Origin of the sequence: Filibacter tadaridae, assembly GCF_900609045.1 — a bacterium.
Classification (GTDB): Bacteria; Bacillota; Bacilli; order Bacillales_A; family Planococcaceae; genus Sporosarcina; species Sporosarcina tadaridae.
On record NZ_UXAV01000041.1, the window covers coordinates 1 to 57,671 of the forward strand.

55 protein-coding genes, 3 other RNA genes, 1 pseudogene and 1 other annotated feature (1 of these 60 running past the window's edge) are annotated in these 57,671 nt (G+C 40.6%); of the genes and pseudogenes, 20 read left to right on the forward strand and 39 right to left on the reverse strand.

What is annotated here, in order from left to right; translation table 11 throughout:
* A partial coding sequence (locus FILTAD_RS08525) for a UPF0236 family transposase-like protein (protein WP_203229682.1) occupies nucleotides 1-722 on the forward strand: 722 nt, incomplete at its 5' end.
* A gap of 113 nt (nucleotides 723-835) precedes the next feature.
* Here FILTAD_RS08525 and FILTAD_RS08530 read toward each other — a convergent pair.
* From FILTAD_RS08530 to FILTAD_RS08580, 12 genes and pseudogenes are all read right to left on the reverse strand, one after another.
* A complete protein-coding gene (locus FILTAD_RS08530; RefSeq protein WP_124070128.1) occupies nucleotides 836-1,189 on the reverse strand; it encodes a spore germination protein GerW family protein in 354 nt (117 codons plus the stop codon).
* Nucleotides 1,190-1,211: 22 nt separating this feature from the next.
* Nucleotides 1,212-1,862 carry an SIMPL domain-containing protein gene (locus tag FILTAD_RS08535; RefSeq protein ID WP_124070130.1) on the reverse strand — a complete coding sequence of 217 codons (651 nt, stop codon included), beginning with the start codon at nucleotides 1,860-1,862 and terminating at the stop codon, nucleotides 1,212-1,214.
* Between the two features lie 81 nt (nucleotides 1,863-1,943).
* Complete coding sequence (locus FILTAD_RS16090; protein ID WP_345788898.1) at nucleotides 1,944-2,759, reverse strand: DUF2785 domain-containing protein; 816 nt, start codon at nucleotides 2,757-2,759, stop codon at nucleotides 1,944-1,946.
* A pseudogene (locus FILTAD_RS16095) lies at nucleotides 2,757-3,206 on the reverse strand (ASCH domain-containing protein); the annotation flags it as partial. The gene FILTAD_RS16090 and the pseudogene FILTAD_RS16095, both read right to left, overlap by 3 nt.
* 104 nt (nucleotides 3,207-3,310) lie before the next feature.
* Nucleotides 3,311-3,892 carry a nucleotidyltransferase family protein gene (locus FILTAD_RS08545; RefSeq protein WP_124070134.1) on the reverse strand — a complete coding sequence of 194 codons (582 nt, stop codon included), beginning with the start codon at nucleotides 3,890-3,892 and terminating at the stop codon, nucleotides 3,311-3,313.
* 4 nt (nucleotides 3,893-3,896) lie between these two features.
* The gene (locus tag FILTAD_RS08550; RefSeq protein ID WP_238988195.1) at nucleotides 3,897-4,190 is read right to left on the reverse strand and encodes a DUF2087 domain-containing protein; all 294 of its coding nucleotides are present in this window, start codon (nucleotides 4,188-4,190) and stop codon (nucleotides 3,897-3,899) included.
* The gene (locus FILTAD_RS08555) at nucleotides 4,183-4,716 is read right to left on the reverse strand and encodes a GNAT family N-acetyltransferase (protein ID WP_124070138.1); all 534 of its coding nucleotides are present in this window, start codon (nucleotides 4,714-4,716) and stop codon (nucleotides 4,183-4,185) included. Before FILTAD_RS08555 ends, FILTAD_RS08550 begins: the two co-directional genes overlap by 8 nt.
* Before the next feature lie 5 nt (nucleotides 4,717-4,721).
* Complete coding sequence (locus FILTAD_RS08560) at nucleotides 4,722-5,285, reverse strand: ribonuclease FAU-1 family protein (protein WP_124070140.1); 564 nt, start codon at nucleotides 5,283-5,285, stop codon at nucleotides 4,722-4,724.
* A gap of 209 nt (nucleotides 5,286-5,494) precedes the next feature.
* Nucleotides 5,495-5,989, reverse strand: coding sequence for a Rossmann-fold NAD(P)-binding domain-containing protein (locus FILTAD_RS08565; protein ID WP_124070143.1), 495 nt, complete (start codon nucleotides 5,987-5,989; stop codon nucleotides 5,495-5,497).
* Nucleotides 5,990-6,117: 128 nt separating this feature from the next.
* Nucleotides 6,118-6,300 (reverse strand): hypothetical protein, encoded by a 183-nt coding sequence (locus FILTAD_RS08570; RefSeq protein ID WP_124070145.1) that lies wholly within the window; start codon nucleotides 6,298-6,300, stop codon nucleotides 6,118-6,120.
* A 54-nt stretch (nucleotides 6,301-6,354) separates the two neighbouring features.
* Complete coding sequence (locus tag FILTAD_RS08575; protein ID WP_124070146.1) at nucleotides 6,355-6,807, reverse strand: GNAT family N-acetyltransferase; 453 nt, start codon at nucleotides 6,805-6,807, stop codon at nucleotides 6,355-6,357.
* A gap of 138 nt (nucleotides 6,808-6,945) precedes the next feature.
* On the reverse strand, nucleotides 6,946-7,818 hold the full coding sequence (locus tag FILTAD_RS08580; RefSeq protein WP_124070148.1) for a YitT family protein: 873 nt from the start codon (nucleotides 7,816-7,818) through the stop codon (nucleotides 6,946-6,948).
* Between the two features lie 169 nt (nucleotides 7,819-7,987).
* Between FILTAD_RS08580 and ssrS (FILTAD_RS08585) the strand changes: the two genes are divergently transcribed.
* A non-coding RNA gene (gene ssrS / locus FILTAD_RS08585) (6S RNA) lies at nucleotides 7,988-8,181 on the forward strand.
* A gap of 390 nt (nucleotides 8,182-8,571) precedes the next feature.
* On the opposite strand, the gene FILTAD_RS08590 is transcribed toward ssrS (FILTAD_RS08585), so the two are convergent.
* Entirely contained in the window at nucleotides 8,572-10,041 is a 1,470-nt protein-coding gene (locus tag FILTAD_RS08590; protein WP_203229683.1) for a DHA2 family efflux MFS transporter permease subunit, read from the reverse strand.
* A gap of 171 nt (nucleotides 10,042-10,212) precedes the next feature.
* On the opposite strand from FILTAD_RS08590, the gene FILTAD_RS08595 reads away from it, so the two are divergent.
* From FILTAD_RS08595 to ssrS (FILTAD_RS08625), 7 genes are all read left to right on the forward strand, one after another.
* Complete coding sequence (locus FILTAD_RS08595; protein WP_160117588.1) at nucleotides 10,213-10,863, forward strand: TetR/AcrR family transcriptional regulator; 651 nt, start codon at nucleotides 10,213-10,215, stop codon at nucleotides 10,861-10,863.
* 221 nt (nucleotides 10,864-11,084) lie between these two features.
* A non-coding RNA gene (gene ssrS, locus FILTAD_RS08600) (6S RNA) lies at nucleotides 11,085-11,277 on the forward strand.
* 616 nt (nucleotides 11,278-11,893) lie between these two features.
* The gene (locus FILTAD_RS08605; protein ID WP_124070152.1) at nucleotides 11,894-12,838 is read left to right on the forward strand and encodes a PstS family phosphate ABC transporter substrate-binding protein; all 945 of its coding nucleotides are present in this window, start codon (nucleotides 11,894-11,896) and stop codon (nucleotides 12,836-12,838) included.
* 102 nt (nucleotides 12,839-12,940) lie between these two features.
* Nucleotides 12,941-13,852 carry a phosphate ABC transporter permease subunit PstC gene (gene pstC, locus FILTAD_RS08610; protein ID WP_124070362.1) on the forward strand — a complete coding sequence of 304 codons (912 nt, stop codon included), beginning with the start codon at nucleotides 12,941-12,943 and terminating at the stop codon, nucleotides 13,850-13,852.
* 1 nt (nucleotide 13,853) lies between these two features.
* Entirely contained in the window at nucleotides 13,854-14,726 is an 873-nt protein-coding gene (pstA, locus tag FILTAD_RS08615) for a phosphate ABC transporter permease PstA (protein ID WP_124070154.1), read from the forward strand.
* 58 nt (nucleotides 14,727-14,784) lie between these two features.
* Nucleotides 14,785-15,558 carry a phosphate ABC transporter ATP-binding protein PstB gene (gene pstB, locus FILTAD_RS08620; protein WP_238988208.1) on the forward strand — a complete coding sequence of 258 codons (774 nt, stop codon included), beginning with the start codon at nucleotides 14,785-14,787 and terminating at the stop codon, nucleotides 15,556-15,558.
* A 110-nt stretch (nucleotides 15,559-15,668) separates the two neighbouring features.
* Nucleotides 15,669-15,861, forward strand: a non-coding RNA gene (gene ssrS / locus FILTAD_RS08625) — 6S RNA.
* Nucleotides 15,862-16,074: 213 nt separating this feature from the next.
* Here ssrS (FILTAD_RS08625) and FILTAD_RS08630 read toward each other — a convergent pair.
* The 4 genes from FILTAD_RS08630 to FILTAD_RS08645 form a co-directional block, all read right to left on the reverse strand.
* Nucleotides 16,075-16,404, reverse strand: a complete 330-nt coding sequence (locus tag FILTAD_RS08630) for a DUF3889 domain-containing protein (RefSeq protein WP_124070158.1) — start codon at nucleotides 16,402-16,404, stop codon at nucleotides 16,075-16,077.
* Nucleotides 16,405-16,630: 226 nt separating this feature from the next.
* Complete coding sequence (locus FILTAD_RS08635) at nucleotides 16,631-17,755, reverse strand: Ger(x)C family spore germination protein (protein WP_124070160.1); 1,125 nt, start codon at nucleotides 17,753-17,755, stop codon at nucleotides 16,631-16,633.
* On the reverse strand, nucleotides 17,752-18,864 hold the full coding sequence (locus FILTAD_RS08640; RefSeq protein ID WP_124070162.1) for a GerAB/ArcD/ProY family transporter: 1,113 nt from the start codon (nucleotides 18,862-18,864) through the stop codon (nucleotides 17,752-17,754). The genes FILTAD_RS08635 and FILTAD_RS08640 overlap by 4 nt, the downstream gene beginning before the upstream one ends.
* Nucleotides 18,865-20,421 (reverse strand): spore germination protein, encoded by a 1,557-nt coding sequence (locus FILTAD_RS08645; protein WP_124070164.1) that lies wholly within the window; start codon nucleotides 20,419-20,421, stop codon nucleotides 18,865-18,867. It abuts the gene before it with no gap.
* A gap of 386 nt (nucleotides 20,422-20,807) precedes the next feature.
* Between FILTAD_RS08645 and FILTAD_RS08650 the strand changes: the two genes are divergently transcribed.
* Complete coding sequence (locus FILTAD_RS08650; RefSeq protein WP_124070364.1) at nucleotides 20,808-21,365, forward strand: SLOG family protein; 558 nt, start codon at nucleotides 20,808-20,810, stop codon at nucleotides 21,363-21,365.
* Nucleotides 21,366-21,830: 465 nt separating this feature from the next.
* Nucleotides 21,831-22,556 (forward strand): glycerophosphodiester phosphodiesterase, encoded by a 726-nt coding sequence (locus FILTAD_RS08655; RefSeq protein WP_124070166.1) that lies wholly within the window; start codon nucleotides 21,831-21,833, stop codon nucleotides 22,554-22,556.
* A gap of 9 nt (nucleotides 22,557-22,565) precedes the next feature.
* On the opposite strand, the gene FILTAD_RS08660 is transcribed toward FILTAD_RS08655, so the two are convergent.
* The 3 genes from FILTAD_RS08660 to FILTAD_RS08670 form a co-directional block, all read right to left on the reverse strand.
* Nucleotides 22,566-23,288 (reverse strand): gamma-glutamyl-gamma-aminobutyrate hydrolase family protein, encoded by a 723-nt coding sequence (locus FILTAD_RS08660; RefSeq protein WP_124070167.1) that lies wholly within the window; start codon nucleotides 23,286-23,288, stop codon nucleotides 22,566-22,568.
* 37 nt (nucleotides 23,289-23,325) lie between these two features.
* Entirely contained in the window at nucleotides 23,326-24,090 is a 765-nt protein-coding gene (locus tag FILTAD_RS08665; protein ID WP_124070168.1) for a 2-keto-4-pentenoate hydratase, read from the reverse strand.
* Nucleotides 24,091-24,286: 196 nt separating this feature from the next.
* Nucleotides 24,287-24,604 carry a thioredoxin family protein gene (locus FILTAD_RS08670; protein WP_124070169.1) on the reverse strand — a complete coding sequence of 106 codons (318 nt, stop codon included), beginning with the start codon at nucleotides 24,602-24,604 and terminating at the stop codon, nucleotides 24,287-24,289.
* 194 nt (nucleotides 24,605-24,798) lie between these two features.
* On the opposite strand from FILTAD_RS08670, the gene FILTAD_RS08675 reads away from it, so the two are divergent.
* Nucleotides 24,799-25,761, forward strand: coding sequence for a M23 family metallopeptidase (locus FILTAD_RS08675; protein WP_238988196.1), 963 nt, complete (start codon nucleotides 24,799-24,801; stop codon nucleotides 25,759-25,761).
* A 49-nt stretch (nucleotides 25,762-25,810) separates the two neighbouring features.
* Here the strand turns inward: FILTAD_RS08675 and FILTAD_RS08680 are convergent, their stop codons facing one another.
* From FILTAD_RS08680 to FILTAD_RS08690, 3 genes are all read right to left on the reverse strand, one after another.
* Nucleotides 25,811-27,247 (reverse strand): DEAD/DEAH box helicase, encoded by a 1,437-nt coding sequence (locus FILTAD_RS08680; protein WP_415579282.1) that lies wholly within the window; start codon nucleotides 27,245-27,247, stop codon nucleotides 25,811-25,813.
* 144 nt (nucleotides 27,248-27,391) lie between these two features.
* Entirely contained in the window at nucleotides 27,392-29,464 is a 2,073-nt protein-coding gene (locus tag FILTAD_RS08685) for a prolyl oligopeptidase family serine peptidase (protein WP_238988197.1), read from the reverse strand.
* A gap of 160 nt (nucleotides 29,465-29,624) precedes the next feature.
* Nucleotides 29,625-29,837 carry a hypothetical protein gene (locus tag FILTAD_RS08690; RefSeq protein ID WP_148085397.1) on the reverse strand — a complete coding sequence of 71 codons (213 nt, stop codon included), beginning with the start codon at nucleotides 29,835-29,837 and terminating at the stop codon, nucleotides 29,625-29,627.
* A 695-nt stretch (nucleotides 29,838-30,532) separates the two neighbouring features.
* Here FILTAD_RS08690 and FILTAD_RS08695 point away from each other — a divergent pair.
* Nucleotides 30,533-30,877, forward strand: a complete 345-nt coding sequence (locus FILTAD_RS08695) for a DUF5412 domain-containing protein (RefSeq protein WP_160117594.1) — start codon at nucleotides 30,533-30,535, stop codon at nucleotides 30,875-30,877.
* Nucleotides 30,878-31,291: 414 nt separating this feature from the next.
* On the opposite strand, the gene FILTAD_RS08700 is transcribed toward FILTAD_RS08695, so the two are convergent.
* Complete coding sequence (locus FILTAD_RS08700; protein ID WP_415579283.1) at nucleotides 31,292-32,248, reverse strand: RpnC/YadD family protein; 957 nt, start codon at nucleotides 32,246-32,248, stop codon at nucleotides 31,292-31,294.
* A gap of 176 nt (nucleotides 32,249-32,424) precedes the next feature.
* Nucleotides 32,425-32,652: a binding site (T-box leader), on the forward strand.
* Between the two features lie 55 nt (nucleotides 32,653-32,707).
* Between FILTAD_RS08700 and FILTAD_RS08705 the strand changes: the two genes are divergently transcribed.
* Nucleotides 32,708-33,868, forward strand: a complete 1,161-nt coding sequence (locus FILTAD_RS08705) for a pyridoxal-phosphate-dependent aminotransferase family protein (protein WP_124070173.1) — start codon at nucleotides 32,708-32,710, stop codon at nucleotides 33,866-33,868.
* Entirely contained in the window at nucleotides 33,869-35,455 is a 1,587-nt protein-coding gene (serA, locus tag FILTAD_RS08710; protein WP_124070174.1) for a phosphoglycerate dehydrogenase, read from the forward strand.
* A gap of 11 nt (nucleotides 35,456-35,466) precedes the next feature.
* Here the strand turns inward: serA and FILTAD_RS08715 are convergent, their stop codons facing one another.
* Entirely contained in the window at nucleotides 35,467-36,279 is an 813-nt protein-coding gene (locus tag FILTAD_RS08715; protein ID WP_124070176.1) for an HAD family hydrolase, read from the reverse strand.
* A 180-nt stretch (nucleotides 36,280-36,459) separates the two neighbouring features.
* On the opposite strand from FILTAD_RS08715, the gene thpR reads away from it, so the two are divergent.
* Nucleotides 36,460-36,984, forward strand: a complete 525-nt coding sequence (gene thpR, locus FILTAD_RS08720; protein ID WP_282432580.1) for an RNA 2',3'-cyclic phosphodiesterase — start codon at nucleotides 36,460-36,462, stop codon at nucleotides 36,982-36,984.
* A gap of 72 nt (nucleotides 36,985-37,056) precedes the next feature.
* Here the strand turns inward: thpR and corA are convergent, their stop codons facing one another.
* From corA to FILTAD_RS08785, 13 genes are all read right to left on the reverse strand, one after another.
* Nucleotides 37,057-38,019, reverse strand: a complete 963-nt coding sequence (corA, locus tag FILTAD_RS08725) for a magnesium/cobalt transporter CorA (RefSeq protein ID WP_124070181.1) — start codon at nucleotides 38,017-38,019, stop codon at nucleotides 37,057-37,059.
* 219 nt (nucleotides 38,020-38,238) lie between these two features.
* Nucleotides 38,239-38,655, reverse strand: coding sequence for a YmaF family protein (locus tag FILTAD_RS08730; RefSeq protein WP_160117589.1), 417 nt, complete (start codon nucleotides 38,653-38,655; stop codon nucleotides 38,239-38,241).
* Between the two features lie 75 nt (nucleotides 38,656-38,730).
* Nucleotides 38,731-39,288 (reverse strand): hypothetical protein, encoded by a 558-nt coding sequence (locus FILTAD_RS08735; RefSeq protein WP_124070185.1) that lies wholly within the window; start codon nucleotides 39,286-39,288, stop codon nucleotides 38,731-38,733.
* Nucleotides 39,285-39,917 carry an SCO family protein gene (locus FILTAD_RS08740; RefSeq protein WP_124070187.1) on the reverse strand — a complete coding sequence of 211 codons (633 nt, stop codon included), beginning with the start codon at nucleotides 39,915-39,917 and terminating at the stop codon, nucleotides 39,285-39,287. The genes FILTAD_RS08735 and FILTAD_RS08740 overlap by 4 nt, the downstream gene beginning before the upstream one ends.
* Before the next feature lie 97 nt (nucleotides 39,918-40,014).
* Complete coding sequence (locus FILTAD_RS08745; protein WP_124070189.1) at nucleotides 40,015-41,694, reverse strand: cbb3-type cytochrome c oxidase subunit I; 1,680 nt, start codon at nucleotides 41,692-41,694, stop codon at nucleotides 40,015-40,017.
* A 14-nt stretch (nucleotides 41,695-41,708) separates the two neighbouring features.
* On the reverse strand, nucleotides 41,709-42,176 hold the full coding sequence (locus tag FILTAD_RS08750; RefSeq protein ID WP_124070192.1) for a cytochrome c oxidase subunit II: 468 nt from the start codon (nucleotides 42,174-42,176) through the stop codon (nucleotides 41,709-41,711).
* Nucleotides 42,177-42,188: 12 nt separating this feature from the next.
* Entirely contained in the window at nucleotides 42,189-42,338 is a 150-nt protein-coding gene (locus tag FILTAD_RS08755; RefSeq protein WP_124070194.1) for a cytochrome c oxidase subunit 2A, read from the reverse strand.
* 333 nt (nucleotides 42,339-42,671) lie between these two features.
* The gene (locus FILTAD_RS08760; protein WP_238988198.1) at nucleotides 42,672-43,358 is read right to left on the reverse strand and encodes a Crp/Fnr family transcriptional regulator; all 687 of its coding nucleotides are present in this window, start codon (nucleotides 43,356-43,358) and stop codon (nucleotides 42,672-42,674) included.
* A 113-nt stretch (nucleotides 43,359-43,471) separates the two neighbouring features.
* Entirely contained in the window at nucleotides 43,472-44,626 is a 1,155-nt protein-coding gene (locus FILTAD_RS08765) for a saccharopine dehydrogenase family protein (RefSeq protein ID WP_124070374.1), read from the reverse strand.
* A 416-nt stretch (nucleotides 44,627-45,042) separates the two neighbouring features.
* On the reverse strand, nucleotides 45,043-47,259 hold the full coding sequence (helD, locus tag FILTAD_RS08770) for an RNA polymerase recycling motor HelD (RefSeq protein WP_124070195.1): 2,217 nt from the start codon (nucleotides 47,257-47,259) through the stop codon (nucleotides 45,043-45,045).
* A gap of 164 nt (nucleotides 47,260-47,423) precedes the next feature.
* Complete coding sequence (locus tag FILTAD_RS08775) at nucleotides 47,424-49,115, reverse strand: methyl-accepting chemotaxis protein (RefSeq protein WP_124070196.1); 1,692 nt, start codon at nucleotides 49,113-49,115, stop codon at nucleotides 47,424-47,426.
* A gap of 286 nt (nucleotides 49,116-49,401) precedes the next feature.
* On the reverse strand, nucleotides 49,402-50,085 hold the full coding sequence (locus FILTAD_RS08780) for a GNAT family N-acetyltransferase (RefSeq protein WP_124070197.1): 684 nt from the start codon (nucleotides 50,083-50,085) through the stop codon (nucleotides 49,402-49,404).
* Nucleotides 50,082-51,194, reverse strand: coding sequence for a mandelate racemase/muconate lactonizing enzyme family protein (locus FILTAD_RS08785; RefSeq protein WP_124070376.1), 1,113 nt, complete (start codon nucleotides 51,192-51,194; stop codon nucleotides 50,082-50,084). The genes FILTAD_RS08780 and FILTAD_RS08785 overlap by 4 nt, the downstream gene beginning before the upstream one ends.
* Nucleotides 51,195-51,278: 84 nt before the next feature.
* Here FILTAD_RS08785 and FILTAD_RS08790 point away from each other — a divergent pair, with 84 nt between their 5' ends.
* Complete coding sequence (locus tag FILTAD_RS08790; RefSeq protein WP_124070199.1) at nucleotides 51,279-52,529, forward strand: HTH domain-containing protein; 1,251 nt, start codon at nucleotides 51,279-51,281, stop codon at nucleotides 52,527-52,529.
* A 45-nt stretch (nucleotides 52,530-52,574) separates the two neighbouring features.
* Here the strand turns inward: FILTAD_RS08790 and nhaC are convergent, their stop codons facing one another.
* Nucleotides 52,575-54,035, reverse strand: a complete 1,461-nt coding sequence (gene nhaC, locus FILTAD_RS08795; RefSeq protein ID WP_124070200.1) for a Na+/H+ antiporter NhaC — start codon at nucleotides 54,033-54,035, stop codon at nucleotides 52,575-52,577.
* Between the two features lie 436 nt (nucleotides 54,036-54,471).
* On the opposite strand from nhaC, the gene FILTAD_RS08800 reads away from it, so the two are divergent.
* The 3 genes from FILTAD_RS08800 to FILTAD_RS08810 all read left to right on the forward strand — a co-directional run.
* The gene (locus FILTAD_RS08800; RefSeq protein ID WP_124070202.1) at nucleotides 54,472-55,335 is read left to right on the forward strand and encodes a YitT family protein; all 864 of its coding nucleotides are present in this window, start codon (nucleotides 54,472-54,474) and stop codon (nucleotides 55,333-55,335) included.
* A 349-nt stretch (nucleotides 55,336-55,684) separates the two neighbouring features.
* Nucleotides 55,685-56,020, forward strand: a complete 336-nt coding sequence (locus FILTAD_RS08805) for a DUF5658 family protein (protein ID WP_124070204.1) — start codon at nucleotides 55,685-55,687, stop codon at nucleotides 56,018-56,020.
* A gap of 404 nt (nucleotides 56,021-56,424) precedes the next feature.
* Nucleotides 56,425-57,671 carry the 5' portion of a catalase gene (locus tag FILTAD_RS08810; protein ID WP_124070206.1) on the forward strand. It continues 232 nt past the right edge of the window, so only the first 1,247 of its 1,479 coding nucleotides appear in the window; its start codon is at nucleotides 56,425-56,427; its stop codon lies off the right edge, out of view.

Consider the following 57,671-nt stretch of genomic DNA (forward strand, 5'->3'; position numbering starts at 1 on the left):
AGGGAACTATTCCTTTTTGGGAAGGTTTCGAACAATATTTAATGGACACATATGAATACGATCCAGCTGTCCACTTTCTTGTGATAAACGGTGACGGAGCACCGTGGATTACCTCTTGTCGTGAGCATTTTAAGAATGCATTTTTCACCTTAGATCGTTTTCATGTAGCGAGAGATGTCCGCTCTATTTTTAAGGGACATAAGCGATACCGTTCCATCTGCAAGAAACTTGCGAAATATGACGTGGACGGCTTTATGGTGGAACTAAATAGTGCCGTAGGTACATTCGATGATGATAAAAAAGAAGAAGCATTAGCAGATTTAATTCGCCAACTCTCCCAGTACCCAGAAGCATTGGGAGACTATCGGGTGTGGCTGGGTGATCAAGGGATTGATACAAGTGGTATGCGTCCAATGGGAAGTGCCGAAGGGACAATGAGGGTGTTTGCGAAGCGGTTAAAGAACGGGCGAAGCTGGAGTGATAAGGGGATTACAGCATTTATTGACTTCATGGTCGCCCTAAAAGATGGCTTAGATATCAAAACATTAGTAGGGAAAATGGAAAGTAAGCTCCGAAAACCACAGGAAACAAAACCACCTAAACATTATATAGAAAAGCTTAAAAGTAGCGTAGGAGAAGCGACAAGGCACAATGTCTCCTACTTACACCAGGCAACTGGAAAACCTATCTATCAAGCGCTTAAAGGTCTTCAAGGTTTTTAAATTGTAAAATCAACACTGTAATTTGGAAAAATAAAGGAATGAAAACGCATTCATAAGTAGCTATACCAGCAAAGAAATATGCCCCTTTGAAATACCTCCCACAAAAACTTGACTCAATCTAACAAGGCAAGACCCAAGGTTAAAATAGTGACAAGTGTTAAGATGAATTTAAAATCAATAACTGGTTTAAATTTGACTTGCTTTGAATTGATCTCATATACTCCCAAGGGCGTTACTTTAATGACCCCTCCACCGCCCTCGCCCTGACCAACCGAGGAATTAGCCGATTCTCCGGAATAGCCACCTCCACCACCAACCATATAGTTTACTTTTGCTACAGGAAGCACTTTTTTATTGATGAATTCAATCGGATCGCCATAAACCAAGGACACGTCTTTTTGACGCGCAAATTTTTCAAATAGCTTTCCAATGGGAGATTGGTAGTTAGTCGTTTTTTCGGTCTCCATAATCTACCTTCTTTCTAGCGTTTTAGTATTGAAATTGTACATTAACGGTAGCGCTAATTGTGATTTGTCCTGGTTCGATTGGTGTGGACACGCTTGTTTCTTTAGCTGCGAATGATTGGAATGCGATAGGCCCGCCACTACCTTCTTCTACAATTTTTATAGGAATAGGATCAAACTGAATCTGCATGGTTTCCGCAATTGTCTGTGCCTTGGCTGAGGCATCTTTTAACGCCAGACTAAGCGCTTGTCGATAATATAATTCTTCATTTTCAATCATGAACTGAATCGATGAAACGCTGTTTACACCATTTTGGACAGCTACATCGATTACATTACCAACTTGTTCAATGTTCCTAATTTTGACGGTGATTGTGTTTGAAACTTGGTAGCCTCTAAATAGTTGTTTCCCTTCAACATAATCGTATTGTGGGAAGATGTTGTAAGAGGATGTTTTTATATCCTCTCTGCTGATTCCCAATCCTAACAACGACTCGATTACTTGATTCATCACATAGGCATTTTCCTGTTGTGCTCGACTGAGATCCTTATTTTCAGTACGAACTTCGAACTGGATTTGCGCAATCGTCGGTTCAACCTCGAAATTACCAGTACCGTTAACTGTCATCACTCTACGTTCTGTAGGCGTGGCTTGTTTTACATAGGGATAATACATGTGACTCCACCTTTCCTGACGTTGACTATGGTCCTGTAGATTCTATGCCACCTGTCTTGGAAAAATAAGTAGGGAATGTGCTTAACGAAGATACATCCATTTTTCTAGCACTTTAAAGATGTCATTATTTACGTTTTCACCTATTTCTTTCGAATTCAACATTACATAAACTGACTTCAAAAAGTTCTTCACTGTTCTTTGGACATGGTAGGCATCGATTGATCCCTTGTTTTCATACAAACTTCTTTCGACCATTTCAGTCAATTCTTTGATCCATAGTTGGACTTCCTCTTCGACATTTTGGTATTCAAGTAACGAAGCTATTATTATTGCAAGCCGTTCCTCTTCTTCATCTAAATAATCTACTTGTAGGAAGAGGGAATGTTTAATTGCACAAAGAATTTGGTTGATATCCTCTTTTTGAATGAAAGGATGTTTTGCCAAGGCGTCCAAAGCATCAGCGCCGTGAGCTATTGCATGAGCCCATCCCTTCTGGGGAATAAAGCCCCGTGTATCTTTCTCTTCCATCATATAACGGATAGCCTGCTTGGCTGTATGCTGTATTATCGCGGGACTTACTATTTTATTCTGCACGTCATACTCTATAATCGCCGCAATGACAAGTACGGAAAAGGAACGAGTGAAGACAGAATCCGTTCCAGACTCGCCAATTCGATGAAATAAGTAAGATTCACCCGTGACTGTTTCAAGTAGACTTTGGATTTCATTTGGATTCAATTGATTTGAATAAATGAGTTTTACAAAGCTCTGGTAGATTAGTTTATCGCGCAAATGTCCATCCGAACTACCGATATTCAACAACATTTCTTGTCTACATTCATCTGCAAGTATAGATATTTTGCCGCCGAGGTAACTTTTTAAAGTTGTTGCCAACATTCTTTTTTCATCTTTCACGTCCAACAGCGTAAAGCGTTCACAAACGAGAAGCATATCTTCCGAAAACGCAAGCCCAAGTTTCTGTAATTCACTAGTGAAGAATTTCACATGCGCGGATTTCCACTCTTCATATGGGCCTTCCCCTTCAGCCTCCGCAAAATCTTCCGTCACTTCATTCATCGGTATAAGCAACACTTCCACCGTTTTAATGATGGCTACCGGCTGTTCGTTACGGTTTAAAATAATGCTATAATCTTCTGTCGTGGGCAATGGCTCATTTTCCAGTTCATAGAAGACATGTCCGGAACAAGTAGCTGTCTTTGTTCCGTCAACCACAAGCCGCGCAAGCTCATCAGGAAGACCACCGAACATCCACGCGCTAACGGACAGCGGCTGCTCCTCACCTTTCCAAAATTCATTCCAATATAATTGTGACGCTTGATTCATTCTAAGATTCCCCTTTTTATAAGTGAAAACTGCATTCATTCCATTTTCATCTTTTATCTTCTTTACCACCGGAAGTACAAATCGACATGCCAAGACAATTCCTTCTATCGATTAACCCCCACATCTGTAACGACAATCCCCTTCCATATGGACTTCCAATTCTTACGCCTAACCCTAGTTTCATAAATCTGCATTCTTGCTTTTGAAAAATAGAAATTAGGGGTTGGTTTCACCTTCAGATTTACTAAGTCTGTTATGCCATGTGGGGCTACTAATACGACATTGTCTTCCCTATCCAATTTCACGCCTAATGCTGTCGCCGTTTCAGGAAATTTTGAGATTGCATCGACGGACGATGAATAGGGAGAAACAGTATTGACGATATGCATTCTTGCTTGATTTTTAACTGACCATGGAATAGCCGGATATAGGCTGTTTAACACTTTTTCAAGTTTCTTTTCCTCATTTTCTTCAATGTTAGCTGGATTATAATAAATCACATCTATATCTGGAATCTCCGTTCGCTTCTTAACATTATGCAATACATCCCAAACTTTGGAACGAACAAATCCTGCACAAATCCACCAATCCGGTAAACTCAATTTTCGGGTACATTTCAATATATCCATCATCCATTTATCTTCACGAATCAACTTACTAATATCTTCTTCACTTTTGAGAATCATATGTTCATCCTTCAATCCAATACTGCCTGCCATCGTCACTTCGGTTCATAAAACGGTAGTCTATAAGGAAACGTCTAATTGTGGCGAAATCGGGGTGGATTGTCCTTAATAGATCATTGATTTCTTTTTCTGTATAACGTTTATCCCTGTCAAATCGCTTTATGATTTCCGAAGCAACAATATACTTCCTTTTATCCTTACTCGGAAATACATCAAGCGGTCCGTTTATTCCTTGCTTGAAGTAGTTCTTCACAATCTTTTCTCTTTCCGCAACTGAAAAAGTAAATGCTTCAGCCAATACGTTCACTCCTTTCATTAAAATAAGTAGAATTAGCATTCCATCCATACGCGACTTCACTCAACTTCTTACCTGCAATCTCGATTTCTTCAGTATCTATCTTCTTTCCACCCAAAGCTTCATAAAATCGGCAAGCCGGGTTCTCTTCCATCGCCCATATAAGCATCGAATTCAAGCCCTTCTCTTTCAAATCATCCACGATGGATTGAACAAGTAGTCGGCCAATCCCTTTGCTTTGGTACTCTTCCAAGAGATAGATGGCATATAATTCACCTGTATAGGCTTCATAATTCCCCGTGCGCTCTTTTCCCCCTGTAGAAAACCCCACGACTTGACCATTCTCATCTTCCGCTATGTAAACATGATTCTCTTTAATCCCTTGCAGCCAAATCTGTTCTCTTTTTTCATAAGAAAGACTTTCCAGAAATGCATCCGGTACAATCCCTTTGTATGTCGTCCTCCAACTATTCACATGGACATTCGCAATACCTTTTGCATCTTCTGTAGTCGCTTTTCGAATAAGCATCCTAATCACTTCCTTTCAATATTGTCAAAAGACCTGTGCAATTGATCGAAATGGGCTGTTGTTATATCTTTTAGATTCAGAACACCATTCGCCAATACCTTTTTAATACGCTTAAATTCCGACCAAGCCAATTCATATTCATGTGCCGTTATTACTTTTTCCTTCATGGCCGTTTCCAATTCATCCAAATCCTTGTCAATGACTTTTCCGGTTGGCAAGACGATTAAATCCAAATACAAATCATCCATCCATGGTCCGTGCTCGGTACAATACCCAATTTTTTTGCTTATATCGATATACCACTGAACAATACCACCTGAAGCGTCAAACACTGTTGTAACCGAATAGTACTGACCTTCGGGAAAATGCTGCATCCAGAAATAACCGCGATCCGCTATGCAAACAGTCCTCCCCTCGTACGTCATATATAAGGGTTCACTTACTTCTTTCATATGTAATAGGCTCACATACCCTTTGAAATATGGGTCGCTATCAATAAAGAGTTCCGTATACGTCCTCTCTGTTACCCGTTTCCAATCATATCTGCTTCCATATTTTCGTTTCAGCATCTATATCCTCATTTCAATATGCCATTCGCAAACTTCTTGAGACCCATCTGTTCATAGAACGGAAGCAATTTGTTCCTGCAGAAAAATTGGAATGGCAATGAATTTGTTACTGTAGGTTTCACTAATTGTTTAAATAAGTCTGTACCTATCCCATTCCCTTGAGTTTTTCTAACGGTGTTTATAAGAGAAAGAGCTATTAATGCAATCCATCATCTTGGCCGCGCTTCATACGGATGAATTTGCCCTATAACCCCTTCTTCATCAGTCATAATCCGGTTTATAATCCCATTCGCAATTTCTTTATGGGTAAGCCAACGTGATTCAGCCTCTTCCACCATGAAACCCAAAAAGATTTCCCGGTAATCACATTCGCTGGGAACCTGGATTGGTTCATCTTCGAAATACCTCTTACTCCCTTTTACATGAAAAACCCGAAATCTTTCAGTTGCATGATTCATTTCCAAAACCTTCTCCAGCAAGCTATAATTTGGTGTCCAACTGACAAGAAGGTCAAAGGGCCCCCTCTCCTCAAGGGCTTTCCCAATTTCAACAAATACGTCGTCGGTATCATAATCCACTATCAATGGAAAGATGGAATGATCGGGGCTTTGTACATGCAGAAATTCGAATTTAGTATGCGTACGTCCGATGACGGAAACAGAATAGCCTTCATGTGCCAGATGAATACAGACCTTCGTTAGCATACCAGTACCCCCTATTACGAGGGCGTGACCATTTCTTTTCATCCTTTCACCTCTACATTAGAAACGTGACATGAAAACCACCTAAAAAATCGGCATACTCGCTAAAAACATCTTTTTAAAGGATTCATTCATCCATCCATTTCGTTTGTTCCGATGGCGATTACAGGAACAATTTTCCCTGTCAATGAACGTACGCATATAATCGACATAGAAAGAAACGCCTTCGCCATGTCCTTACACATGACGAGTGCGCTGTTTACGACTGCTGTATGAATTGAAATTGGTGCAATACGTAATACTTGAATGTACAACTATCGAAAACCGATTTGGCTCACGTCTTACCTTTTCCTACAATTCATCCGATATCACTTCTGCAAATTCATAACATGTGTTGTTTCAGAAGCAGAATCATCAAAGTCAAAACCATTAACTCGATAAAAAGCATCCGCTTTCGAAGATTCCGTTCGGACAGTTATTTCATTAAAGTAATCACGTGAATGGTCTGTTATTTCTTTCAGAAGAGCAGATCCTGCACCTTGACGACGGGCATCCGCTTCCACATAGAAACGCTGTAACCTTGCTACTTTATTGTCCTCAGAGAAAGGTGATTGATTCACGCCGCCAATCGCAACGATATTCTCCCCCTTATCACGAATGCAAAATAATGCCTCTCCAGGTTGGTTAAACGTATTTGTACCATCTTTATAGTCATCCACTAAACGGGACAAGAAGCGATAGCCTTCCGTTTCACTTTCCTCAACCAACTTTGTAATATCAAGCTTTTGCAAATCATCCACTCGGTCCACAGTAAATTTCATCCCTATTCCTCCTGTTTAGTTATTAGATTTTTGTATACATTCTAATTCTACAAAGGAGAGTAAAACACCTTCTTTTTTCTGAACAAAACAAAAATGACTTGCAGGCACGATGTGCACTGCAAGTCATTTATTTAATCCTTACTTTATCTCTAGATCATCGTATTTCGCCCTTGAGAACCCGCGGCCTAATATTTCAGAGGCATTTATGAAAATGACAAATGATGAAGGCTCTTCTGCTTGTAGAAGTTTCTTGAAATAAATGGCTTCTGATTGCTCAACTACACATAAAATCATCATTTTCTCCTGATTGGAATAACCACCCATTGTTTTAATCTTTGTGAGTCCACGATTGATTTCATTTTGAATAATTGCTTGGATTGCTTCTTCTTTTTCAGTGATTATAAGTACCAATTTGGTCGGTGAAGTTTGCAATTGAACAAAATCAATTACTTTACTCGTAACGTATATTGACATCAATGCGTAAAGTGCTAATTCAAAGTTAAATACAAATGCAGAAGTTACAACAACCAGACCATCCACTAGAAGTTGCGAAAAACCACTTGAAAGGCCAGTGAACTTTTTAACCAATTGAGCAATTAATGCCGTGCCACCGGTTGATCCATTTCCTCGATAAACAATTCCCAGTCCAATTCCGAGCACAATTCCACCATATATGGCACTCAGTAATGGATTATCAATCGAAATCCCCATATCCGCTGTGAGCCAAATTACAAACGGCAAAAACGCTGTCCCCACAAATGTCTTATAACTAAATTCTTTCCCAGCAATCAATACACCCAGTATGAGTAATGGAATATTGATAATCCATTGCACGTAAGCCGGATTGAATTGGAAAAGTTCATATAGAATTGTACTAATCCCTGATATTCCACCTGCTGCGAGTCTTGCCGGTAAAAGAAAAATATTGAATGCCAATCCGACAATCGCGGCCCCAACAAGCACTTGTATATATTCAAATATAATCGTTTTCTTAAAGTTTTGTATTGCCATTTTGCGTTACCCCTCTTTCTCCATTCATTTTAACAAAAAAAGGAGGGGGTCTTCAGATATAAGTTTTTTCTGACTTTCCTATCACCTTGCTGGGAAACCAGAAGACGTGTCTTGCAAAACTGGAAGTTATTTTCATTGAAAAACGATCATGCATGCTGTACTATATAAACATAAGCTGCGTTGTACGTATTGTAATTAAGTTTTAACCTTTATGCTGTAATAGGGAGTTTTACATCGAAACTGGAATGGTACGCTTAGTTCCTATATGCAACTAAGACATACAGGAAAGTTTCTGCGAACACCCACTTTGAGGAGTGGTGGTTTAAAACTTTCATAATCTGATACGGCAAAGGCGGCTACGCTTTAAAGCCATATATACTAAGGCTCAAAAAAGCATCATCCTTTATTGGATGGTGCTTTTTTGATGTTATTTTATTGATTGACGTAAATCTGACGCAAAAACACTTTACGTTTTGTTATAAAAGGTAATAAACCTTTGTCACGACAAGTCTTGACATCCACCAATAGAACATTTGTATAATAAAGGATTCCAGCGTATCATTTGTGTGTTTATTTGACACTATTTTGATGCTTCACTTTTTAATTCAAGGTTTAGAAATACACCTATTTTTCTCAACAAAAAACCGACCGCGTTACATAAAGGTCGGTTTGCTTATTAGTAAGAAAAATGGTCTGTTTGGTGCGATTGATAAAGTCTGTCAGGCAAGCTTGCAGTCACCGTCAAAGCAATATTTAAGAAGAAGTCTTTTCACGGCGCAATAATAAACCTAGAACCGCTCCAATAATTGCCACAATCACCATAAACCCAAATGTATCACCGAAAGAATTCGCTGCTACCCCGGCTATCGCCTGCTGCATCGCTTCAGGAGTCTGTGGAGCAGATCCTGGTGCGGATTGGGCAAGTTCTTTAAATTCATCTGTTCTAAATGTGATTCGTGCTGATAAAATTGTCACCAACGTGGCTACAGAAAGCGAATTGATCACTTGCTGCATGGAATTCGTCAGTGACGTCACCCGGCTGACCAAATGACGCGGAGCCATATTGAATAGGTGTGTATTCATAGGCATTGTCATCATTCCCATACCTGCCCCCGCCATGATTAACGGGACTAGTAAATCCTTTCCGGTCGTTGTCATATCTACTTGGGAATATTGATAAGTCGCTCCTGACACGAGACCGAGTCCAATGACGACAAGCCAACGGACGCCGATACGGTCGAAAAGGTAACCTGCAATCGGCATGACAATCATTGAAGCGATCGCCTGTGGCAATAAAATCATTCCCGTGTCAAATGCTCCAAAACCTCTTGCTTGTTGAAGAAATTGTGGAAGCAGGAAGATTGCCCCGAACAGCGCAAACTGACCAATCCATTGCACGACGATTCCGATCGAAAAGTCTATTGAACGGAAGACCCGTAAATCCAGAAGCGGCGTTTCAATCGATAGTTCCCTAATGATAAAGGCCACTAAAGCGATTCCACCGATTACGAGACCTGCGATTGTATTGACAGAAGTCCAACTATTCGCCCCTTCAATAACGCCATAAGACAACCCAGCGAACGCGATAGGAGCAAGAATCATGCCTGGCAGATCAATTCCGGTAACCGTTTGACGTTCCACTTTGGGCAACGTTTTTAAACCCATTATGATAGAGATGATTCCTACAGGAATATTAATAAGGAAAAGCCATCTCCAAGAATAAAATTCAACCATCCATCCTGACAAAACCGGTCCGATAGCTGGGGCAAATAAAATCGGAATCCCCATCATTGCCATAACAGTCCCGACTTTGTGTTGCGGGCTAAGTCTGTATACATATGCCATCGCAACAGGTATTACACAACCACCGCCAAGCCCTTGTATAACGCGGAAAGCGATAAGCCAACCTGCACTATTAGGGATTGCACATAAAACAGAAGCGATTGTAAATAATGTAATGGAACTTAAAAACACTACCTTCGCTCCAAATCTATCTGATAACCAACCCGCCAATGGGATGACGGAAGCTTGAGCTAACATATAACCAGTGACTGTCCACTGAATTGTCGGGAAATCTGTGTTTAAGTCTTTGAGTAAGGTAGTTAACGCTACATTCATCGATGTGCTATTTAGAACAACCATAAACACCCCTGCAATAATAGCTAGCAAAGGAACGATAATACTTTTAATCCTAAACTCTTCTGTTACTACGTTCTTCTCCATCTTAATCCTCCTAATTTGCATGAAGCTCATTTGACTGCAATTTGTGCAGAATGCTATAATCTATCAGGACAACTGTCCTCTAAAAAGATAATACGGACAACTGTCCCGTTTGTCAACTAGTAATTATCTACTCTATAGATTCGCTTTGTAAGCAGAATGGAGGATTTCACAATGACTGATTCTACGAATGAAAAAAAAGTAACAAAAAACAAAGATACTTCTAGGAACCATGGTCAGGAAAACGCTGAAAAATACCGAAATCGAATTGTAACAGCATCAAAGAAACTATTTGCTGAACATGGTATTGAAAATGTCACGATGCATCAAATTGCGAAAGCTGCCACTATCGGACAAGCCACCCTATATCGCCGCTATTCTCATAAGGGCGAAATCTGTATGGAAATTCTGAGCAGCAATACTCAGAGCTTTTTGAAAGAACTAGATTTATTGCTCACTTCGACTGAGAAAACCTTAACGCCCCTAGAGCAATTGGACAATGTAATTACCAAGATTGCAGACTATATAGATGACAAAGCCAGCATGCTTGTCATCATTAAAATTGAATACAGTCGTGAACTTCAATTGTTACAATTCCACCATCCCATCTTTCTTTACTTGCACAAAATTATTTCCGACTTGTATACAAAATCTATTAATAATGGAGAAATAGTAAAACTCCAGACAACTTTGACTGCACACACATTAGTAGCTGCCTTGAGTCCCGACCTTTTCCTTCATCAAAAAAATGTAATGGGCTTCAGCAAAGAAGAAATTCTTGCAGGTATACGTCAAACATATATTGAAGGGGTTAAAAAACGGTGAAAAAAAGAACCTTGGAACTTTTAGGGTTCCTCGGTTCTTTCACAGAGGTTATTCTAAAAGCTATCACTCCAAAAGCGAACGGTGCCTGTCACTAAAACTAACATGTTTATTTGAACAGTCATCGAAAGTCAAACTTTCATGATTACATAAGTGGCAGGTACTCTACAATTACTGGAAGATATTTTCATTGAAAACAATCATGCCATGCTGTACTATATAAACATAAGCTGCGTTGTACGTATTGTAATTAAGTTTTAACCTTTATGCTGTAATAGGGAGTTTTACATCGAAACTGGAATGGTACGCTTAGTTCCTTTAGCAACTAAGACATACAGGATAGTTTCTGCGAACACCCACTTTGAGGAGTGGTGGTTTAAAACTTTCATAATCTGATACGGCAAAAGCGGCTACGCTTTAAAGCCATATATACCAGGGCTTTCAAACAGGCATCATCCTTTATTGGATGATGCTTTTTTGTTGTTATTTTATCGATTGACGCAAAAAACGATACTATATAAGACGTACTAAAGAATTGCACGTATAACTTGTCTATGCCGTTGTATGGGAGCTCCTCGTATGCATTCCATTTGAGTGGCTGCAGTTGCTTGTAGTGGAAGTGCGAGACTCCTGCGGGAATAACGTTAGCCGAAGACCCCGCAGGAAGAGCCGTCACGAAGAACGGCTTTTGCAACCAAAAGCGTCAGCGTTGGGAGCACGGGGGGCAGAATGCCTTAATTTCTGCAAATAACGCAGAAATTAAGGCAACGCCCGCGGAAAGCGAGTACTGGAACGGAAAGCAACTGCCCTTGTGATATTATAAACTTTTGCTTGTTCTATATAGTTTTCGGTTAAACTGCCGAATGAACCCTGCTGATTTAACCGCCAGTAGGGATTTTTTCACTTTATGATTTACCACTTGCCAACTATTTATTTGAATTCACAAAACCTTTACATCACCTTAATACTGCCTCAACAATCGTCCTTTACTATGAGTCTTGTAAGGAAAAACATTTTAGGGGGACAACAACAGATGAAAAACGTTAAGACACTTGCAGCAATCGGTCTTGCCTGCTCGATATTTCTAGCAGCGTGTGGTGGGAATGATGGCAGTACCGGAAAGAGTGCCTCCGCTAAAGAAGATTTCGTACTTAGCGGTAATTTAGCCGGTGACGGGTCATCCACAGTAGCACCAATCATGGAAGCGCTCGTTGAAGAGTACGCACAAGCGGAAAAGGATGTAAAAGTTTCTGTCGGCGTTTCAGGTACGGGTGGTGGCTTTGAAAAGTTCATAGCTGGTGAAACCGATTTTTCAAATGCGTCGCGTCCAATAAAAGATGAAGAAAAAGAAAAACTGGACGATGCCGGTGTTGAGTACACTGAACTTAAAATTGCATTTGATGGATTAACAATTGTCGTAAATAAAGAAAATGACTGGGCTAAAAACCTAACCGTAGAAGACATCGAAAAAATGTGGGTGGAAGATGGTACAACTAAAAAATGGTCCGACATCGACCCAAGCTGGCCCGAAGAAGAAATTATCTTCTATGCTCCAGGTACAGATTCCGGGACATACGATTATTTTAATGAAGTAATCTTACAAGATAGTGATCTTGTTAAATCAGCAACACTTTCTGAAGATGACAACGTTCTTGTAACAGGCATAAAAGGTGACAAGAATGCCATTGGATTTTTTGGTTATGCATACTACGATGCGAACAAAGACTCTTTAAACGCTGTATCGATTAATGATATTGAACCCAATTCTAAAACAATTGAGTCTGGAGAATACGAACCATTCTCACGTCCTCTGTTCGTCTATGTAAGCAATGCAGCATTGAAAGAAAAAGAAGCTCTTCGAAACTTCATGGATTTCGTCATCGACAACTCAGCTGAAATGGCGGATGCAGTCGGATATGTTCGCCTTCCGGTAACAGAATATGACGAAGCGAAAAAACAATTAGATTCTGTAAAATAATAGACTTAATCGCTCATTTCAAACTTTGGCTGTCCGGTTGCCGTACAGCCTTCATACTGTGAGGGGGCTCGCCTTTTGTCTTCGATACAACCAAGTGAAAAAATGCGGACACGCGATGTCATTGCCGCCGCGAAAAAGAGGGAGAGGTTCGGAAAACTCGTTCCTCATATCTTACTAGTCGTAACAAGTCTTACTGTACTCGCAACATTAGGTATTGTTTACACATTATTAAAAGAGACTTTTATATTTTTCACCCATATAAACGTTTCCGACTTCGTGTTTGGTACAGAATGGGCACCTTTTTCCAATGGGTCACCCGCTTTCGGAGTACTACCGCTCTTAATAGGAACTCTAAAAATTGCACTTGTTGCTCTTCTCATTGCCGTTCCAGTAGGTCTAGCTTGCGCAATTTTCTTGAGTGAATATGCATCACCAAAAGTTAAAAAAATTATCAAACCTATTATTGAACTGCTTGCAGGGATTCCAACAATTGTTTATGGTTTTTTCGCTTTGACGTTCGTGACACCTTTTCTACAGACGCTCATTCCTTCACTTAAGTTATTTAACGCGCTTAGTGCAGGAATAGTAGTCGGCATTATGATTTTACCAATGATTGTATCCCTATCTGAAGATGCACTTTCTGCTGTCCCTGCTACATTCCGCGAAGGGGCATATGCGCTAGGTTCTACAAGATTTGAAACGGCGATCAAGGTCGTTATTCCTGCAGCGGTATCAGGAATTGCTTCTTCAATTATTTTGGCCGCTTCACGTGCTGTGGGCGAAACAATGATTGTATCCTTAGCTGCCGGTTCAACTCCCGCATTTAACTTGGACTTAACCGGATCAATCCAGACCATGACTTCCTACATCGTTCAAGTTGCTACAGGAGATGCAGGGTATGGAACAACCATTTACTACTCGATTTATGCTGTCGGTTTCATGCTGTTCTTATTTACATTCCTTATGAACCGAACTGCATTGTACGTTAAGACGAAATTTAGGGAGGACTATTAATATGGACAACAACCTCCTAATAAAAACGAATCGACGGATTGTGAAAGATTCTATCATGAAATGGCTTTTCGGTACTGCCTCATTTTTGTTAATTGTACTCATCGCTTTTCTCTTTTACGGAATTGGTGCGGATGGTGTGGGACGTTTGAACCTCTCACTTTTCACAAATTTCGGTTCACGGTTTCCAGAGCAGGCCGGTTTGAAAGCCGCGCTTGTAGGTACGTTGTCTCTTATGGCCGTGGTGATTCCGGTATCCATGTTCATCGGAATTTGTTCCGCCATTTACCTTGAAGAATATGCAGTGAAGAATAAATGGACGGCCTTTATTGAGATGAACATCAGTAATCTTGCCGGAGTGCCGTCCGTTGTATTCGGACTTCTTGGCCTCACTGTGTTCTCACGTGCATTGTTTCTTGGTAATAGCATACTCGCCGCAGGACTTACTATGAGTGTCCTCATCTTGCCGATTATAATCGTTGCATCACAAGAAGCGATACGTTCGGTGCCTGATAATCTTCGGGAAGCTTCCTATGGTATGGGTGCAACGAAATGGCAAACAATTACTCAAGTCATTATGCCATCGTCAATCGGCTCTATTTTAACAGGTAGTATTCTATCGTTTTCCCGTGCGATTGGCGAAACAGCGCCGCTAATTGTTCTAGGTATCCCAGTTATCATTCAGTTCCTACCGACCGGGCCTCTAAGTACATTTACCGCGTTACCAATGCAAATTTACGACTGGGCAAAGCGACCGCAACCCGAATTTGCAGACGTCGCATCCGCTGGTATTATCGTTTTGCTTGTCATTCTCGTTACGATGAATGCTTTTGCCATTTATTTCAGAAATAAAGCCATGAAGAAACTTCAAAATTGATAGGAGAATTCGAATGACGTTAATCAAAGATCGAAAAGAAAAGATCGGACTCCATGTGATGAAAAATGAAAACTGGAAAAAGCCTGTCTATGAAACAAACGGACTTAACGTCTGGTACGGTACATCACACGCCCTGAAAAATATTGACCTTACCATCAACGAAAAGGAAGTTACCGCGATTATCGGACCTTCTGGTTGTGGTAAATCAACCTATTTAAAGACATTGAATCGAATGGTTGAAACTGCACGTGACGTGCACATCTCAGGTAACGTTACATTCATGGGCAATGCTATTCTGGGCAAAGCGATGCCGGTCGAACTCCTTCGTTCGAAAGTCGGCATGGTGTTTCAGAAACCAAACCCTTTTCCGAAATCGATTTACGAAAATGTTGCATTCGGCCCTAGGATTCATGGCATTCGTAATAAAGTGATGCTCGACGTCATTGTAGAAGACAGCTTACGAAAAGCCGCGTTGTGGGATGAAGTAAAAGATCGCTTACATAAAAGTGCATACGGGCTTTCCGGAGGTCAACAACAACGACTTTGTATCGCGAGGTGCCTCGCAATAGATCCGGAAGTGATTCTTATGGACGAACCAACATCTGCGTTAGACCCTGTATCGACCCATAAGGTAGAGGAACTCATTGCGACAATTAAAAACGATGTGACCATCGCAATCGTCACTCATAATATGCAGCAAGCTTCACGAATTTCCGACCGAACAGCCTTTTTCTTAAACGGAGAAATTGTTGAATGTGACCGCACATCAACATTGTTTAGCACACCCGAGGATTCCCGAACGAATGATTATATTAACGGTCGCTTTGGTTAACTTTTAAACGGTACCTGTCCCTCAATCTAACATGTATGAGGGACAGGCACTCTACAATTACTGGAATATATTTTCATTGAAAAACGATCATGCATGCTGTACTATATAAACATAAGCTGCGTTGTACGTATTGTAATTAAGTTTTAACCTTTATGCTGTAATAGGGAGTTTTACATCGAAACTGGAATGGTACGCTTAGTTCCTTTAGCAACTAAGACATACAGGATAGTTTCTGCGAACACCCACTTTGAGGAGTGGTGGTTTAAAACTTTCATAATCTGATACGGCAAAGGCGGCTACGCTTTAAAGCCATATATACCAAGGCTCAAAAAAGCATCATCCTTTATTGGATGATGCTTTTTTGTTGTTATTTTTTTGATTGACGGAAATAATGATGTAACTCTTCGTATCGACTCGTTATTTCAATCATTCAGCCACTCAATTTCTTTTTCTGACAAATTCTGTTCTTCTTCAGTTTCTTTCCATGAAAGCGCATTTGACCTCCTCTGTGATGGCTTATCTAGATGTTTCTTGAAGTTCTATGGTAATCACTTCTTCAGTTTCGGTAGTATATTCAATTCTTACAAATATGCCGAACTCGCTGTCACCCTCCTTTAGCCATAGCTTAAACTTTTCAATTGTTGAATTCCCTCTAGTTTCGCTTCCTTCATGCAGGTAGTCAATAATATTCGCATTGGGATATTTTGATTGTGTTTCCTTCATCGCATGCTTTCCCCACTTGGCGTAGGCTGGATCATCTTGTTGCCCATGTGCAATAGTCTGAATATAAGTAGGTGTTAAATTAACTAGTATAAAAATCCCAAGTGCCATAAATACTTTTCTCATAATCGATCTCATCCCCTTTTTTTATAGGATGAGTAATTTTCCTAAAATCATTCTGAACTGAGTAAGCTTTCTTGAAAACCACACTACGTCATCTACACTATAAGATATTGCAAAAGCAGGGTCCCGTGCCCAATTTGATAATAAACATGGTGCCTAACACTCAAACTAACACGTTTATTTGAACAACCAAGTTCTTGTGATTACATAAATAACAGGTACTCTATAATTATTCCATAATTCCACTACGAAGCAGTGTAAAGTCAACATGTACATTTACTTTCATTTCCTTGTATAACCCATGCCACTTCTCTTGTGTAAGATCTGAATGACGGACAGTGCTTCTGTAATATTCACCAAATCCAAAGACATCCGAATCAGCTTCCTGGGAGAGGGCAATTACCCTTGATAGTTCTTCAGATAGACTTTTACCGATTGCTTTTTCAAGTTTTGCTACATTTTTGGGTTTACCCACATCAATGTATGGCTTTATTTCCATCAATCTTGCTTTCACATTAATCTGTAAGTCGAATTCAGGCGTCGCCTGATTGACTAATTTCAACTCTTTTTTTGTCTTAATTGGATCGAATACTAAATCAATCCTGTCAGATGGATTCTTCATTAAAGATGATGGCAATTCATCTCCTTTAATCATCATTTCAAGTTTTCCAGTGTTATAATTATCACGAATTAGTTTCACATAAAAACTATCTTTAGCAGAAAGTTTACCTACCATTTCTCCATTTTTAAATAAGGCAACACCAGAAATTTCTATAAGCTCCTTATCCTTTTTAAGAATAGGCATTGCAATATCCCTTCCTGGGGAATAATAATCATGTCCCACCTCGTGAAGTGTAGATGAAATCATCTGCTCGCCTTTAATGTTTTGTTCCAATAGCTTATAGATGTGATCACCAATGTCATCGATATCCGGATATTCGAATTCAAGTAACGATTTCGATTGACCTTCAACCACCGCCAAGAGAACACTCCCACTCATTTCAGAGTGTTTCAACAAGGTATCAACATAATGACCAACACCCTTTCTGGCGAGCTCCTCACCGAATAAAACTCCCCTCAATTGTCCAGCCATTATTTTCTTAGATGACCTGCGGTTGATTTTCGTACGCGTCCCTTGACTTGTTTCATTTTCGGAAGTAATGATTGCAACTTGACTTTGAAATTCCGTATTCACCTGGCGGACAACTGCAGTAGTCTTCACGTTATCCTCATTCCCCAAATCGTAGCCTATTAAAGTGGTCAACCCTACTTTTTCAAGAAGTTTCTTTTCCGCACATCCAACCAAGCTGATAAGGAGAAGCAGGTATAGTATATAGGATCTATATTTTTTCATTCGATTTGCTCCTTATGTGATTTGAATTTCCTTTTCACCACTGCCACCACATACAAAAAAATAGGGTAAACAAAAATAACATAAAATGCCACTTGACCGAAGTAATTGTTAACCATATTTATTTGAGTTCTATTTTTAACAACTAACGAAGCAATAAAGATGGAAAGTGAGAAAATCCAGACGAATTTGGTTGCGTTTACGTTGACGAGGCGAATGGTCCCACGATAAGCAGCCCATACGTATAGACAAAGATTCGGCAAAATGATCAACATCCAGAAGCAAACCGCTATGTATTCAAATCGTTCTACAAACGGAAGCTTAATAATACTAAACAAAGACAAAGTTGCCCATATGGTTTTAGTTAATAAATCCCCGCTGAAGTAAGTTATCGAAACCAACATAACAGATACATAAATAAAAGTTGTGGCTAATAAACCTAAATGAACATACTTTCTTACATTATTTTTATCCTTTATAAACGGGTAAATTACATTTAACACTTCAAATCCAATAATTGTAAACGTCATGGATTGTACCCCTTTTAAGATTCCACTCATATCGGCCTCCAATATTGGTAATAAACTCCGCGGTTCCATAAATTTCAATGGGTATACCAACATTGGTAAAAGCCATATAGATAGGATAAGACTAAAAAAGGAAACACCCACAATTACCCGTAGTCCACCAGTAAATGTGTACATCACGATTAACAGCAACGTAGCTGCAAGAAACCAAGTATTTACATTTGGGAAAACCCAGGTCTGAACGACTTCAATATAGTTTCTCAAAACGGAAAAAAAAGCGGCTGAACAGTATAAAATATAAATGATGTTAAAAAAGTTCCCTATCCACTTACCAAATACATCTTGATGAATGCCATATAAATCATTTGAACTGTACATTTCCAACGTTTTAATCATAATAAAAGCGATGATATGTGTGGCAATACCCGCAAGGAGCACTGAAATCCAAGCATCATGTTTTGCGTCCTGATAGATTATCCGCTGAAAACCATGAATCCCCACTCCGATTTGTGCGGTATGAATGATGAAAAAAAGTAAAAAAGCGTTAATCGTACTTTTTTGACTAAGTTGGATAGAGTTTTTCACTTATTCCACCTTCTGTTCATTTTTTTCAGGATTTACGGGCCCGGGCTCATACTTGTCTTCATCTTCCGGCCTTGTATTTGAAGGCCTCTTAAATGTAAACGGCAAAGGCATTCTGATAATACTGTCACGCCAATCTTTCACCCGTGGAGGATAAAATGGTGCCGTGTACGGAGAACCCAAACTTGTTTGACGTAACAGGTGGATAATAATAAAACAAAACCCAAACATAATGCCGTAAAAGCCCCAATACCCCGCTAGTAGTATTAATGGGAACCGAATAATTCTAATGACATTGCCCATCATGTAACTTGGTGTCGTGAAAGAAGCCAATGCCCCGAGCGCAACAATAATGATTAAAATATTACTCGTAATTCCTGCTTGGACGGCCGCGGTTCCAATGACGATACCGCCAACAATTCCGATTGTTTGACCAACCTTTGACGGTAATCTAATTCCCGCCTCTCGAAGTAGTTCAATAATAAGTTCTAAAAGTAACGCCTCAAATAACGGCGGAAAAGGAACTAAAGACCTTGATTCACTTAGTGTAACTAAGAGCGTTTGGGGAATGACCTCGTAATGAAATGTTAAAGCCGCTACATATAAAGGTGTTAAAAAAATTGAGAGTACGACCGCACTAAATCTTAATAACCGGGCAAATGTAGCAATTTGCCATCGTAAATTTATATCTTCTTGGCTTTGGAAAAATTCAAGAAATGAGTGTGGTGCAACGATTGCCATGGTGCTACCATCGACAATGACTCCTAATTTCCCATTCAATAGTTCAGAGCAAAGCTTATCCGGTCTTTCAGTCAGTAACATTTGTGGGAAAATCGATAAAGAGTTGTCGTCTATCAATTGTTCAAGAATAGAACTGTCCAATAAAGAATCTATTTTAATGTCGGTAATCCTCTGCCGTAGCATATTAATCATTTCTTCTGAAGCAATGCCTTTAATATAAAGCATAGAAACAGCTGTGTTCGAGCGTTCTCCAACTTTTATCTCTTCATTGCAAAGATCTGGGTTTTTTATATACCTTCGAACCAATGATATATTCGTTGTAAGGCTTTCATTAAATCCAACTTGGGATCCAATTACTTGGGATTCATTTTCCGGCGTTGATAAAGCCCGTGATTCCTTGGTGGGGATGTTTGCCAATACAATTTGGGAGTAGCCCTCAACATGAATAAGTACCGTTCCATCCATCATTCCCGTAATGGCTCCATCTATTTCACCAGACAACTTTGCGTTGGGTATCGAAAGGACGGACAGGACATTTTCTGGGGATTCACTCGTATTCCCTAACAAGTCATGAATAATATGTTTTTTTAGTACTTCGCCATCCACCAAATTATCTATATAAATAAGTGTAAGATTCGGGTGTATCGATTTAACTTTTAAATCCGATGAGTTATGAACAGCATTACCCACCGATTTAATGAAAACACTCTTTAGAGGCGAAATCGTGCTTTTTGTTTTTTCTTCATTTTCTTTACTCTTTTCACCCTCCGCGGCTGGCTGCTTTTTTGCGGAAGACAGTTTGAACTTTTTGTTAAACATGACATTCACCTCATTACTAACTTTGCCTTTAGAATTGACTTTAATAGAACAACTTATACCCCCTCTTAACGTTTCAGCTATATAGAATGAACAAAAGTTTAAACCATCAAAAAAGGGAAGCTGCTTTCCTTTCTAGTACTCGCTTTCCGCGGGCGTTGCCTTAGCAAATCGAACAGCGAAGGGCTCGATTTGCCGTATTTCTGTGTTATTTGCAGAAATTAAGGCATTCTTGCCCCGTACTACCAACGCTAGCGCCTCTGGTGGCGAAAAGGTTCACGGTGATGTATATTGGATATCAAACAGGATGTTATTCGTGACTGAAACTCAACACTAATTCCCTAATGAAGTCAGTGTTTTCACTTTCACAGGATAGGAGGTCGGACGCGATTCTAAAACGACTAGTTGTCACGGGCTATAAACAACATGAGCTAGGGATTTTCGACGATAAGCACCCCGGGATCCGATTTATTAAAAAGTCTTTGATGAAACGTTTACTAGATTTACTAGATGAGGACTTGGAATGGGTCATTGTCAGCGGTCAGCTCGGGATTGAAACGTGGGCTGCTGAAGTTGTGATTGAACTAAAAGTTGAATACCCACATTTAAGATTAGCGGTCATCACGCCCTTTTTAGAACAAGAGAAGAATTGGAATGAGACGAAGAAAGAAAAATATCATTCGATTATCGCTCAAGCAGATTACACGACGAGCCTTACGAAAAGACCGTACGAGGCACCTTGGCAGTTCATCGAAAAGGATAAATTTTTCATGCGCAATTCGGATGGTATTCTAATTGTCTTTGATGAAGAAAATGATGGTTCGCCTAAGTTCGTAAAAAAAGCAGCGGAGCGCCACGCCGCCCAAACTGATTATCGGGTACTCACCATTACTGCAGATGACTTACAAGTAATTGCAGAAGAAGAACAACTTAATGGGTGGCAATGATGAATTACGGAATACCAGCGCTTGACAAATCCATTTATATATGGGAGAATGAACTAGTTAACAACTAAGGTAACATTCGAGATTTGAACATATGGCATTCTACGTACTGTTTTTGAGAATACTTATTCACACTGGCGCGGCTAAAGGGTCGCAAGGACGTAAAAGTAGGTAGGGTTTGCGTTGCTTAGGTTAGAAGACACCCAGTGGAACAATGACCGCGGCACCGAAAGTTTAGTCTTTCATCGGAAATTATTCCCCGAATTATCGGGATGAAAAAATTACATCAAAACTTAACTGTTACCTTATAAATCAAAGGGGTGCTCTTCATATGAGAGCACCCCTTTTCCAATTTATTTTTTAAACTTTGGATCCGGTGCCAGTTGCTACCACAATTTAAAGGACGCAAATGGTGTCAGTAACTGGCACCGGGTGTTAGAATGGACAGAAATAGAAGGGGGTTTCTAAATGGACATTTATGCACACCGGGGTTCATCCGGGACACATCCTGAAAATACGATTAGCGCTTTTCGAGAGGCGGCTCGCCTTCAAGTGACCGGCGTGGAATTCGACGTTCATATGACAAAAGACGGTGAACTGGTTGTCATACATGACGAAAGGATTGATCGCACTTCAAATGGAAATGGTTTTGTGAAGGATATGACACTTGAGGAATTGAGAGGGTTTGACTTTGGTAGCTGGTTTTCAAGCGATTTTAAAGGCGAACCTATTCCAACATTGCAAGAAGTGCTCGACATCTTTTCAACAACTCACCACCATCTGAATATTGAAGTCAAGTCGGATATTTTTCCATACGACGGGATGGTTGAAAAAGTGGTTAAGGCTGTAGCCATGATGAACCTTGATGCACGGGTCGTTATTTCGTCTTTCGATCATGGAGCAATACGTAGAGTGAAACAGCTTGCTCCTCAGTTGGAAACAGCGGCATTATTCATGGAATCATTAGTGAATCCGCTTAATTATCTTCGAAGTATTCCCGCTGATGCTCTTCATTTATTTTTGCCCGCAGCGGTACGTCCATTTGCGCGTGGGGTTCTCGACGAAAAAGTTAAGGTACGTGTCTTCACGGTCAATGAAGAAAAACATGCCGAAGCTTTGCTAACTGTTGGGATCACGGCGATTTTCACCGACTTTCCTGAGAAGATAATGGCGTTCCTTCAAACAAAAAGCTGAGCAGATCGCTCAGCTTTTTTGGTCCGATTCAATTGCACAAGCTTTAATGAATCTTTCAAAAATCCGCTGGGATACGGTGTCCCCTTTTACCGCTAATTTTTCAGGATGCCATTGTACGCCCAAAACAAATCGATGTTCATTGCTTTCAATTGACTCAATAATGCCATCCGTCGCGATACCCGTAACGATGAAAGGGTAGGTGACATCTTTGATAGATTGATGGTGATACGAGTTCACTTTAATGCGATGATTCCCAGCAATTGATTCCAGTAAACTACCGTTTTCCACATCGACGAAATGGGATGCATGGTCACCCGGGGCTTTTTGCTGGTGTTGGAGAACCGGCTTATCCAGTTGCTTATAAATATCTTGATAGAGGTTACCCCCACCTGCGACGTTTAGAATTTGAATCCCTCTGCAAATACCAAGAATTGGTTTATCCGTTTTCAGCAGTCGGCGTGCCAATTCTAGTTCGCAGGAATCCCTTCCAGGCGATACTTCTCCAAGACCTACACGCGGCTCTTCATCAAACAACATTGGGTTAATGTCATTTCCACCTGTGAACAAAAGACCGTCAAGCATAGCCAACAACTGATCGGCATCTTCATCGACACCGATTGGAATAACAACTGGCAATCCACCGGCCCGAATAATCGCTTGAACATATTCTTTTTCCAACTCATGCTTCCCGTCCCTCGTAATATCTGTCGTTACCCCGATGACCGGTTTCATCCAGTGTCCCCCTTTTTTATCTCCTTAATATTTTCCGTTAAATTACGTTTAATATAACGTTTCCGACGCCTTTGAAACTAGCTTCATATTTTCCTTTTTTCAGGACTTTCGGCAATATGAATGTCCCCGAAGAAATAATCGCTCCTTTTTTCAACGACTGCCCATGCTTAGCAAGCTCGTCAATCAGCCATTTCACCGCATGGACGGGGTTGCCAAGTACTTCGCTGGAAATACCTGAAGCAATTACTTCACCCTCAAACTTTAAAGCCCCTTCGATGTTATGTAATTGATCGTATGATAATTCAGCAGTCGAGTTCCCGATGACCACTTTTCCAGCAACTGCACTATCTGCGACCAACTGTCCCAAACTAAGGTTTGGAAACCAGTTCGTAAAGCGAGAATCAGGAATTTCAAGCCCTGGTACAATTCGCGTTTTAGCCATTATCGATTCGTAATCATCTTCTGTTGAAAGGTCTTTTTCGACAATGAAAACAAGCTCCAATTCAATCAAAGGAGATAGCATACGGCTCAACTCAATTGTCCCATCGGAAATAGTAGATCTTGTCAACGCTCCGTATAAAGGGGTCGTTGAATTAAACATTCTTTGTGTTTCTTCACTCGTCAAACTAATCTTATAGCCGGCATGGTTATCTTTATCATCAATTGCTTTTTTATCTGTATGCAATTGTTGAACACGATACGCTTCCGACATCTCCAATGTTTCAGGCACAGCTTCCTTATCAATAGGTTGCCTATTCGTATATGCCTCGTAAAATCGTTCTACTAAGGTAGCCGTTGTCATATATAAGTCCCCCTTCAATTTCCCCCATTATATCCTGAATTAAAGAATCCGTATGAAAACTAGCAAAGCGGTCCGTCTTGTTTCTGGAGACAAACTCGCAAAGAGTCCTAGAGGTTTAAAATGCATTTTTTGTTTAATCTATATAATTCATTCATTTTCCGGAGAGAGCTTGGAATACGCTCCCTCCTATCTTCCGTCAACCGACAAGTCCGTTTATGAACTCCTCTATCTCTTCTTGTGATTTGCGATCCTTGCTCACAAAACGGCCTACTTCTTTCCCTTCATGGAACGCGATAAAACTAGGAATGCCGAAAATATCCAGTTCTCCGCACAAATCTATGAATTCATCACGGTCCACATAAATAAACGTATACTCCGGATAATTCGCTTCGATTCCTGGCAATACATGTTCAATCACACGGCAATCCGGACACCAGTCCGCGGAAAATAAAAATAGTGTCCGTTCCTCATTTTTCAGTTGATTAAATTGCTCCATTGATTGTAATTTTTCCATTTAAAATCTCTCCTCATACGTTAGGTTCAATCCCATTTTAGTATATCATTCAAACACTGATTAAATCATGTTTTCGGTCAATTTATTCAAAACTCTACACACACCATTTTTTTACTTCAATTATCAAAAAAATTACTACTCATGATTTACTTCAATCTGGGAAATCTAATGATGTGCGAAAAGGAGGTTTTTGCTTGCGTCATTGGATACTGTTACCGGCTTATGTAATCGGGCTTTCTCTGTTATTTTTCACGGTGGTCGTTGCAAATGACTCCGTGTCTACAGATGAACGGATGGACTATTTTTTAAAATTTGAAAATGAGTCTGTACCTTGGTACCACTTAGCCGCGATTGACCAATTCGAACGGAACATTCAACAAGTACGAAATGATATCCCGAAAAGCGAAGGCATAATCGCAATTCAGTTCGCAGAAGAATTTTGGGCCGGAGCGATGAACCCGAACAAGAACGATACGGCACCGGAATCAATTACCTTCTTCGAAGGAAATGGATTGGATGGTGATAATGACGGGAAAGCGGATCCGACAAACAACGATGATATTTTATATACCATGATGAGCTTTTTAAATGGGTATGGACCAAATGAAGATAATTTCAAATTAGCTTTGTGGGATTACTACAAGCGACAAGAAACCGTTAACCAAATCGTGGCAATTGCACAATTGTACAAGCACTTTGAAACAATGGAGTTGGATGCACATGCCTTCCCTATTCCAAAACAGCACAATTACAGCTATAGAGGGACATGGGGTGCCAATAGAGGTTGGGGCGGACGTAGAATACATGAAGGAACCGATCTTTTTGCAGGGCACGGCGTTCCCGTGTTAGCGACATCTTACGGGGTCATTGAAATTATGGGCTGGAATGAATATGGGGGCTGGCGAGTCGGCATCCGCGATAATCACAACACCTATCACTATTTTGCCCACTTAGCTTATTTTAATAAGGGGCTTAAAGAAGGCGATATCGTAGAACCTGGAACGATTATCGGCTATGTAGGCAGCTCCGGCTATGGAAAAGAAGGCACATCAGGTCGTTTCCCTCCGCATCTGCATTATGGAATGTACAAATATAACGGACGAACAGAATGGGCTTTTGATCCATTCCCTTCGCTCAGACTTTGGGAACGACAATGAAAGTGCTCAGGCGCCGACACAGTTAAGAATCGTGTCGGTACCTGAGCACTTATTTATTCGCTTTATGGACTTTTAATAACTTGCCTTTGACCGTTTTTGTTCTCATTTCATCCAATACGAGTTTGCCTTTTCCATTTAGAATATCGATATAAGTGACTGTGTCCTGGATTTTGATGATACCGATATCTTCAGCTGTGACTCCTGGAATACTTGTAATCGTACCAACAAAGTCAAATGCCCGTATCTTTTTCTTTTTACCGCCATTGAAATACAATTTCAGTATATCTTTATTAACGGTTGCATTTTTGTTCTTTTTCAACTGGGGTAAACTTTCCAGTTTCTGCGTAAACGCATCCATTGCGCTAACAACTGCTTGCCGGGAAGGTGCATTTCTTTGTTGAATTTCGAAACCGATGTACGCTTCAATTTCTTCAAGGAATCGATCCTCGTTCGGTGTAACGAATGTAATCGCTTTACCTTTCTTCCCCGCCCGTCCTGTACGACCCGCACGGTGAACATAACTTTCCTTTTCCAATGGGATATCGTAATTGATGACATGCGTAATGCTGTCGATATCAATTCCGCGTGCCGCAACGTCTGTTGCCACTAAATAACGGAACTCACCACGTTTGAATTCATCCATTACTGCGAAACGGTCTTCCTGCATCATTCCACCGTGCAATTTGTCACTTGTGTAGTCAAGCTTTTCCAATTGTTCATTGACATGATCTACTTGGTCTTTCGTCCGGCAGAAAATGATACAGCTATCCGGATTTTCAACAACAGTAACGTCACGTAATAGATCGAACTTCTGTTGTTCTTTCACGACAATCAGTGAATGATCGATTTGATCTGTCAGTGTGACAGTGGAAGCAATTTCAATATGCTTCGGCTCAATCATGTATTTGCGACATAGCTGTTCAATATTCTTTGAAAGCGTAGCCGAGAACAACATTGTCATCCTTTGCTTCGGTAACTTATTGATAATCGCTTCAACTTGTTCGATAAAGCCCATATTGAGCATTTCATCGGCTTCGTCAAGAACGAGGTATTCGATTTTACCAAGCACCAGGGTGCCTCGCTCAATATGGTCCATTACACGGCCCGGTGTACCGACAACGACATGGCATTTTTGCTTCAGTTCTTCTTTTTGATAATTAAACGGATGCTTTCCGTACACAGCCGCAGCTTTAATACGCTTAAAACGACCGATATTTGTAATATCTTCTTTAACTTGGTCCGCAAGTTCGCGTGTCGGTGTCAGAATTAGTGCTTGTGGTTTGTTCTCTTCCCATTTCACCAGCTCACAAATCGGAATGCCGAACGATGCCGTCTTACCACTGCCCGTCTGTGATTTAACAGCTAAATCCTGCCTTTTCAACGCTGCGGGAAGTACTTTTTCTTGCACTTCTGTCGGCGCCGAATACCCAAGCCCGTCCAGTGCTCGTGTAATCTCATCACTTAAATTAAAATCTTGAAAGTTCATTGTATCCAACCTCACATTCTACCTACATTATCTCATGATAATGAACTTCTCGCATGTTTTGAGATGATTATGACTACTAGAGAAATGGAATGCGGTCTAAGTAGACTGCATTCCATCTTTCCTATCTATCCAAGTATTGACGCCTCAAACACTTTCCAAACTTTTGCTACTCTTCAAATCCATTTTTAATGTTTCAAACAGAAATGAGTACATATCCGTCTGTTCTTCAATAATTTTCGCAGTTGGTTTACCAAGCCCATGACCTGCATTTTTTTCCACCCGAAGAAGAATCGGGTTATCACCTGACTGTGCTGCTTGTAAAGTCGCGGCGAATTTCATCGCATGCAGCGGAACAACTCGGTCATCTGTATCCGCTGTCGTCACCAATGTCGGCGGATAGGCGATACCTTCTTTCACATTATGAAGCGGCGAATAGGCGTACATGAACTTGAAGTCTTCTGGATTAGCTTCCGCATTTCCATAATCGGTTACCCAATAGCGCCCGACAGTGAACTTATGATAACGTAACATGTCCGTAACCGGAACTAAACAAAGTGCCGCCCCATATAAATCCGGTTGTTGCGTAATACATGTCGCAACAAGCAAGCCCCCATTGCTTCCTCCCATAATGGCGAGTTTCTTGCTAGTTGTATACTTTTGTCCAATCAACCACTCTGCCGCCGCTATAAAGTCGTCAAAAACGTTTTGTTTCTGTTCTAACGTTCCTGCTTTGTACCACTCTTCGCCAAACTCTCCGCCGCCGCGTAAATTTGCAGCAGCATACACGCCACCCGCTTCAATCCACATGCGCTGTGACGGTGAGAATGCCGGTGTCAAACTAACATTGAAACCACCGTACCCGTATAATAGAACCGGATTCTCCCCATTCAATTCCAAACCTTTGCGGTATGTTAGGAACATCGGGATGGTCGTCCCATCTTTGGAAGGATAAAAAACCTGTTTCGTTTCAAAGTTTTCCGTTTCGAATAACGCTGAACTTTGGAATACGGGATCAATCAGGTCTTCTTCAAAATCATAGCGTGCAATCGTCGTGGGTACCAAATAGGATGTATAACCGATAAACATCGTTGACGCAGATTTTTTCCCCGATACACCGGAAATTGAAATGTAATCCGGCAGCGGGATATCCCGTTGGAATGTCCCATCCAACGCATAGATAGCTAACTTATAGTGAGCGTTATGCAAATAGCAAACGACAAACTGATTGTTGATAATATCCACGAACGCCAGTACATCCTCCTTCTCAGGAATGACGTCAATCCACTGATCCTTCTCGGGTTTGTCTATATCAACGGCAATTACTTTCTCTTTGGGCGCATTATAATTGGTAGCAAAATAAAAGAGCCTACCTTCATTTCCGATAAATGTATATTCACCATCGTCATCGGCAAATAGGTGGACAAAATCTTCATCCAGCTTCGTGTCTTTATAGTAGATTCGACTTTTATTTTCGGTACCTTTCCATACCGTTAAAATCAAATAACGGTAATCATCCGACATGGAAGGACTGAAAGATAATGCTTTATCATCCGCATCTTCATAGATTAACCTATCTTTCCCTTGCTTTGTTCCGACGTCATGCCAATAGACACGATTGAAATTGCTTTCATCTTCAGGATCTACCGTACCAGGCTCAGGAAAACGGTTATAATAAAACCCGGTCCCTTCTTCATTCCACGCAATGCTACTGAATTTACACCACTTCACCACATCTGGCTCGTCCATTCCTGTCGCTAAATTGCGGATCCGTATCTCCTGCCAGTCACTACCGTGCAATGAAATGCCATACGCCAATCGAGTTCCATCTTTCGTGAATGCAAGATTTGTAATGGCTGCCGTTCCTTCATCGTTCAATGTATTCGGATCAATAATGACTTCTAAGTCTTCGGAACCCAAATCCTTTGTCCGATAAAAGATAGCTTGGTTTTGCAATCCCTCATTTTTATTGAAATAATAATAATCCCCTTCCTTTTGCGGAACGGAGTATTTCGGAAAATTCATGGACTTTGTCAGTCTTTCTTTTACCTCTTCACGGTTTGGATAGGTTTTCAAAAAGTCCTGTGTCTGTTCATTTTGCTGATCTACCCAGCCCTTAACTTCTTCAGCATCCGGATTTTCCAACCAACGATATGGATCTTTTACTGTAGTCCCATGATAATTTTCAATAACCATTTCTTTTTTTGTCTCAACGCTCAATTTAATACCCCCCTGTTATGTCCCTCCTGTATATTTTACCACACTAATCACAGAACAGAGGGATTTTTCAGAACGTATATCACTTTACAATCTAATATCGAAAGCACCTGGCATAATGGTTCAATTGATTTTACGGTTTCAAAAGTATTGTTCTTTGTTTTTACTTTATTGTTGTCTTTCTTTTCTCAGCAATCCTGCAATCCAATGCTGCCCCCACTATGAATCCTGGAATCCCTCCACCTGATAACGAAACAAATAGAAAGGATATCTTGAATGTTCCATAAACGTTGTATAGCAGGGTACCTACCAACAGTGTGGTTCCGACAAATAGAAGTATCGCGTATAAATATGAAACAGCTACATCATTATTCATAAACGTAACCATTTTTCTTTTTGAATGATGAATGACGACTAGTAGCATTTTTTCCACTGGCGTTTAACAGTTTATATTCTGCAACCTTTTTATGCATACCTTTCAACCCTTCCATTCAATGTCGATAGCAGTTCATCAATTGCCTTTAACGCAAAAAAAGGTCTGGCAGTTTTAAAAACAATTCATACTGTATGGTTGGAATAACGAATTTCATTGAATTCGCTCCGGCGCTTCGTGGATGCCTCCCGCTAGTTTTCATACAGATTAATTAATTCAACATATCTAGATTCGCCCCTTGTATTTGTTTAGGAATCCGTTCATTCTTTATAAAGTCTTTCCCTTAATCTTCTTAGATTATTCGATTAGATGGATGAAGTGATGTTTTCATAGCACGCTTGATTACTACCACGGAAATATACCAACGTTGACATACTTTTCAACACTAAACGACAAGGAATAGGCCAGTAAATGACAGGCGATTATCATCTTACACATTCTGGATGATTAAAATTAAAAGGTTATACGTATTTCGAACTACAAATGTTATACTTGTTGAACTAATTTGATTACTCGTTAATAGGAATAGTCTACCGCAAACGGGCCACTTTATCGGATAGGGGGGCATTTTTGTGAGAACTAAAGCAGAAGCAGAGAGAAACAAAGAAAAAAAGAAGATTTACAAAAACATTTTGATAATGTTTGGTGCAGTCGGTTTACTTTTTGTTGGACTGATTGGTTATGGCGTTTATTGGGCGTTCTTCGATATGAACAGATTACCAACAGGAGACTATCTTGCAGAAGAGACTTCTCCAGATGGAAATTACACTTTAAAAGCATACGTCGCTGACGGAGGTGCTACAACGTCGTATACGATTCGGGGCGAGTTAGTCTTTAATCAAAAAAGAAAAAAAGCCAAAAATGTTTACTGGAATTCCAAGGAAGATAATGCGGATATCAAGTGGATTGATAGTGACACGGTAGTGATTAGTGGGCATTCACTAGACGTACCAAATGACAAGTTTGATTTTAGAAATCAATAATTCCTTGTTCAATTAACTGGGCACGATTGTTGTAGATCAAAAGCCTAATTCCTCTTAAAATGAAAGAGGAATTAGGCTTTTTTATCCCATATTATTTTAAAGTACTCCTCTACAGTAAATGTTGTGGCAACAGGTGGTAAGTTTTGTGAGCATTACTGATAAAAAGTATGCCAGAAGTGGCACATTCTTATGGCCATGAATACACGCTTCCATATATCTAACCGGCCAAAAGCATTAGAGATGAAAATATGAAGGAATCATTACAGGAATCTACAGAAGAGACCTATTTCTGCGTATGGATCGGCTATCTATCGTGCTGCCTACAAAAAAAGAGTGCCAATCGCGATGACTCGGCACTCTTTTTTACAGCTTCTTATCCCGTTTTGGTAGCCCTAAAAATCAATATCGACTGCACTAGTTCAACCTTTTTAACTTTTCAATCACTTCTTTATCCAAGTGAGTTACTTTAGCAATAAAATCAATTGGCGAACCCTCTTTTAACATTTCAAGTACAACCTCTTTTTTACCTTCTTCTATCCCTTGCTCTATCCCTTGTTCTATTCCTTGTTCTATTCCTTTTCGAATGCCCCTTTCTTCCCAAGAATTCGGCAGCTTTGTGAACTCTTCTGCATTTTCCAATTGGCTAATTTCTCGCATGAGTTCCTTCTCCTCCTTTTCATCGAGCTTCAAGTATTGTTCAAAAAAATCATTGATGAATCGTGCACGAGCCGGGTTAAGTTCCATCTTCAGCATCATGCGCAAAAACTCCATTTTCACTTGCACTTTTTCCTCTTCACGGTAACCCATTTTACCCAACAATGCGGCCGCTACGGGGTTATCTGATTGCAAATAGTCCCGCCAGTTCATTTTTTTCAATTCTAACATCAAAAAATTGAATGTTAACACATGAAAGAAAGGAAATTCGATAGTAAACTGATTGTGCTCTGTATGCTTTTCCTCATAACTAAAAACAGCAATTGGCAAAATAGGTATTCTATACTTATTATAAAGCAGACTAAAATAATGATACATTCGTTGGTGAAAGTCTTTTTGATAAGAACTTTGCGGCTCCACATGAATAATGATTAGCGTGTCTTTCCCTCTCAATTTCGCTTCAATCACAATATCCACCCGCCGGTTTTCACCAGCAATCAAATCCGTGAACAGTTCTTCAGACAATGGTTTAACCGACTTGAAGTCAATACCTGCATGGACTTCCGGAAAAAATACTTCTAGAAACTCGACAAAAAAGTTGTTGATAAGTTCTTTAAACAATTGGTCATGATTCATATATTTTTTCTTTTCCTCATGAATGATTGTCGCCAAGTTATATCGGCCGGGTGATTCTTTCACGCACGCGATTACAGCCATCTAAACACACCCTATTTCGAAGTAGTGTTGTACTAGCCAAGTTGTATTAATCTATATTATGAAGTATAGCAAAAAATCTGATAAGGAACAAGCATTCTACTTCGATTATATATTTCCAAGATTAATAGTTGACAACGCCATTTTATTTGTTATGATTGGTTAAATTAAAAAATATTTAAACTATTTTGACGGAGACATACTCTACATGATGAAATCTTAAGAGAGCTGATGGTTGGTGAGAATCAGTGATTTCCATATAGAGTAGCACTCCTAAATAGATGGGCTGAACCTTTTAGTAGGCCTATACGACGCATGCTCGTTACGCATGTTAACCAGGTTGTCATGCGTATCGACAACAAAAAAAGGGTGGTACCGCGTGAGTCATTAAGCTCTTCGCCCCTTACATTTGTAAGGGGCGAAGAGCTTTTTTGTATTTTCAAAAATGAGAGGAGAATCTATATGTTACCAGATCAGCAGTTGTTAAGAATACCAGGTCCGACCCCTATCCCTCCAAGCGTGGTGCGCGCCATGAGCCAACCAATGATTGGGCACCGAGGACAAGAAACATCTCAAATGCTTCGAAACATTGCACCTGTGCTTCAACGTATTTTTGGTACAGCGCAGGAAATAGCCATTATTGCAGGTAGCGGAACCGCTGGATTGGAAGCTGCCGTTGTGAACGTTGTCCAACCGGATGAGGAAGTATTAGTTGTCGTCACGGGCGCATTTGGCAATCGCTTCGCGAAGATTTGTGAAGCCTACGCTATCAAATTCCATCGCCTGGATGTTGAATGGGGTAAAGCGTTGAATCCTATTGAAGTCAAACAATACCTACAAGCACACCCGGAGATTAAGGCTGTCTTCTCTACTTATTGTGAGACTTCGACAGGGGTCCTCAATCCTATACATGGCTTGGCAAAAGCCGTACGTGAAGTTTCAAATGCACTTATTATAGTTGACGGCGTCTCTTGTGTTGGTGGCGTTGAAACGAAGATGGACGATTGGGGAATCGATGTAGTCGTGACGGGTTCCCAGAAAGCCTTCATGCTTCCTCCGGGTCTTACGTTCATCGCAGCAAGTGAACGTGCATGGAAAATCATCGAGAAAAACGAGCGTTCCCGCTATTATTTGGATTTAGCCAGGTATCGCGACAATTTGCTGAAGGATACAACGCCATTTACACCTGCACTGTCTTTATTATTTGGATTGGAACAAGTTCTTCATCTACTTCAGGAGGAAGGTCTGGAACAGGTTTACGAAAGACATACCTTGATGATGAGGATGACACGTGCGGCTTTCAAGGCATTGGATATCCCCTTATTGACTAGCGATGATGATGCATCTCCAACAGTTACAGCTGTTAAACCGTCAGATTTTGATCCGGAGATATTCCGCAAAATACTCAAAAAGGAATTCGGTCTTACCGTTGCGGGAGGTCAACAAGGGCTGAGCGGTAAACTATTCAGGATTGGACATATGGGTTATTGTTCACCTGCAGATATACTTCAAACCATTGGTGTAATGGAAATCGGTTTGATGAAAATCGGTAAAGCAATCGAACTGGGGAAAGGTGTTTCAGCTGCTCAACAAATCTATGCAAACCAAGGGGTGTTGGTATAAATGACTTTTAACATATTGATAAGTGATCCGTTAAGTGAAGAAGGAATCTATCCATTAAGACAGTCTGCAGAGTTGAACATTGTAATCGACACAACCAATACACCGGAAGAGTTAGTTTCCAAAATCGGCGACTTTGATGCATTGCTCGTTCGAAGCCAAACGCAAGTGACACGTGAACTTATCGAAAAAGCAACGAATTTAAAAATGATTGGGCGTGCTGGAGTCGGCGTAGATAACATCGATTTGGATGCAGCGACTGAGCACGGCATTATCGTCGTCAACGCGCCCGATGGGAATACAAATTCAGCCGCTGAACACACAATGGCTATGCTCATGTCGCTTGCAAGAAAGATTCCACAAGCTTTCAATTCATTGAAAAACCAGCAATGGGACCGTAAATCATTTATCGGCGTCGAGTTAAAAAACAAAACGTTGGGCATAGTCGGTCTTGGAAGAATTGGAGCGGAAGTCGCACACCGCGCAAAAGGACAGCGCATGAATGTTATTGCATACGATCCATTCTTAACCGAAGAGAAAGCAAAAAAATTGGGCATCGATTTTGGATCGGTTGAAGATGTATTGAAAGTATCGGATTTCATCACTGTCCATACGCCCCTACTGAAAGAAACGCGGCACTTGATCAATAAAAAAGCCTTCGAAATGATGAAGGACGGCGTTCGCATTATCAACTGTGCGCGCGGCGGTATTATCGATGAGGATGCTTTGTATGATGCAATTGTTTCGAAGAAAGTGGCCGGAGCCGCACTCGATGTATTTGAAGAAGAACCATTTGTCGACCATAAGTTATTAACACTTCCTGAAGTTATTGCAACACCGCATTTGGGAGCAAGCACAATCGAAGCGCAAGAAAGCGTGGCGGTCGATGTAAGCGTTGACGTTGTTAACTTCTTTAATGGAGGAGCCGTTCAAAATCCCGTAAACCTACCCTCCGTCTCCAAAGAAGTATTGGCAAAGATTGCGCCATTCTTTGATTTGGCGGAAAAACTTGGTGTATTCCTTTCACGTTTGCAAAACGATGTAATCGAGGAAATTACGATTCATTATGCTGGCGATTTGGCGAACTTTGATGTTCGGCCGTTAACACGCAATACCGTAAAAGGGTTGTTAAAGCGAAACCTTGGCACACATGTCAATGATGTCAATGCAAAATTGCTGGCGGACCGTTTCGGGATTAAGATAAATGAACACAAAACAACAACGACAAAAGGCTTCTTGAATATGATTACAGTGGAAGTCGCCACTGCAAAAGGAACGAAACGTGTGGCGGGAACCTTGCTTAACGGATTGGGGCCGCGCATTGTAAAGATAGATAATTATGTAGTTGATATCGTCCCTGAAGGGCACTTACTATTTATCAAACATTTAGATCAACCTGGTGCAATCGGACGCGTTGGAACGTTACTTGCCGACGAACACATCAATATTGCGACGATGCAAGTGGGTAGATCAGCCGCGGGTGGGGATGCCATTATGCTATTGAAGGTGGATAATCATGTGGAACATACCGAAGTGACACGGTTGAAAGAGCTTTCCGATATTTACGATGTGGAGGTAATTGATCTTTAAGGTGGTTGCGCTCAATTAATCTTGAGCGCTTTTTTCCGAGCTAATTCCTGAAGAATTGGAGATAGTTTTTCAAGAGTATCGATTTCATATGTTGGAACTACTTCAGTATTTCGTTCTTTCTTCTCCCGATTAATCCAGACAGATTTCATGCCAACTCGTGAAGATCCTAAAATATCCGTCATCAAATTATCGCCTACCATGATTGCTTTATCTGCGGTTATATTGCTTTGCGCAAGTACGTGTTCAAATATTGTCGGATTAGGCTTCCCTCTTCCGAATGCTCCCGAAATGACGATATGATTGAAGTAGGGTGCAATTTCGGGTGTTAGCCCTAGTTTTGTATATTGTAGACTTGGTGAACCATTTGTTAAAAGCACAAGTTTATAGTTACCTTTTAACCCGTCCAGTACATGGAATGTTTCTTCGTAAATGAATGGATGCTTTTTTCGCTCTGTTGGAAACAATTCTGCTAACGTGCGTCCAAGTTCAGGATCATCGATTCCCATACGCATAAGCCCACTTGTCCAGGAATCGCGGCGATAAGTTGGAACAATCTCCGCCAGCTTCCCAAATAACTCCCCTTCATCGTCGAATCTGCCCCACAGCCCTTCAAAAGGATTAATGCCAATCTGTTGTGTGAATTCATATGTTTCATATGTAGCGTAAAGCTCCCTTGCAACTGTCCTGACAGCTTTTTCAAGTTCGGCTGGATTAAGAGTATAGCTGTTTGCAGCATATTCACAAGTCGTTTTAAACGCAGTGACGACACTTTTTTTATCCCATAGTAACGTATCGTCCAAATCGAAAATGATCGTGTTTATCATAAACCCACATCCCCTTTTCGCTTTAGTATACACGAATGAAAAACGCCCAGCATATGCAATAGCATTTATCAAGGACACATTTTAGACCGGATTGCTGTTTGACTTGTACGTAATGGGTTACACTTCAGATAATAATTAGTTTGTAAAAAGGAGTGGATCACAATACAGCAGCATTATTTCATCGGCATTAAAATACCATCGCATATCAAAGTTCAGGTAGAACTGGTTAGAGAAAAGTATAACTTGAACGATTTCTATAAAGTGCTTCCCCATATTGGGGATTTGCATATAACATTATTCTACTTGGGCGGCATATCAGCGGATAATCTTTTACCGCTCAAAGAGGCCTTTAAGAAAGTTGCTGAAACGCATTCGACCTTTTCATTACTAGTAGACGGCATTTCCTACTTTGGTCCATCGTCCGGACCGCGAGTCGTCTATTTGACTGTTGGGCATTCTGTGGAATTGACGACCCTACAATTGGCAATTAAAAATGAGATTACACAACAACTTTCGATGCCCGTCTCAGACCGATTTGTCCCGCATATTACAATCGCAAAAAAGAGGAAGACCAAAGACGTCCTGAATATCCAAAAAGAAAAAATAATTCCTATCGAAATACCGGTAGAAGCATTTTCACTTTTCACTGTGCATCTAGACAAAACACCAAAATACGAAGCGGTCGAGACATTCTTATTGACCTAAAAAACCATCGCAATGGCCGGTTTGGCATTGCAATGGTTTTTTCATTTTTGTATTGTTATCAAACTTTCCAAATCATGATTTAAACATTCGAAGCCATCCCCTGTATTTGAACCACAGTATCATCAATAACCCCGTTATGAACATCGCACCTAGCACGATTGGATAGCCGAATCGCCAATGAAGTTCGGGCATACGATCAAAATTCATGCCATATACGCCCGCTATGAACGTCAAGGGAATAAAGATAGAGGAAACAATTGTCAACATCATCATGATACTGTTCATCCGATTTGAATTTATGGACAATTGGCTATCCCGAATATCAGCTGTCAGTTCCCGGTTTGCTTCAATCATTTCACCCAGTCTTAACAAATGATCATAAATGTCCGTGAAATACTTGCGTTCCTCAGTTAAAAGAACCAATTGTTGCGAGTGAAGCATTTTATATAACAGTTCCCTCATCGGAAATATAGTTCGCCGCAAACGCAAAAGATCACTGCGGACTTCAAAAACGTAATCCATCGACAAATGTACGGTTGAAGGTGACAATTCGTCCTCTATTTCATCTAATTGGTCTTCAATTTTGTATAGAATCGGAAAGTAATGGTCGACTACTTTATCAATGATTTGATAGGCCTTGAATACATGTCCACGTGGCCACTTTTTCGAATCTCTTTTAATCGCTTCCCGTGCGTCCGCCAGCTCCTCAATTTCATCATAGTGAAACGTCACAATGTAATTTTCACCTAAGAAAAGATTCAGTTCTTCAGCCGTTAAACTATCATGCCGAATGGAATGCAAAACAAAAAAAGCATATGTATCATAGTAATCCAACTTCGGTCGTTGTAACCGATGCAGACAGTCTTCTATTGCAAGTGGATGGAAATTAAAAAATGACTGCAACTTCGATTCTTCGTTGTTATCCGGCTGATTAAAATCCACCCAGTACCATTGTAAAGCAAGTCCCTTAATTTCATCCAACGGGAAATCAAAGATTAGTTCATCATCACTTGTAAGACCTATCGTCTGAATCATAATCCACCCTTCTTTCCCACCCGGAAAATACGCTTTTTTATAATATCTTCCTATAAGGTGCACACTTGTCCTTAATACCGATTCTTTTCAGTATGTCTTCCATCTATACCCTACATTTCTGATTTCATTGACAGTAGTTAACGCTTTCTTCATCTCTAAAAAAATATGCCAGGCACTCACGCAATTAAATGATCGCATGGGTGCCTGGCATCATACATTTTAGCTCTTTGAAGGTTGCGTAAAACCTTTAATCACATGGATATGCCCATCATCTTCGGTGGTACTGATTTCAACATAATGGGTATGATAACCACCTGGCAATTGGATAGGAAGACTCGTATACGTTTCATATTGGTGAATATGTCCATCATCAAATGACGTATTACCCTTCATGTGATGAAAATGGCCTTGCTCATTCTCAATAGGAGTACTCGTTACACCGGGATGCATATGAACATGCCCATCTTGACAGGTTGTAGCACCAAGATGGCCATGCGTATGACCGTCTTTTTTGTAATGGTCTTTCGACTTTTGTGCTTCACTCATAGAACCCGCATGCAATCCGGGTATTTCAGGCTTTTGAAAATAATCGAGATCCATTTCGTCAAACGGCGTTTTCATATAATCGTCCTGCACTTTTCCAACTCCTTTGTTTAGACTGCTTTCTAACGTATGCATCAGTTATCAAGTCAGTTACCAAACGAGGGTTGGTTATTCATATTTTGAATGATCCATGAAAACGAAATACCATAAGTAAATGACGATACATATTGCCATCGTCACAAACCCCCAGCCCAGCGTAATTTGTTCAATGAGTAAATAATTATTGCATAACTGGACCGGCACTTTAATATACAAGATTCCCATCCCGAAAAAGAGAATCGTGAAACCAATGAAAATAATCTTCTTCACTGTAAGTCCTATCTTCTTCCAACTATCCCGTAATGGAACGCCTACTAAAAATGGCAAACTAAAAAATTTGAAGGCTTCTACACTTTGTACAGTCAACGCATCATCCATTGTTCGTGGAATCATCCAATACAACCAAACAATTGTAACTAAAAGAATCCCCGGTATTCCTGCGTGATTCCAGTTTTCAAAAAGACGCGGAAAACGTTTTTGAAAAAAAGGTGCCATCAAAAATCCAGCGATAACGAGTAACGGCATCTGCATATGCATGTGAATAATCATTATAGATTCCAGTAAATGAGCGACAGGAGGAATGAGTAAAAATAAAAAGAGGAGTAGACCAAAACGTGCCTGTTTCATAGATTGCCCCTCGCTTCAGTATCCAGGATTTTCACTATCTTTTTTGCTGCCTCATCGCTCTTTTTATAATCCAACACCTCAATAAGTGTGCCGGTTTTATCGATTAAATAGAATGCAGCATTATGTGTAAAGTTCCCATAATCGTCTGGAATGACGATAACGCCGAACTTCTTCAATAAGGAATCCAACTTATTTTGGTCCTCGATTCTAGCCATTCTCCATGTTTCGCCATCACTATCGAAAATTTGCCGGTACTGGTCCAATACGGCAGGCGTATCTCTTTTCGGATCAAAACTTACACTTAGAAAGACAATCTCTTTCCCCATATAGTCTGCGGGAATCTGTTCAACGATTTCAGCTGTATTCATCTCCAATTCAATGCACATTGTTGTACAGGATGCATAGATGAATGTAACCAATACATACTTACCCTTGAATTCATCGATTGAATACGCTCGTTCCTTACTGTCCTGAAAAGTTACGTTAGGAAAAGTTGGTTTCTCTTCAATGAGATTATTGACTCGGGCAGTTTCAGCAGTAAATGCACGAAAACCATCCGTACCCATGTAAAACAGTGTCAGGCCAAATAGAAGCACGATTCCAATTGCCATGTTCGAGTATCGATTCATATACCTCACTCCCCAAACCTACACAATTTTGAAGTGATACTAACTAAAGAAAGAGATAGCCATTCCACCAGGCTATCTCTTTTAACCAGAATAGCCATCACCATGTTTTGAATGGAGGTGAACCTGGAGGCGCGTTGACGATGAGTTCAACCAACGGAATGACATATCCCATTGAAATAACCACTAACATGATGACAATCCAAAGTCCCCAACGTTCCGTCCACATAGGTGTTTTTTCTACCGGCACTTCAGGGTCCGCAATCGGGAATTCCGTTACGCCTTTCGGTGCAAAGAACATCATATGGAAAACCGCAAATACTTGGATAAGAACTCCGATGATTAGGAACGTTCCACCAACTGCAACGAAAATTAGGTAGGGGTCCCATCCCAATGCAGTAGCGTTATCACCATATGTCGAATAGGAAGTTCTTCGTGGAGAGCCGAGCAAGCCTACTGCATGCATCGAACCCGACATGAAAAGCATACCTATCGTCCAGATGATTGTCTGGATAACCCCTACTTTATTCATCCTTGGTGTCAGTACACGGTTTGAAATATGAGGAATTAACCAATAGCTAATACCAAAGAACGTTAAAATTACTGAGGTACCGACTGTTAAATGGAAATGACCGACCACCCACATTGTATTATGGACTACTTGATTCAATTGGTTCGTTGTTTGTGCAATACCACCGGCTCCAGCAGGAATGAATGCAATCATAGCAATCATTGGCGCTAAAAATCGCACATCTCCCCATGGTAACTTTCTGAGCCATCCGAATAGCCCTTTGCCTCCTAGCTTTCTACCTGTTCGTTCAAATACATAAAACATGGCAAACGCCGTCATTAAAGAAGGAAAAGAGATTGATAAACTCATGAACACATGTAGAAACTTCAAAGCTTGAGACATTCCGGGGTCGACGATTTGGTGATGAAACCCTCCTGGAATGTTCATAATAACCAACAGAATGATTACGATACGTGTCAACGCATCACTGAAACGCCTGCCACCAATAATTTTAGGGACAACTACATACCACGCGGAAACGGCCGTTAAATACCAAATGTTCACAAGCGTATGACCGAATGCCCAAAACAATGTACGACTAACCATGACATTCACCGTTGGAATCCAACCGAATGACCAAGCAATTAGAATGAGCACTTCGATTGTTACACCAATACTGCCGAAGAATAATAAGATGAAGACTGCAGTTGCAAAGAAGGCGAAAATAGGTAAGTGTTTCCCTTTATTCACTTTTCTCCAACTCGCAACGTTTATAAATGCACCAAATGCACAAACCCATATGCCCAGTACAATGAGCGCCAAACCGATGTAAAACGAAGGTGCGGCTGCAAGTGGCGGATAAAATGTATACATAACTGATGCCTTATTCAGTAAAACTGGAATAATGGCAATGACTAAACCAACAATCTTCATCCAAAATCCAATCCACGCCATCTTCCTTACTTTGGGCAATAATCCACCCAAGCAATGAGAAAGACCAGCGTAAAAGTAACCAATTGTAAAGAATGCTGTTAATACAACTACGAGTAACAAACCGTGCGCTGTCAGAACTTGATAGTAATTAAACCAGTACGGCAATTGGATAAGTCCCGCCCGCTCAAATCCTTGAAGTAATCCCAAAATCCCACCAAGTAACAAAGCGATAAATGCGACTGCCATGTAAGACTTCGCTAGTTTTGCATCTTTAAGATTCACTCCCATTACTTGATTGGCTTTTTCCTTTAATGATTTTGATGTTGCTGTACTCATTGTTCTCCCCTCCTTCATTTAACGGTAATTGTTGTACTCATCATTTGGTGCCCAGCACCGCAATATTCATTGCACAGCACCAAATACTCGCCCGGCTTATCAAACTTTTGCGTGATTTTTTGAATGTATCCCGGCATAACCATTGCATTCAAATTCGTACCCGCAACTTGAAAACCATGTACAACATCTTTAGAAGTCATTGTGAAATGGACCGTAGCGCCTTTTGGAATTTCGATGTTGTTCGGCGTGAAGCTGAAAACTTGTAAAACCATAACAACTTCATATTCATTCGGACCGACTTCAAACACGCCTGGATTATCGAAAGGAGCCGTTTGATCTACCTTTTGCGGATCCAATGTTTCTTTATTACTCGGCGGCCCCATACCTAGCGCAAATGTTTGATAACCGACAATGACCATGAATAGGACTAACATGCCCACGCTTATGGTGAGCCATATTTCTTCATGTTTACTAAACTTCATATCTATCCCTCCCTATACTCGATACATATATAACGCGAAGAGTCCGACCCAGAAAATAAGAATGACTGCACCGACTACTCCAACAGAAAACATGGTCCCTTTCACTGAATACTCATTGTCTGCATCCAGCTTTTCTTCGGTGTGAACTTTTGAGGCTTTCATCTGTAATCACCTCCCGTTTCTCTCTTTCCTACATCTTAATTGATAACAGTTCTCACAAATGTGATATAAATCACATATCCATCCCCAATTAAGACAAAACCGTGAATAAAGAAAAGCGAGGGAGCTTGGTCAGCTCCGAAGTGCACTGTAGGGATTGAAAGTCATGGCGTCCTTTGCCATTACTTTCAATCCTGAAGTGACTCAAGAAGCTAAGCGCCCGAGCTAGACAATAAGAAAAGCGAGGGCACCTGTTCAGCCCCGAAAAGCAATACAAAAAAACTGTCCGATGAAATCCACATTTAGCATGCAGATTCATCGGACAGTTTTCACTTTTCATTTATATAATTTATCTCTAACCCTATTTGGATGAATGAAATACTTGCCATCAATCAATTTAACGGCATCTTCCTTTTTAAGAAGGGATATCATTCGATTAACCGATTCCCTTGTCGTTCCAATCATATTGGCAAGATCCATATTTGTAAAATGGGTGTTTACTTTATTCCAGCCCTCTTTATTCTCACTACAATGCGTTTCACTTAAACGAAGTAGTAACAGCAGAATTCGTTCATTCGTGCTCCGTAAAGCCATTTCCTCAAGTCTCTGTTGTAGATCAACAATCTGGTCGCCAAGTACGCGAAATAATTTAATAGACAGGTGAGGATTCGCAATAAGCACTTCTTCAAAATCACGAATGGATATCGAAAAAAGGATTGTATCTTCAATAGCTTGAGCATGTGCGGGATAATTACCTTGTCGAAAAAAACCGACATGCGGAAACATATCATTTTTTTGTTTCACACAAATGATTTGCTCCTTGCCAGCAAAGTCATTTCGAAACACCTTCACTTTCCCAGAAGCGACAAAGTATACATGAGTAATCGGTGCGTCATGCATGAAAATCATATTCTTATCAGCGAATCGATTCCTTCTAATTATAGTAAGAAAAGGTGTTAGTTCTTCATCAGACAAATCTTTAAAAAGCTTTACACCCCTCATTAATTCCCGAACTTGGTCCATTAAAATTCCTCCATTTTCAAGATAGATAGAATTCTCCTTATCCCTGATCAATGCAGTAACACTCGTATTATACCATACCACTTTATGAAACTTGGCTAGAAAAAAGTTCTAATTTACGGCGTTGTTTCTTCTTTATATTCGATATGGATACCTGATTCTTTCAACTCGTCTACGAATGGTTGGAAGCGCTCTTTAACCATTATGTTTTCGATAGGAACGACACCCGTTTCTGTTACCCTTCCCATCGCAATCCATTTGGTGATTAACGCCGCGGGAATCGCTGTTGTTTTTACCATCGAGGTGATTGTAAAATTTTGTTCCGCCAAGTCGATCAGTTCCCATGTATGCTTTTTGGGTTTCCCGTCTTTAATTCCACTCACTTCTACTCTGACTACCGTAATGTCTTCAGCTGAGAGACCAATCATTTTTTTGGCAAGTACTTTTTCTGCAATCGCGCGGGGAGTTGTTAGTGACCCGTTAATCTCAAGCGGTTCGTTTGTCAGAAAACCTAACTCATTTAACACGTTCATTTTTTCCCAGTGACCGGGATATCGAATTGTTTTTTCATAAAGGTTTTTCACTTTATCCTTTAAGGTGAAAGCTGTACTATGTGCATCCGTTATGACCGCTTCACAAGCACCTATCGGCTCATCAAATACAACCTTTTCCAATCCAGAAAATGCAGCTAGCTCGACCAACTTTCCATTCTCAACTGCAAGGGCGGGTTTTGTGTACAAACCTAGTACGCTTTCAAGTCGGAAGACAACTTGATACCATAATGGTGGAACAGGATATCTTGGAATCCCCCCACATATCATGACCGCATTTTCAGCTTCGTCCAGCATTTCAATTCCCTGTGCAGCTAAGAAGTTCGTTATGCCCGGCGCAACCCCACATCCTGGCACAATAGTAATGCCTGCATCTTGTGCGTCTTTATGTAATTCAAACTTTTCATTAAACTTTGACCCAACCAGGTCTACTAAATTGCATTTCGAAATTATGGCGGCTTTACTGGCGACCATGCTTAAAGAATGTGGCAGGCACGCAACTGCTATATCAGCATCTTTTAACACGAGCGCAATATCTTCCTCAGTGGCAAATGAAGCCACTCTACCTTGTACTTTCCGGCTATTTGCGATTTCCAAACACTTATCTACATTTTCCTGTTTCACGTCGACAGCTGTTATCCTATCTACACTTTCAAACTTAGAAACTTCACTAACCACCGTTGTACCAATCATCCCAGTTCCTAACACCACTACATGAATAGTAATCATTCCCAGCCTTTCATCGTTTTTTTTGAAAAAAGAAAATAACGATCCAAACTTCTACTAGATATGTTGATTGCAAGAATCCACTAGGAAACCGGTGGAAACGCCTTTTAAGGGGTTAGCCTGTGCCATGCTCTAAGCGCCGAAGTAGCCTTGAATGGAATCTTTTATTCAACCTATATAGATTACTCTATGCATCCACTTACTTTTCTAGCGATTTAGTTCCAAAGCATTTTTTGAAGTTCATATAGAATTAAAAAAAGCACTTCAACACGTCCATATAGGAAGGTAGAAACGCTTTTTAAATAATACAGTTGAGATGAAAATCTATATTAAGTGGGCGTAGGCAATTATAGCCCTGCATTGAATTCAAGGAAGGTCCTTATTTCAACATATATACGCACACAAGTAATTCACACTAGCATCCCGTCCAAGTTTGATAGAATATGTAGTTCATGCATGGGTCTTGTCATTGCCACATAAAGCAGTTTTCGGTCGATTGGATGGTCACGGAACGGCTCGTCAAATGCTGCAACCAGAACCGCATCGAATTCCAATCCTTTCGCCAAATAACTTGGCACGATAAGTAAGCAATGCTCAGTGATGTCGGACTGTTCGCCAACTAATTGAACAGCCAACTCATTGGATAAGTCTGCGTACAACTTGTTCGCCTCTGCTTCCGTTTTGCAGATTAACGCGACTGAACGGTGTCCCCGCGCAATAATTCCGTCGTAAATTCCTTTCACTTTGCGACAATCAAGTGCTGGCATGTCGTAGTGTCCCGGATCTATGCCGTGACGTACGACAGGTTCCACAAGGGGCAAGTCCTCGTCCATTTGCGCAAGAACTTGATTTGCAAGATTCATGATTTCAATTGTTGTACGATAACTTTTCTGTAAGGTTGTGTATGTCGCCCTTGGAAATAACGCCTTTATCGGTTCCCATGAAGTTAATGCGCGATAACTGTGGATCCCTTGTGCAAGATCTCCTACCATTGTGAACATATCTGTTTCAAGGCCATCTTGCAAAGCCGCCAATTGAAATTCGCTGTAGTCTTGCACTTCGTCGATAAAGACAACACGCATTTTCCATTCATTCGCTATGCCTTTCAACTTTGTATATAAATAGTAGAGTGCCGCCAAATCCTCCACTTCCCATACTTCTTTCACATGCGCCGCAAAAAAGGTGCTCCGTTCTTGCTCAGTCCATTGATAGGTAAGCTCTTTTTGCAGTTGACCATCAGTCAGCCAATCCCTATATAGCTTTTTCACGTTAAACTTTTTGAACCTCCGCATATAGGTTGCCGTCGTTTTTTTTCCCTCTTTTTCAATGGCAGGAAGCCGTTCATCGCGCTCATCTAGTATCCGTGTCAGTTTCGCTTTCCTTTTTTCATCATCTCTAATGCCATATAACGCCTTATCGAGTACTTCATCATATTTGGCTGTCAGCGTCGTCATGATCTTCGTTCGTTTACGTTTCACTTCACTTTGTAAAATGATTTTGATACGTTCAAGGCGCTTTTCCACCGGCATATATGAAAACTCTTCCAAGAACAGCTTTTTCAGCTTGGAGCCTTTTACCACCCGGTACTTTTCAATATAGATATCTTCAAACAGTGCGGCTGTATCCTGCTCCAACTTGTGTACATAACGCTGCATGATTTCTCGGTAATCAAGTGAACCTTTCATGCGCGCAATAAAGAGTACATCCTCGTTAACTATGTCAGCTCCTACTAACATCTCCAACTTCGCGTTCGAATCGGTCAGTTTCAACTTCAATCCGGTAGCGTTCAATACATGCTCGGCATACGTTGTCTGGCAAATACGTCCTACACCAAGCTCCGGAAGGACATCCGCAATATAATCCATAAACAACTTACTCGGAGCTAGGATCATCAGTTTTTCTGCCGGGAAATGTTCCCCCATTGTGTAAAGGAAATAAGAAATTCTATGAAGGGCTATTGTCGTTTTCCCACTTCCAGCGGCACCTTGTACAATAATAGGCTGTTTCAAATTCGCGCGGATGATCGTATTTTGCTCCGCTTGAATAGTAGACACTATTTCAGTTAACCGGACATCTGCTTTTCCAGACAATGCCTCTTGAAGAAGCTCATCATTTGTCGTCAGGTCAACATCTCGTATTCCGAGAAGTTCTCCTTCTTCAATCTGAAATTGGCGTTTTGAAAACAAATGCCCTTTGAATTCCTCTTCTCGTACTTGATAAGATAAATCTCCTAGCCTTCCATCATAATAAACATTCGCAACGGGAGAACGCCAATCCACGATGATTGGCTCTTGCGTTTCCCTGTGGAATAAAGATGTCTTTCCTATATAAAGTAATTCATCTGCTTCTTCTTCCTTTTGAAAATGAATACGTGCAAAGTATGGCTTCTGCCGAATCGCTTCCAACCCCTCTTTTTGAGAACGGGCCATTTCAAAAAAACGTGTATTCGTTAAGATATTAATGTAACTTAAACTGGAATCGAGATAATCCAGATCCGCCATCGAATGCCGTATTTTCTCTTGAGAGGATTTCACGTCACGTTGTGATTCCTCTAATAACTGTTGCATGTATTTTTTCGTATAGTCAAGGCGCTGCAATTCCAACTCAAAATCAGGATGCTTCTGCATGTACAGGACCTCCATTTTGTGTATTTGCGGTATTTTGGTAGTTAGCGTGTCGGAGACGGAACACTATCTTAACACTCTGAAAATAAGGTAGCAACAACTATTCAAAAATTGAAAGAAAGAAAAAGCCGATTGCACATATGCAACCAGCTTTTTCTTTCTAGGCATTATTCTATTTTAAATTGGCCCATATCTGTTTGTAGTTTTTCAGCAAGTTCAGCAAGCACAAGTGAGCTGGCTGATATCTCTTCATTTGCGGCAAGTTGCTCTTCTGTTGCAGCACTTGTCGATTGCGCTTGCTCTGATGATTGCTGCGCTAATTCTTGGACGTTCAATGCCCCAGTTGCTACGCTCTCCGTCATCAAGCGGATTTGTTCGATTGCCGCAGAGACCGTTCCAATTTTATTGCCCACATCTGTAGCTGCATATTCGATCCGATCAAATACATCACTTGTCTGCGTTGTTATGGAAAGACCTTCTTCAACTCTCTGATTTCCCTCTTTGGTACTGGATACAGCCAGTTCAACGTTTTCAGTCATTTCATCAATCATTTGACCGATTTCTATCGCCGAATGCTTCGATTGCTCAGCGAGATTTCGCACTTCATCAGCTACTACTGCAAATCCTTTACCATGCTCACCCGCACGTGCTGCTTCAATTGCGGCGTTGAGCGCTAGCAAGTTTGTCTGCTCGGCAATGGCTGTTATCAGTTTTGTTACGTTTCGGATTTCTCCCGAATGATCGGCCATCTTACCCATGATTCCCGCCGATTGTCCAATTGTAGAATTGATAATTTTCATTTGAGTTGTTACATTTCCCATAAGTGACGCACCTTCTTCAACAAGGCGATTGACCTCTTCTGACGAATGTAGCATAGCTCTGTTGCCTTCTGTAACCTGGTCAATTCCCGTTACCATTTCTTCAATTGCGCTAGCTGTTTCGCCGACGATTGTTACTTGCGACTCACTTCCCGCAAGGTTTTGCTCCGTTATTTCAGCAACCATTTCTGAAGCTGCCAGACTCTCTTCCGAACTTGCCGACAATTCTTCCGCTTGAACAGCAAGCTGGACAGCCGATTCATTGGCTCTTTTAATAATGCCACGCAAATCTGCTGTCATGCCATTAAATGCGGATGCCATGTCACCAATCTCATCTTTATTGCGAATGCGCACCGGCTCAATCGCAAAATTGCCTTCAGCAATTTCCGACAATGCCGATGTCAATTTCCCAACAGGACGTGCAATGCTTCTACTAATAATACGCGCAATAATGATGCTTAAAATAATAGCAATCCCGGTTAAAACGCTAATAAACATACGTGTATTAGCCAGTAAATCTACCAAGTCTTTTTCCGTCTTTTTCATTTCTTCCTCTTGATGTTGTATCAGTTTAGCAACGCTTTCTTCAATCGTACTCTGATAGATAGCAGCGTCGGATGCTAGATTAAGTGCTTTTTCATCGTTAGCGCTATTGAACTCTTCGACTGCCATGTCAATTGTTTCACTATAACTTTTACGTGCATCTTTTACTTCATTAAGTAGCTCACGGGCATTTTTACTTTTAACAATCTTGTCTAATGTAGACCACTGCTCTTCAAAGGTGTCACTTAATTCTCCACGGTTTTTAAGATAAGAAATTTTCTTGAACAGCAAAAAGCCACGAACATTGCTAACGATTTGGTATTGTGTGGATGAAAGTTCTTCCAATACAATCACTTTCTGAATCCGATCATCTATAAGAAAACGATATTCATCATTCATTTTAGAAAGAGACCAAAACCCCGAAATCCCCACTACTATCAATAATAGAAGAACCGCTAGAAAACCGGTCCATAATTTTTTCCCTACAGTAAACTTCATGATAATCCCCCTCGTATATCATAGTCTTCTATAATTATAGACTAAGAGACTAAAGTAGTATATTTGTGAGAATTAATAAATAGTAATGGGTGGTTATTGTTTCCTATGTATGTTGAAATGAAGTGTTTCATTGAACACGCTGCGGCGCTTGGGGATGCCTCCCGCCCCTGAAGGCGCCTCACTGGTGCATAACCCACACTCGGTGCCCTTCTTTGGCACCGGATTAAAAGTACCAATCAAAAAAATCCGTCCCCGTATATATATGGGGCCGGATGCACAATACGTATTATTTCTGGAACTGTACGAACCACTGATCTTCGTCTTTTTTTATAGCAGTTCCAATCCACTTTGCATCAAAATAATGCTGTTGCTCGTCAGTATTTTCCATCAACACCATTTGGCTTTCACGAAAATGTTGATGTGCTATTGGTCGTTTGAAATCCTTCAACATTGTATACCGTAGTAAATCACCATATTTCATTTTTAGCGATACAATCTGAAAGCCAAGTGCAAATTTATCTTTTAAACTTGCTATATTAAAAGGGGCAACGGTTGCGCAGATATAAGGGTAACGCTTTTCATCCACTTCATCCATAATTACTTTTCCAAGTAATAATTGCAGGCCGTTACCTTGAAAATCAGGGTCTACATTCGTTATTTCAGAATATAAAACCAGCGGCCATTCATTTATCGCAAGTCCTGCATCTCTTCCTAAATGTTCCTCATCCAATTCAGGTGCTAACATGGCGCGGAATGCAATGAGTTGTCCATTTGAATAGGCCCCGATTAGAAGCCCTTTCCCATTTAAAATAATCAAGAATTCTTCTGTCGTTAAAGGTTGTAAAAATGACGTTATCGTTAATGCCCCAATGACTTTTCGTTGCAACGCTTGAATTTCTTCAAGATGACTTGCTGTAAGTCGTTTAATAGTTATTTCTTCGCCATTTTTCAATCGGTAGGACTGATTCATCCGATTACCTTCTCAGAGAACTGCGTTAACTCTTGAAGTACTTGCTCATCAATTTCGATGCCCAGTCCCGGTTTATTTGTTAAACGGATAAACGGAACGTCATACTGTAAATTACCGACATCTTTACTGAACTTCAATGGGCCTGTCAGTTCGACACTTGTAATTATCTTCTTTGAAAAAGCGACGTGGAACCCGGCAGCTGAACCAATGGAAGATTCGACCATTGAGCCGATTTGACATTCAATCCCAGCCATTTCCGCCATGACCGCAAGTTTCATAGCTGGGTAAATACCTCCGCACTTCATCAATTTAATATTCACTTTATCGGCAGCGCGTTTCGCTATGATTTCCCTCATATCACGCATCCCTCGTAATCCTTCGTCAATCATAACGGGTACTGCTGATTTAGATTTCACTTCAACCATACCATCGAAATCATCCGCAAGAACTGGTTGCTCCAGCCAATCTAGTGAACAGTTTTCCAGCTTTTGAAGTCCTTGTAATGTATTGGCACTCGTTTTCCATCCTTGGTTCACATCGACACGTATGGCAATGTCTTCACCAACACGATTTCGGACCGCTTGAATTCGTTTTACGTCATCTGCAACACAAGTACCGACTTTCATCTTCATGGAGCGATAACCACCCACTACTTTTTCTTCTGCTTCCTTTGCCATCTCTCCAGGAGAAGCAATGCTGAGTACATGTGTAATTGGAAATGCTTCATGATACTTTCCGCCAAGAAGATCATAAACGGGGATCCCTAAACTTTTACCCACAACATCGAAACAGGCAATATCGATTGCAGCTTTTGCTGTTGGAACGCCGTAAATGGCCGCATCCATTATATGATGAATCCGTTCCATATTTTTTGGATCTTCCCCAATAAGTTTCGGAGCTAACGTATTTTTCAATACCTGGAACGTTCCCCCCCAGCTTTCGCCTGTGACATGATCATCCGCAACACTTTCCCCATATCCTACAACTCCGGTGTCTGTTGTGAGCTTCACAATAATGGAAGGCATATAATCGTACGTCGCATAGCTGATTACAAATGGTTCATGTAGCGGTAAATGGATAGCATAAATTTCAATTTCAGTGATTTTCATCGAAAACATCCTTTTCTATTGTAACTTTCTGTTTTCCATTGTATCATCGTCGTTAAACAGTCGCTATTACTCGGAGGTCTTTTTGTGAAGATAAAAATAGCAGTCATCGGTTCAAATGATTTCTGTACGCGCATTGAAAAACTTACTGCCAATCGCAATGATGTTGAAATAATCGGCTATCGATACGAAGAGCCCAAGGATGCAATCGATTTGGTTCGTACACTTACACCAAGCGATGCACTTCTCTTTTCTGGATTGATTCCCTACTTTTTTGCCAAAGAGGCAATCGGGAATCTACCTATTCCTACTGTGTACATAGAACAGGATGAAGCAGCCATCGCTGCCACTTTACTAAATTTAACAATTCATAGCCATCTAGATTTGAATCGGTTATCAATTGATGTACGAAAAAGGGAACTCATTGAACAGGTGCTTTCTGATGCAAATCACCCGACGGAACAACCATTTATCCACGAGTTACGAGATGTGAGTACCATACAGGAAATTACAGATTATCATGCACAATTGTCCCTTCGTGGTCAGACGGACATTGCGATAACAAGCGTACATTCCGTTTACGAACAACTTAAACAACAACAAATTCCTGTTGTTAAAATAATTGACACGAAGAACACACTTCTGCAGACGATTGAACGTGTAAAGCAAAGCGCTTTTTTGAAGAAAAGCTATTCCGCCCAAACCGCGGTCGGCATTGTTAGCGCATTAACGACAGATGCAATTCTAGAAACGTTTGTAAAACGGCTTGCTAGCCAACTGCATGCGCATTGGAGTATCGAAAACAATGTCTATCTGTTATTCACGACAATGGGAAATATAAATTTTTCTTTGAAAAACCGTGAGTTTCTGAAGTTATTTCATACTAAAGGTATCGATGTCAGGCTCGCTTTCGGTTCTGGGGAATCTATCATCGATGCCACGGAAAATGCCTATTTCGCACTCGATTTCATCGAAAAAACAGGTAATCATTCTTTTTATATATTGGATTCAAATAAAAAACTTCTTGGTCCCTTTCCTCAAACGGATGGGATAATTGCAATGAAAACCAATGAGCCTGTACTCGTTGAGATGGCGAAAAAGACTTCATTAAGCCCTGCCAACATATCAAAACTACTCACATTCAGCCAATCCCGCGATTCAACTCAATTCACCGCTAATGATTTGGCGCTGCATTTAGAGGTATCCCGCAGGACCGCTGAACGCACACTGAAGAAACTTTTGAAATTCAGTTACGCAAAAATTGTTGGGGAAGAGATGGCCTATCGACAAGGCAGACCTAGGGCACTTTATGAACTTAACTTCCCTACTTATCTGTAAAATGAAAGGAAAGTTCACAATTCAACAGTGAACTTTCCTTTTGTTTTATGGATTTAAACTAACTTCTTCAGTTTCCAGTTCCATTTCGTAATTTGTTTCATGATCCCTTTCAACAAGCTCTTCTTTCGTCATTTTTACAACAGTAAAGCCTGTGAATGCATATAAAATTGAAATAATTGGAACGACAAAATTCAAAATTGCATATGGTCCATATTCAACAACGCCTACACCCAATGTTCCTAATATGAATACACCACATGTATTCCAGGGGATGAAAACAGAAGTTAACGTACCTCCATCCTCAAGTGCACGTGAAAGGTTCTTTGAATGTAGCCCTTTTTCCTTATACGTTTTACTGAACATCCGCGCTGGAACAACTATTGAGATATATTGTTCAGAACAGGTTGCATTTGTCATAAAACATGCCGCAATTGTTGTTGCAATTAGAGAACCTGTGGATTTCACTATTTTCAGCAACTGGTTCATAATCGATTGCAACATTCCTGAATACTCCAGAATACCGCCAAAGGTCATGGCGACAATTGTCATTGAAACGGTGTACATCATATTATCCAATCCACCGCCATTAAAAAGCCCATCCACCATTTCATTTCCCGTCGTTATTGAAAAGCCTTCTTGCAATGCTGTTATGGCATGTACTACCGTATCGCCTTGGATGAATACCTGCGACAAGAACCCTAATATAATCCCCACAATAAGCGCTGGAACAGCCGGTATCTTAAGCGCAACCATTAAAATGACTGCAAGAGGAACAAGTAACATGAATGGCGACACTATAAAACTCTCTTGTAATACCTTTGAAGTTTGTGCGATTTCGAGTGCTTCCGTTTTACCAGTTCCAAAGTTCCTTCCTAGGTATGCGTACACGCCAAGTGCAATCAGCAACCCGGGAATCGTTGTAAAGAACATATGCTTAATATGATCGAATAACTCCGTCCCTGTCAGACCCGCTGCCAAATTGGTCGTATCCGATAACGGGGACATTTTATCACCAAAGTAAGCGCCAGAGATTACCGCCCCTGCAATCATCCCTGCTGGAATACCCATACTGAGGCCTATTCCCATTCCGGCCACACCGATTGTAGCCATTGTCGACCATGAGCTACCGATTGCAAGCGATACAATTGCACAAATGATTGCAATTGTCACAAGGAACCATGCAGGCGTAATAATCTTTAATCCATAAAAAATCATCGTTGCGACAATTCCGCCACCCATCCAAGCACCAATTGTAAGCCCTACCAACATAATGATGACAACGGCTGGAAGCGCCAGTTTTATCCCTTTATACATCATTTCCTCAATTTCTTTCCATGTATAACCAGCCTTCCAGGCAACTAAAGCTGCTACTGTCGTCCCGACAATAAGTGGCATATGTGGACCTTGTCCCAATTGAACAACTGTTACTATCATAACGGCAATCATGATTAGAAGTGGCAATAGAGCCATCCAAAATTTTATCTCTTTCTTAGTTGATTGTTCCATACTAATCCCCCTACAAATGAAGTATTTCCAAAATTACTTATTGTCGCTTAATAGTCGTTATAAAGCATATTAAGTGCTTATTCACAGAATGTCAATACTATTTCAAGATACTTTGTAAGCGATTTCATAATGATAGGTTATATGTAAACTATTTTCCCCAGTGACTTTATCCCCAATTACGATCACCCACTTATTCTTCTTGTTTCCAAGAAGACTTGAAGTTGGGGGATCTTACTGCCCGTTAATGCGGGATAAAAATAGCAATGATACCTAACGTAAAAAAAATGTTAATTATAAATGGTCAATCCTTTTTTACTTGTCCATCTTCAACTATAATTAATGTAAGGCAATCACTGCAGTGATTCACTTTTTGTAGTTAACTATAAAAGATTCATCCTGCTTCTACACTTTTTCTTAAAGGAGATGCACGACTCGTATGGTGAAAAGTCATAAAAAAGAAACACTGGGACATATGATTTTACGGTATATTTTCATTTCAATTGGTGCTACATTGGCCGCTGTTGGACTCGAATTGTTTCTCATCCCTAATTCAGTAATCGATGGGGGTATTATCGGCGTCTCCCTCATCTTAAACTTCTTAACGGGTATTCCGTTCGGTGTGTTGATATTAATCGTCAACCTACCATTTCTTTTCTTCGGTTATAAACATATTGGCAAAAACTTTTTCTTCTCTTCTTCATATGCCATTGCACTACTTGCAATTGTCGAGTTCCCACTCAAATCCGTTGGTCCATTCGTAACCGATCCACTTCTCGCAACTGTTTTCGGTGGATTAATACTGGGTGCCGGTGTCGGGCTTGTTATTCGTCACGGCGGTGCGCTGGACGGAACAGAAATTCTTGGTATTTTGCTTACTAAGAAAATCCCCTATTCCGTTGGGGAATTCGTCATGTTTTTCAACATATTCATCTTCGGCTGGGCAGGTTTTGTCCTAGGCTGGGAGAAAGCCATGTACTCCATCCTTACATATTACATTGCTTCTAAAGCAATTGATGCCGTTATTCAAGGTCTGGATGAAACGAAAGCCGTTATCATTGTTTCAGATGAGTATGAGGAATTAGGTGCCGCTATCAATGAACGCCTTGGAAGAAGTGTCACAAAACTGCACGGGAAAGGCGGCTATAACGAAAGTGAAAAAGACGTCATTTACGTCGTCGTCACTCGTTTAGAAATTTCAAAATTGAAACAAATTGCCCACGACATTGACCCATCCGCCTTCCTAACAATCATGAACACACAAGAAACACACGGTGGAACGTTTAAAAGTGAAATACATTAAAGAAAAGCGATAGCGCCTGTTTTAGCCCCGACAAGCGCTGGAGGGTTTGAAATAATGACGCCTTTTGTCATTACTTTCAAAACCGAAGCGACTCGAGGGGCTAGGCGCTAGAGATAGCTAGTAAGAAAAGCGATGTTATTAAAAAATCCAAGGAATCCGGTTTGTTCCATTAACGACAATCAAACCAACATGTTCTTGCATAGTTTACAACTATGCAAGCATATTTGTATTTGATTATTGTTAGCAGACGTATAATCCTACTTAAAAATCCACAACATGATTGCATAGAGATACGGGGCTCCTCCCCCTATCACTTCTTTTCCTACTAAAAAAAGGAAGGAACTCAATCATGAAATTAAAGCATTTGTTTTCAACTCGTAATGGTCTTATAAAAGCGGGGATTACTTTGCTCACTTTATCTATTGTTGATGCGCTTTTAACCGATTTCGGCATTCGCAATAATCATATCAGTGAAGCGAACCCGCTTATGCGGTCGATTTATGATTCAAGCATTTTCAGCTTTTATGCGATTAAAATCATACTGCCACTCATTCTATTAAACGTAATTACTAAAATCGAACCCAAACTTTATATACGTCTCTTGGTTGGCTCTTCCCTTCTCATTTACACAGCTGTTTTATCGCTGCATGTATGGTGGATTTCAGTTATATCGACAATCCAATAGCCAACGGCCCTTTCTGTAACGGATGGGCTAAACGATAATAACTATCTATGTTGAACTACTGTTACTGTATAATCTCCTGCCGAAGACGATGAGCATTGTTTAAAGTACCCTATATGTCAATATAAATAATTCAGACCGCCAAATTATAATTTGGCGGTCTGAACTGGTCTATCGTGTATTAACAGATAACTAGTCTACTTACCCATTCAAAACAATATACTGGTGGTATCTGTTGAAATAGGGGATTCCGAATTCGTAGCGTTTGAATTGGTCTACATTCCCCATTTGCTTTATAACAGTTACTTAATTGTAATGATTATAAACAAATAACTAGTATTCATTAGAACTATTTGTTATAGTAATTGAGAAGGTAACGAACTTACTACATAAGGAGGCTTTTATCAATGTCCATCAATGAAAATGAAAACAAAAACAAGCTTACAACAGCCGCTGGAGCACCAGTCGTTGATAATCATAATTCGATGTCTGCTGGTCGAAGAGGCCCACTTCTACTACAAGATGTCTGGCTAATTGAGAAACTGGCGCATTTTGATAGAGAAGTTATTCCCGAACGCCGGATGCATGCGAAAGGTTCGGGTGCATATGGAACATTCACAGTAACAAATGATATTACCCAATATACAAAAGCAAAAATCTTTTCTGAAGTCGGGAAACAGACACCGATGTTTTCTCGTTTCTCTACTGTTGCTGGTGAACGTGGTGCAGCTGAAGCTGAACGTGATATCCGCGGGTTTGCTTTGAAATTTTATACAGAAGAAGGAAACTGGGATCTTGTCGGGAACAACACACCCGTATTCTTTTTCAGAGATCCTTTACATTTCCCGGATTTAAATCATGTTGTTAAACGGGATCCACGTACGAACATGCATAATGCAACATCCAATTGGGATTTCTGGACGTCGTTGCCTGAAGCGCTTCACCAAGTGACCATCGTCATGAGTGATCGCGGGATTCCTAAAACACTTCGTAATATGCACGGGTTCGGTAGCCATACATTCAGTATGATCAATGCCCAAAACGAACGTGTATGGGTAAAATTCCATTTCCAAACACAGCAAGGCATTGAAAATTTGACGGATGCAGAAGCAGTTGAACTCATTGGTCAAGACCGTGAGAGTCATCAACGTGACTTATTGGCTAGCATCGACCGCGGTGATTTCCCTAAATGGAAAATGTATATTCAAGTGATGACGGAAGACGAAGCAAACAACCTGCCTTATCATCCGTTTGACGTCACAAAAGTTTGGTATAAAAAAGATTTCCCACTTATCGAAGTAGGAGAATTTGAGTTGAACAAAGTTCCAGATAACTATTTTGCAGAAGTCGAACAAGCTGCATTTGCGCCATCATCTATTGTTCCAGGTATCGGATTCTCACCTGACAAGATGTTACAAGGCCGACTATTCTCTTACGGAGATGCACAACGCTATCGTTTAGGCGTCAACCACGCACAAATCCCAGTGAATGCACCTAAATGTCCGTTCCATAGCTATCATCGGGATGGTGCAATGCGTGTAGACGGTAACCAAGGCAGTAACGTGAATTATGAACCGAATAGCTACGGGGCTTATCAAGAACAACCCGATTTCAGAGAGCCACCACTTAAATTGGATGGTAACGGCGATCATTG

Coding starts and splice junctions, on each gene's coding strand:
- FILTAD_RS08530 (WP_124070128.1), bottom strand. CDS start 1,189: ATGGAGACCGAAAAAACGACTAACTACCAATCTCCCATTGGAAAGCTA.
- FILTAD_RS08535 (WP_124070130.1), bottom strand. CDS start 1,862: ATGTATTATCCCTATGTAAAACAAGCCACGCCTACAGAACGTAGAGTG.
- FILTAD_RS16090 (WP_345788898.1), bottom strand. CDS start 2,759: ATGTTGGCAACAACTTTAAAAAGTTACCTCGGCGGCAAAATATCTATA.
- FILTAD_RS08545 (WP_124070134.1), bottom strand. CDS start 3,892: ATGATTCTCAAAAGTGAAGAAGATATTAGTAAGTTGATTCGTGAAGAT.
- FILTAD_RS08555 (WP_124070138.1), bottom strand. CDS start 4,716: ATGCTTATTCGAAAAGCGACTACAGAAGATGCAAAAGGTATTGCGAAT.
- FILTAD_RS08560 (WP_124070140.1), bottom strand. CDS start 5,285: ATGCTGAAACGAAAATATGGAAGCAGATATGATTGGAAACGGGTAACA.
- FILTAD_RS08565 (WP_124070143.1), bottom strand. CDS start 5,989: ATGCTAACGAAGGTCTGTATTCATCTGGCACATGAAGGCTATTCTGTT.
- FILTAD_RS08575 (WP_124070146.1), bottom strand. CDS start 6,807: ATGAAATTTACTGTGGACCGAGTGGATGATTTGCAAAAGCTTGATATT.
- FILTAD_RS08580 (WP_124070148.1), bottom strand. CDS start 7,818: ATGGCAATACAAAACTTTAAGAAAACGATTATATTTGAATATATACAA.
- FILTAD_RS08590 (WP_203229683.1), bottom strand. CDS start 10,041: ATGGAGAAGAACGTAGTAACAGAAGAGTTTAGGATTAAAAGTATTATC.
- FILTAD_RS08595 (WP_160117588.1), top strand. CDS start 10,213: ATGACTGATTCTACGAATGAAAAAAAAGTAACAAAAAACAAAGATACT.
- FILTAD_RS08605 (WP_124070152.1), top strand. CDS start 11,894: ATGAAAAACGTTAAGACACTTGCAGCAATCGGTCTTGCCTGCTCGATA.
- pstC (WP_124070362.1), top strand. CDS start 12,941: ATGCGGACACGCGATGTCATTGCCGCCGCGAAAAAGAGGGAGAGGTTC.
- pstA (WP_124070154.1), top strand. CDS start 13,854: ATGGACAACAACCTCCTAATAAAAACGAATCGACGGATTGTGAAAGAT.
- pstB (WP_238988208.1), top strand. CDS start 14,785: ATGAAAAATGAAAACTGGAAAAAGCCTGTCTATGAAACAAACGGACTT.
- FILTAD_RS08630 (WP_124070158.1), bottom strand. CDS start 16,404: ATGAGAAAAGTATTTATGGCACTTGGGATTTTTATACTAGTTAATTTA.
- FILTAD_RS08635 (WP_124070160.1), bottom strand. CDS start 17,755: ATGAAAAAATATAGATCCTATATACTATACCTGCTTCTCCTTATCAGC.
- FILTAD_RS08645 (WP_124070164.1), bottom strand. CDS start 20,421: ATGTTTAACAAAAAGTTCAAACTGTCTTCCGCAAAAAAGCAGCCAGCC.
- FILTAD_RS08655 (WP_124070166.1), top strand. CDS start 21,831: ATGGACATTTATGCACACCGGGGTTCATCCGGGACACATCCTGAAAAT.
- FILTAD_RS08660 (WP_124070167.1), bottom strand. CDS start 23,288: ATGAAACCGGTCATCGGGGTAACGACAGATATTACGAGGGACGGGAAG.
- FILTAD_RS08665 (WP_124070168.1), bottom strand. CDS start 24,090: ATGACAACGGCTACCTTAGTAGAACGATTTTACGAGGCATATACGAAT.
- FILTAD_RS08670 (WP_124070169.1), bottom strand. CDS start 24,604: ATGGAAAAATTACAATCAATGGAGCAATTTAATCAACTGAAAAATGAG.
- FILTAD_RS08680 (WP_415579282.1), bottom strand. CDS start 27,247: ATGAACTTTCAAGATTTTAATTTAAGTGATGAGATTACACGAGCACTG.
- FILTAD_RS08690 (WP_148085397.1), bottom strand. CDS start 29,837: ATGAATAATGATGTAGCTGTTTCATATTTATACGCGATACTTCTATTT.
- FILTAD_RS08695 (WP_160117594.1), top strand. CDS start 30,533: ATGTTTGGTGCAGTCGGTTTACTTTTTGTTGGACTGATTGGTTATGGC.
- FILTAD_RS08700 (WP_415579283.1), bottom strand. CDS start 32,248: ATGGCTGTAATCGCGTGCGTGAAAGAATCACCCGGCCGATATAACTTG.
- FILTAD_RS08705 (WP_124070173.1), top strand. CDS start 32,708: ATGTTACCAGATCAGCAGTTGTTAAGAATACCAGGTCCGACCCCTATC.
- serA (WP_124070174.1), top strand. CDS start 33,869: ATGACTTTTAACATATTGATAAGTGATCCGTTAAGTGAAGAAGGAATC.
- FILTAD_RS08715 (WP_124070176.1), bottom strand. CDS start 36,279: ATGATAAACACGATCATTTTCGATTTGGACGATACGTTACTATGGGAT.
- corA (WP_124070181.1), bottom strand. CDS start 38,019: ATGATTCAGACGATAGGTCTTACAAGTGATGATGAACTAATCTTTGAT.
- FILTAD_RS08735 (WP_124070185.1), bottom strand. CDS start 39,288: ATGAAACAGGCACGTTTTGGTCTACTCCTCTTTTTATTTTTACTCATT.
- FILTAD_RS08740 (WP_124070187.1), bottom strand. CDS start 39,917: ATGAATCGATACTCGAACATGGCAATTGGAATCGTGCTTCTATTTGGC.
- FILTAD_RS08745 (WP_124070189.1), bottom strand. CDS start 41,694: ATGAGTACAGCAACATCAAAATCATTAAAGGAAAAAGCCAATCAAGTA.
- FILTAD_RS08750 (WP_124070192.1), bottom strand. CDS start 42,176: ATGAAGTTTAGTAAACATGAAGAAATATGGCTCACCATAAGCGTGGGC.
- FILTAD_RS08755 (WP_124070194.1), bottom strand. CDS start 42,338: ATGAAAGCCTCAAAAGTTCACACCGAAGAAAAGCTGGATGCAGACAAT.
- FILTAD_RS08760 (WP_238988198.1), bottom strand. CDS start 43,358: ATGGACCAAGTTCGGGAATTAATGAGGGGTGTAAAGCTTTTTAAAGAT.
- helD (WP_124070195.1), bottom strand. CDS start 47,259: ATGCAGAAGCATCCTGATTTTGAGTTGGAATTGCAGCGCCTTGACTAT.
- FILTAD_RS08775 (WP_124070196.1), bottom strand. CDS start 49,115: ATGAAGTTTACTGTAGGGAAAAAATTATGGACCGGTTTTCTAGCGGTT.
- FILTAD_RS08780 (WP_124070197.1), bottom strand. CDS start 50,085: ATGAATCAGTCCTACCGATTGAAAAATGGCGAAGAAATAACTATTAAA.
- FILTAD_RS08785 (WP_124070376.1), bottom strand. CDS start 51,194: ATGAAAATCACTGAAATTGAAATTTATGCTATCCATTTACCGCTACAT.
- nhaC (WP_124070200.1), bottom strand. CDS start 54,035: ATGGAACAATCAACTAAGAAAGAGATAAAATTTTGGATGGCTCTATTG.
- FILTAD_RS08800 (WP_124070202.1), top strand. CDS start 54,472: ATGGTGAAAAGTCATAAAAAAGAAACACTGGGACATATGATTTTACGG.
- FILTAD_RS08805 (WP_124070204.1), top strand. CDS start 55,685: ATGAAATTAAAGCATTTGTTTTCAACTCGTAATGGTCTTATAAAAGCG.